Origin of the sequence: Deinococcus murrayi DSM 11303, assembly GCF_000482805.1 — a bacterium.
GTDB lineage: Bacteria > Deinococcota > Deinococci > Deinococcales > Deinococcaceae > Deinococcus > Deinococcus murrayi.
Window position 1 is genome coordinate 1 of sequence record NZ_AXWT01000023.1, and the last position, 53638, is coordinate 53638.

Consider the following 53638-nt stretch of genomic DNA (forward strand, 5'->3'; position numbering starts at 1 on the left):
CGTGGGTACCCGCTCACGCGGGTGGGTTTCCCCATTCGGACATCCCCGAGTCAATGCGTATCTCCAGCTCGTCGGGGCTTTTCGCAGGTAATCGCGTCCTTCATCGGCTCCAGTGCCAGGGCATCCACCGTGGACCCTTAATATCTTGACCCTTCCATTCATTCACGCTCTTCCCAGACCCCCACCTGGGTCACCCCAGGCAAGCGCCGAAAAAAGCGCTGCATGTGCTTGTTCTCTCGCACACCTCTTCGCTTGTCATGCTCCTCGCCTCGCTTGAGGCTCAGAAAAGATACACCCCTTCCCTCAACCTGTCAAGCACTCGCCCCTGAGCTTCCGGTGAAGCTCAGTTTTGGAGCCAAAAGCAGCCGCCCAAGCGAGAAAAGGCCTCTGTGCACTCCCAGCCGGGTGCATCATGGGCGCGTGACCTTCCGCTTGGTTGTTCCCCTCCGGCTCTCACTCGTGGCCCTGCTGAGCACAGCCCTGGTTGGCTGCGGCCAGGGACAAGCGGCGCAGGTTGAGCAGGTCAGCGCTGGCGGCACCCTTTACACCGTGGCGACGGTCGACCTCACTCGCGACCGCCTGGAGCTGCACTGGCAGAATCCCACCACGGGCCAGCCCTACGGGACGTTTCGGCAGGTCGCGGCGCGGCTCAGTAAGGAAGGGCGGCGCCTGCTGTTTGCCACCAACAGCGGCATCTATGCGCCGGGCCTGAGGCCCCTGGGACTGCATGTGGAGGGGGGGCGGACGTTGGTCCCACTCAATCAGGCCCGTTCGGGCGGCAACTTCGCCCTGCTGCCGAACGGAGTCTTCTGGGTGCGGGGCCAGCGGGCGGGGGTCACCGAGACCCAGGCCTACCGCCGGGCGGACCCGCGCCCCACCTTTGCCAGCCAGTCCGGGCCGCTCCTGGTGGAAGGGGGGCGGCTGCACCCGGCCTTCAACAAAGCGGGCACCAGCTTCAAGGTCCGCAGTGGGGTCGGCGTCTGCTCGGACGGCAAAGTCCGCTTCGTGGTAAGCGGCGCACCCGTCAACTTCTACAGCTTCGCGGTGTTTTTTCGGGACACCTTAGGTTGCCCCGACGCCCTCTACCTCGACGGCAGCATCAGCGCCTACGCAACCCCGCAAACCGACACACAGTTCGCGGAGTTCGCGGGCATCTGGACGGTCAGCCGATAACGGGGGGCGGGAGAGCCGTCAGTTCGTGGCCGGAGCGCCGAGCACGACCGAGACCCCGAACTCGCTCTGGGTGCCGTCCGACCCTTTGAGCGTGTAGGTGTGCTCGCCGGGGGCAGGGGCAGGAAGCTGGGCCTCCCAGTTGCCCGCGCTGTTTGCGGTGGCGGTTGCGACCTCGTCTGCGCCCTCCGAGATGGTCAGGGTGATGCCGGGAGCAGCGGTGCCGCTCATGACGAAGGGTTCGGCGGGCAGGGTGGCACCGGGGGCCGGGGTGGTGACCCGCACCGGCTGGGACGCGGCGGGGGAGCTGCTGGAGGCGGGTGAGGGGCTAGCCTGCTGGGTGAGCCAGTACCCGCCCCCACCAAGCACCAGGAGCAGGGGGAGGAGCCACCCAGGGAATCCGCCGCGCCGCCCAGCCTGGGGCGGGGGGGCTGCCGCAGGTCGGGCGCTTCCCCCCGCTGCCGGGCGAGCAGCTGCCGTGCGGGCGGGGGGGGCCGCCGGGGGACTCAGCAGGGCAGAAAGGCTGGGCATCCCCGGCGGAATCAGCCCCGGCAGCAGCTCTGGCAGGTCGCCGAGCACCCGGCGCAGGTCTGCCGCCGTTGCCCGGCTCCCCCGCACCTCGCGGCCCAGCACCCCCAAGACGACGGGGGCGAGCAGCGCCAGCAGCTTTCCGGCGCTGGCCCCCGACCCCCCGACCACCGAGCCGAGGCGTCCGGTCACCGCCTCAGCGGAGCCAAACAGGTGGGTGACCAGCGGACGCCCCTGCCCCTCCAGGCGGGCGACCTCAGCGGGGTCCGTGGGGAGGGGACCTGCCGCCAGGTCCTCCAGGTCACGGCTGCGGGCGAGGAGGTCGGCGGCTCCTGCCTCGTCTTGCCCCCGGCGGGCCACGGCTGCGAGCAAGACGGGCACGGCGGCCCCCGCCGCGCGGCCTGCTGTGCTGGAGGTAAAGCCTGCGGCGCGGGCCAGCGCCTCGCCCGATGTTCCCCCCAGGCGACCGCGCAGGACTTCCATCAGTCCGGCGGCGCTGAGGCCAGCGGCGGCAGAAGCGCGGCTGGCTTCCTCCTCCCCGACGGCTCCCAGCAGCTCAGCGGGCCGCTTTCCCTGTCCTGCCAGCCAGCTCAACAGGAGCGGCAGCACGAGGGGCAACAGGCGGGTCCCCGCCTCCGCCGTGCCGAGCCGCGCCGCGAGGGAGGGCAGCGGCTCGCGCAGCACGTTCGCGGCAAGCCCCTCGCCCGCCCGCCGCAGCTCTGCCGCCCCGCCCGGAGCCGACAGCGCCACCTCCGCGCTCGCAAAGCGGGGCAGCGCCGCATACGCCTGGTCGAGGGCTGCCCGTCCTTCCGGCGTGCGGTCCGCGTCGGCCAGCGCCCGCAGCAGGACAGGAAGGCCGCCGGCCAGCACACGCTCTGCTTCGGCGGGAGGCAGCCCGGCAGCCTGCCCCAGCGCGGGCGTCGCAGAGCCGAAAAAAGAAACGAGCGGATTCTTCACGGTCATGGTTACTCCTGAGGCGCACCCGCCGCTCAGCGGGACGCGACCCCGTTCACCGTACCTCATACGGGGGCCTTGCCTTCTCGCCGGGCAACAGCTTGCGGCTCCTTAGCTCAATGCCGTGAGAGCCGCGCCGCTTGCGGACGGGACATATCCCAGAGTGCAGTCAGGCGTCAGGGGCGGGGTCCGCCTCGTCGCGCGTCCGCTCGACCAGCGTCAGGATGTCGTAGGTGGCGACGAGTTCGTCATTTTGGTTGGTGATTTCAGCCCGCCACTCGACCACGCCCGTGGGCCGGGTTTCGCCGGGGCGCAGGTCCTTGCGAATCTTGCGCTTGCAGGTCAGGCGGGTGCGGATGGTGTCGCCGATGCCGACCGGAGTGATGAAGCGCAGGTTCTCCAGGCCGTAGTTCGCGAGCACCGGACCCGGCGCGGGAGAGACGAACTGCCCCGCCGCCGCCGAAATCAGGAAGTAGCCGTGTGCGACCCGCTTCCCGAAGATGCCCTCCTTCGCGCCTATCTCGTCGACGTGGGCGTAGAAGTGGTCTCCGGTCAGGCCCGCAAAGTTCACGATGTCCGCCTCGGTGACCGTGCGGCGGTGGGTGAGCAGGCTGTCGCCCACCTGAATCTCATCGAAGGACTTGCGGAAGGGATGCACCACGTCCTCGCGGACCTCGGCACCGGGCACGTACTCGCGGGTCACGGCGGCGAGGGTGGTGGGGTCGGCCTGCACCGCCACCTTGTTCATGTGGTGCTTCACGCCCGCCACGCCCGCGAGTTCCTCGCCGCCGCCCGCACGACCGGGGCCGCCGTGCTTGAGCTGCGGCAGCGGCGAGCCGTGCCCGGTGCTCTCCCCCGCGTTTTCACGGTTAAGCACCAGCAGCCGCCCATGCGTGCTGCCCAGGCCCATCACCAGCTCGGTCGCCTCGGTGCGGTCGTGGGTGACGATGCTCCCGGCGAGGCTGCCCCGGCCCATCTTGGCGAGGCGCACGGCGTCCTCCAGCGTGTCATAGGGCAAGAGGGTCGCCACCGGGCCGAACGCCTCCAGCTCGTGCGGGCCGCGGGCCGTGAGGGGCGAGTCGCACAGCAAGACAGTGGGGTCGAGGAAAGCACCCTTCTCGCGGTCACCGCCCAGCAGCTCGCGTTCCTCGCCGCCGATGACCACACGGGCTTCCTCCCGCAGGGCCTCCAGGGTGGCCTGCACCCGCTCGCGCTGGGCGGTGCTCACGAGCGCCCCCATCCGCACGTCGTCGCGGGCCGGGTCGCCCACGGTCACCTTGCCGAGTTCCCTCCGCAGCGCCTCCACCACGGCCTCCACCCGGTCGCGGGGCACGATCGCCCGGCGAATGGCGGTGCACTTCTGCCCGGCTTTGGAGGTGATTTCGCGGGCGATTTCCTTGACGTACAGGGCGAACTCCGGGTCCTCCGGGCGCACGGTGAGGCCCAGCACCGAGGCGTTGAGGCTGTCGGCCTCGGTCGAAAAGGGCACGTTGCGGGCGACGATGTTGGGATGCACCCGGAGCTTGGCCGCCGTCGCCGCCGACCCCGTAAAGGCCACGAGGTCCTGTTCTTCGAGGTGGTCGAGCAGGTCGCCCGGTCCCCCGGTCACGAGTTGCAGCGCCCCTTCGGGCAGCAGCCCCGACGCGATGATGTCGCGCACCACCCGTTCGGTGAGGTAGGCCGTCTGCGGGGCGGGCTTGACGAGGCTGGGCATCCCCGCGATGAGGGCGGGCGCGAGCTTTTCCAGCATCCCCCACACCGGGAAGTTGTAGGCGTTAATCTGCACGGCCACGCCCTCACGCGGTACGAGGAGGTGCCGGGCCACGAAGGTGCCCCCCTTGCCGAGCGGCTCGACCTTGCCGTCGGGCAAGAAGCGCTCGTCGGGCAGCTCGCGGCGGGCGAGGCTGGCATACGAGAACAGGGTCCCGATGCCGCCCTCGATGTCCACCCATCCGTCACGGCGGGTCGCCCCGGTCAGCAGGCTGAGGGTGTAGTAGTCCTCCTTGCGCTCCAGCAGGTACGTCGCCAGCGCCTTCAAGGCCCGCGCCCGCGCATGAAAGGTCAGCCGCCGCAGCGCCGGACCGCCCACTTCACGCCCGTACCGCAGCGCCTCCGCAAAATCCACCCCCTCCGAGGAGATGACCGCGACGGGGCGGCCATAAACGGCGTCCAGCAGCGTCTCGCCGTCCGGGTTGGCGTGCCAGGTGCCATAGACGTAGGAGGCAGGGCGGAGGACTTGGGTGGGGATGGGAAGGGTGGTCATGGGGCCTCCTTGCAGGGTGGAAAAGAAAAGCAAAGGCAGATGGCAAAAAGCCTGAAGCCTTCTGCCATCTGGGGTTCGGCTGGGGCGGGGTCAGACACTCTTAAACCCCTCAAATGGCTCCCGGCAGCTTTCGCACACATAGAGCCGCTTGCACAGCGTGGGGCCAAAGTTGCCGGTCATCCGCACGTTGAGCGAGCCGCAGCGGGGGCAGCGGGTGGGTTCGGGGTCCAGGGAAATCAGGGGGGAGTCCCCGGCGGGGGCGGGCGGCGCGATGCCGTACTCGCGCAGGCGTTCGCGGGCATCGGGCTGAATCCAGTCGGTCGTCCAGGGGGGCGTGAGGGTGCTGCGGACTTCCACGTCCTGCACGCCCAGCGCCCGCACCGCCGCCCCGATGGAGTCGCGGATGACGTGCAGGGCCGGGCAGCCGGAGAAGGTAGGGGTAAAGGTGACCGTGACCCGCTCCCCTTCAACCGTCACGTCCCGGACCATGCCCATATCGGTCACCGACACGACGGGGATTTCGGGGTCGGGCACGGCGGCGAGGGCGGCCCACACCTGTTCGGGGGTGACGTGAACGGCGGTCATGGGGTCACCAGACCTCGGCGTTCGGGACGGCGCGGGCCACGCTCTGCATCTCCGCGAGGAGGGGAGCGAGGTGCTCGGTGTGCGTGTCGCGGCCCGGCCCGGCAGCGGGCAGCGCCTCCGGCACGCTCAGGCCGCACTTCCCGGCCAGGTGGGAGCGCACGAAGCCTTCCCAAACCCCGCGCAACTGGCCGAGGTCAGGAACGAGGTGGGCGGCCACCAGCCCTTCCTCGCCGGGCAGGGGCTGGAAGAGTTGCGCGGCGTAGGGCCACAGCTCGTCCAGCGCGGCCTGGGTGCGGCGGCGGCTCTCCTCGGTGCCCAGGGCCAGCCGCTCGACCCACAGGGCCGTGTGCTGGAGGTGGAACTTCTCCTCGCGCAGGGCCTTGGCTGCGACCTCCGCAAGGGGGGTGTAAGCGCTCGTGCGGGCCGCCTCCAACCACAGCGCCTCATAGGTGTCAAAGAGGAACTGCCGGACCATCGTGAAGGCCCAGTCGCCCTTGGGCAGTTCGGCGAGGCGGACATTCGTGAACTCGTCCGCGTCTCGGAAAAAGGCGAGGCGGTCGGGGTCGCTGCCGTCCAGCTCGCGGCGCAGCTCCAGATAGAGCGAGGCGTGCCCCAGCTCGTCTTGCGCGATGTTCGCCAGCGCGATGTCTTCTTCGAGGATGGGCGCGTGCCCGGTCCATTCGCTGTCCCGGTGCGCGAGGATGAGTTCGTCGTCCGCGAGGGCGGTGAGCTTCGCGCTGAGGGCGGCCCGCACCTCTGGGGCCAGGTCCTGCTGGCGGCTGGTTTCTGGCTGCTGGCTGCTCACCGTCATGGCTGCCCCCCTTCCTTGGCGCGGCCCGGCATGCGGCCCTCGCGCTTGAGTTCGCCGACATGCTTGCCGATGACCCCATAAAACTGCTGCTGCTTGTAGGTCTTGTCCTTCGCGGGGGCGAACCAGCTTTCCAGGGTACCGGGGTCCTCGTCGGTGCGGACGACGGCGCTTTCGGGAAAGACCAGCCAGGTCAGCGCGTCGGGGTGCCCCTCCCGCGCCTGCCGCAGCGCGTCGCCGGGGCCACTCGCCTCCACGGTGCCCACCAGGTCCACGAAGGTCATCGAGCGCTTGTGCGTGCGCTTGAGGCCTACGTGATAGGTGCCCGCCTCGCCGGGGGTCTCCAGCACCTCCGGGCGGGCAGCGAGTTCCTCCGGGGTGGCGGTGAGGAGGTCGGCCTCGCGCACGGCCCAGAGGCTCACGGCGGCGGGGCGGCGCACGAAGACATTGCGGGCGGTCAGCAGGGCGTGCTGCGGGTCGCCCGCGTGGACGCTGCCCACCGCTTGATGGGGGCGGTTCGGGGCGTCCTGCTTAAAGACCTCCCAACGGGGCCATTGGGTATCGGGACGGGGGGAATGAGGTTGGGTCATGTGTTCTCCAGAGGGTCAGTGGTGAGTCGTGAGTGGGCAGTGGACGCTTCAGCTTCTGCTCGCCGCTTTCGCCGCGCTTTTTCTCCTCACCACTGACCACCCCGACTGACAGCCTCAGTCTGCCGCCTGCGCCACCTGCCGGGCGGCGTAGGCTTCCAGCGCCTCGCGCACCCACGCGCCGTCTTCGTGGGCCTCGCGGCGAGCACCGAGGCGCTCCCTGTTCAGGCCCTGCTGGCCCTTGACGACCGCCCAGAACTCGTCCCAGTGGATGGGGCCGTGCCGCCAGTTGCCGTCTGCGTCCTGGTGCAGGTCGGGGTCAGGGATGGTGAGGCCCGCTTCGAGCAGTTCCGGGGCGTGCTCGTTGATGAACTCCTGGCGGACCTCGTCGTTCGTCTTGAGCTTGATGCCCCAGCGGGTCAGCACCCCAGTGTTGGGGCTGTCGGCGTCGTGCGGCCCCAGCATCATCAGGGCGGGCCACCACCAGCGGTTCAGCGCGTCCTGGGCCATCTGGCGCTGTTCGGGCGTGCCCCCCGCGTAGGCGACGATCATCTCCTTGCCCTGCTTGTGGTGGAAGGTTTCCTCGGAGCAGATGCGAACCATCGCCCGGCTGTAGGGGCCGTAGGAGCAGCCCGCGAGCATGGTCTGGTTTTTGATGGCCGCGCCGTCGACCAGCCAGCCAATCATGCCCACGTCGGCCCAGGTGAGGGTGGGGTAGTTGAAGATGCTCGAATACTTCGCCCGGCCCGACAACAGGGCGTCCAGCATCTCCTCACGGGAAATCCCCAGTGTTTCGGCAGCGTGATAGAGGTACTGCCCGTGCCCCGCTTCGTCCTGCACCTTGGCGATGAGGATGGTCTTGCGCTTGAGGCTGGGGGCGCGGGTAATCCACTCGCCCTCCGGCAGCATCCCGACGACCTCGGAGTGCGCGTGCTGCGAAATCATGCGGATGAGCTGGCGGCGGTACTCGGCGGGCATCCAGTCGCCGGGTTCAATCTTTTCGCCCCGCGCAATACGGGCCTCAAAGGCGGCGTGCTGTTCGGCGGTTTCGCCCGGCTGGATGAGCGTCGGCTGGGTCATGGGACTCCTCCTGAGGTGGGGGCGGCTTTAACCTAACGAGCGTTTGTTAGATGGTACCACACCCGGCGTGTTTCCGTTTTCCCCAGTTCACAACTCCAGGAGGTGTTCTGCTGGCGCGGCCCCCAACGCGTGCCCCAAGGGGCCGTGGCCCCCACCCAGCCCAGGGGCCGCGCGCAGGGCCGCTTGCAGGTAGTGGTGGGCAGCCCGCACAGCCTGAGCCAGGGGGAGGCCCCGCGCCAGCGCCGCCGCAATCGCTGCCGAGAGAGTGCACCCCGTGCCGTGGGTGTGACGGGTCAGCAGCCGGGGAGCGAGCAAAGAACACCGCAGCTCCGGCGTCCGCAGCTCATCGGTCACGGTCTGGCCGTCCCCGTGCCCCCCCTTGAGGAGAAGGGGCAGGTGGGAGGGCAAGGCCGCGCCAAACAGAGCCTGTGCCTCTGGCCGGTTGGGGGTAATCAGGGTAGCCAGAGGAAACAACTCCTCTTGCAACACCTGGACCGCTGACGGCTCCAGCAACGAGTCCCCACTTTTGGCCAGCAAGACGGGGTCGACCACCAGCGGGAGGTTGCGCCCCCGCAGCACCTGCGCGACTGCCCGCACAGCCTCGGCGCGGCCCAAGGCTCCGGTTTTGACCGCGGCCACCGGAAAATCATCCAGAACGGCCTCTATCTGAGCGGCTATCAACTCTGGGGGCAGGGGAAACGCGGCGGCCACCCCCCGTGTGTTTTGCGCCGTCACCAGCGTGAGGGCCGAGGTCCCAAAGACGCCCCACGCCTCGAAGGTCTTGAGGTCCGCCTGGACCCCCGCTCCACCCCCAGAATCGGACCCAGCGATGGTGAGGGCCACCGGGGGCGACTTCACGGCGCCCCCTGCACGAGCGCGAGCACCCGCACCGCTGTCCAGGGAGCCAGCAGCACCCCATGCCGACCGTGCCCGGTGGCCACGATGACCCGCCGCAGCACCGGGTGAGGCCCTACCAGCGGCAAGCCGCCCGGCGTCAGGGGGCGCAGGCCGACCAACTGGGCCACAGCAGGCCGAGCGGCCCACTCCGGCACGAGGCGACAGGCGACCCCCCGCAACCAGCGCTGGGCGTAAAGGTCCGGTTGCGGGGAGGCGGTGGGGCGGGCCGTTGCCCCCACATAGAGTCCATCAGGGCGGCCCAGCGCGTACCCCGCAGGTCCTGCCCCGCGCCGCCGCAGGCCATAGGTCGCGGGGATGGACGCGGGAGCGTCCAGCAACAGCGCTTGCCCCTGCTGTGCCCGCACCGCCACCCCGAACGCCGCGCTCCACACCCCTGCCGCGAGGACGACCAGGGCGGCGCGGCGCTCGCCCCGGTCGGTCAGCACCCGCACGCCCTTGTGCTCTGGGTGGAGGGCCAACACCCGCGCCCGCCACAGGGGAACAGCGCGGCGAGCAGCCCGGACCACGCTGGGCGGGTGCACCTGTCCCTCCCGCGCCGCGAGCTTTCCCCCATGCCAGACTCCGGCTCGCCAATGCACCGGCTGCCCGCTGCGTGCCTCCAGGCGGCGGGCCAGGTCAGGCCACTGCTGCAAGCTCGTGAGCGCCCACTCCTCCAGCGGGGTGCCCCGCAGCCGCTCGCCCACCGGCGTCAGCAATCCAGCTCCCGCCCGCCACGCCGCACCCGGCTGCCCCGCATCCAGGACCACGGTGGGATAGCCCGCTTCTTGCAGGGTCCAGCCCACCAGCGAGCCAATCAGCCCACCCCCCACCACCAGCACGGTCATGCGGGCTGCTCCGGGTCAGGCAGACGCGGCACCCCCTGCGGCGGACTGCTGGGATGGGCACAGGCACGCTGCGCCATGCGGCCCGCCAGGTACCCCAGGCGACCCGCCCGCACGCCGAGGGCAAAAGCACGGGCCATCGCCACCGGGTCACGGGCCTCAGCAATCGCTGTATTGACCAGCACAGCGTCAGCCCCAGCCTCCAGCGCCTGGGCCGCGTCGCTGGGAACGCCCAAGCCCGCGTCCACCACAGTGGGCACGCCCGCACCGTCCAGCACCGTGTGCAAGAGGTCCCCCGTGCGCAGGCCGCGTCCCGTCCCGATGGGGCTGGCCAGGGGCATTACCGCCGCGCACCCGACCCGTTCCAGGGCGCGGGCCAGCACCGCGTCAGGCTGCACGTAGGGCAGCACCGTAAAGCCCTCTGCCACCAACAGCTCAGCGGCCCGCAGGGTGCCGACCGGGTCAGGCAGCAGCCAGCGCGGGTCAGCAATCACCTCCAGCTTCACCCAGCTCACTCCGGTTGCGGCGCGGGCAAGCCGAGCGACCCGCACCGCTTCTTCAGCGGTCCGGCACCCCGCAGTGTTGGGCAACAACTGGTACCGGCAGAGGTCGAGGGCGTCGAGCAGCCCCACGTGGCCCGGCGAGCGCAGCTCCACCCGACGAATCGCCACGGTCACGATTTGGGTCTCGCTGACCTCCAGCACGTCGCGCATCAGGGCCAAGTCCCGGAACTTGCCTGTTCCCAGCATCAGACGGGAAGTGAAGGTCCGGCCCCCCAAGAGCAGGGGGTCTGAAAGCGGTGGGTCGGTCATGCCTAACCTCCTCCGATGATGCGGACAATCTCGATAACGTCGTCCGGCTCTAGCGGGCGGTCGGGCACCCGCGCGCCGGGGTAAAAGTCGTCCCCCACCGCCACGGCCACCCGTTCGGGTTCAATTCCTAGGTCGCGCAGCAGGGCGTGCAGGGTCAGGCCCGCTCGGTGGGGATACGGCTCACCATTGACCCGCATGGGTGACCTCCTGCGGCAGGCGAGCGCGCAGAGCGGCGGCGGCGCGCGCCGGGTCCGGGGCGTCAAGAACCGCCCGCACCACGGCCACGCGGGAGGCGCCCGCCGCCACCACGTCGTCCACGGTGCTTTCATCGATACCGCCGATGGCGTACCACGGCGTAGCGGGGCGCAGGGCCGCCACCTCCCGCACATACGCCAGTCCAGCGGCGGGACGGCCCGGTTTGGTGGGCGTGGCGTACACCGGACCCGCCGCGAGGTAGGCGGGAGCCTCATCCAGCGCTCTGAGGGCCTGCTCCCTGTGATGGGTGCTCAGGCCCACCCGCAGTGGGGGCGCGAGGCGGCGCACCCACACGGGGGGCAGGTCCGCTTGGCCCAGGTGCACCCCGTCCGCACCACTGGCGAGCGCCACGTCCACCCGGTCATTGACCCAAAGGGGAACGCCCCGCCCATGCGCGAGGTCGCGCAGCCGCTCGGCCAAGCGAATGAGGGGGCGAGCCTCCGCGTCTTTGACCCGCAGTTGCAGGGTGTCCACCCCGCCGTCCAGCGCCGCTTCGACGCGGGCCACGAACTCCGCTTCTCGCTGCCCAGGGCGGGGCGTCGCGACGAGGTAGAGCCGTCCCAGAGGCCGGGTCACGGCGTCTCTCCCGGCGTCTGAGCGTCTCGCCCAGCGAACATCTCGGACGCGCGCAGTTCGTGGCTGAGCTTCATGGAGCAAAACTGCGGTCCGCACATCGAGCAAAAGGGGGCGCTTTTGGCAGCCTCGGCGGGCAATGATTCGTCGTGCAGGGCGCGGGCACGCTCTGGGTCAAGCGAGAGGTTGAACTGGTCTTCCCAGCGAAACTCAAATCTGGCCTTGGAGAGGGCATTGTCGCGGGCTTGCGCGCCGGGATAGCCCTTGGCGAGGTCCGCAGCGTGAGCGGCGATGCGGTAGGCGAGCACGCCCTCGCGCACGTCTTCTTTGTTGGGCAGTCCCAGGTGCTCTTTGGGGGTCACGTAGCACAGCATCGCCGTGCCGTACCAAGCGATTTGCGCCGCGCCGATGGCCGACGTGATGTGGTCGTACCCCGGCGCGACATCGGTGGTCAGCGGCCCTAGGGTGTAGAAGGGCGCTTCTGTGCACACCTCCAGTTGGCGGGTCATGTTCTCGCGCAGCAACTGCATGGGCACATGCCCCGGCCCCTCCACCATGGTCTGCACGCCGTGTGCCCAGGCGCGGCGGGTCAGTTCGCCCAGGGTGTCCAGTTCCGCAAACTGCGCGGCGTCGTTGGCGTCCTCGATGGAACCGGGACGCAGGCCGTCTCCCAGACTGAAGGTAACGTCGTAAGCGGCCAGAAGCTCACACAGCTCCGCAAAGTGGGTGTAGAGAAAGTTCTCGCGGTGGTGGGCGAGGCACCAGCGGGCCAGGATGGAGCCGCCCCGCGACACGATGCCGGTGCGCCGCCGCGCGGTGAGGGGCAGATGAGCGAGGCGCACACCGGCATGAACGGTCACGTAATCTACCCCCTGCTCGGCTTGCTCGATGAGGGTGTCCCGGTAAACCTCCCAGCTCAGCTCCTCAGGAACGCCCCCCACCTTCTCCAGCGCCTGGTAGATGGGGACGGTACCGACCGGCACGGGGCTATTGCGCAGCAGCCATTCCCGCGTTTGGTGGATGTGCCGCCCTGTCGAGAGGTCCATCACGGTATCGGCCCCCCAACGAATGGCCCATACCAGCTTTTCAACCTCTTCTTCGGTCGAGCTGCTGACGATGGAGGTTCCCAGATTGGCATTGACTTTGACCCGGAAGTTGCGCCCGATGATGGTGGGTTCGAGTTCAGGGTGGTTGACATTGGCGGGAATCACGGCTCGGCCCCGCGCGACCTCTGCCCGCACGAATTCCGGGGTGATTTCGCGGGGGATGGCGGCTCCAAAGGCTTCCCCAGGATGCTGCTGGCGCAACTCGAAGGTCTCCAGTTGACGCAGGTTCTCACGCAGGGCCACGAACTCCATCTCCGGGGTGAGTTCGCCCCGCCGGGCCGCCTGCAACTGGGTGATGGCTTGCCCGCTGCGCGCTCGGCGGGGCCTGGGCGCAGTGGGAAAGGGCCGCGGCCCCGCCTCTGCCGGCGGCAGGGGCACACGCTCCAGCAGCTCCAAGCGGGCGTCATTCGCCAGCCAAGGCCGAGCTTGCGGCAGCCCCCGCTGGACATCGGGGCAGACCTGCGGGTCGGTGTAGGGACCGCTGGTATCAGGCACCAAGACATCGGGATTGGGCCGCGCACGCGTCAGGTCGCCCACGCGTTCTAGGGTGGGCGATTGCCGAATGGCGCGGACCGGTACCCGGACCTGCGGATACAGGGTTCCCGTGAGATACCGTTTCTCACTGCCTGGAGTGGGGGTCAGCGGGGAAGGTGAAGGATAGGAAACGGAGCGGGGTGGGATTGCCGACACAGCAGGCCTCCGGAGTAGGGACGAGGACTTCCAGACCGCGCAGGCGGCCCAGACAGGAAGGGACAGCAGCGGACGAACCCTGAAGCGTCACGTCAACACGGCTATCCCCCCTCCCATCGGCTCGGAGGGGGGCAAAACAAGACTTTCCTGTTCGGCACCCGTCACGCTCCCTCCGCCGGAATGACCCGGATCAGGTTCCTAGGGTTGGGCACGCTCGCCCTCTCAGCCCCCGCCTCACGCGGATACGGGCACCCCTGGTGACAGGCCGCAGTGTGCACCCGGCCCCCCGGCGAAATCAAGTGGAGAGTGGGGAGGGGCACCCTACCATGCGGACATGATCGTCGCCATCGGACACGACCTGATCGAGATTGAGCGCATCCGGGGCCTGCTCGCGCGGGAGGGGCGGCGAGCCGAGAAGCTGTTCGCCCCGTGCGAGCTGGCCTATTGCGCCGGGCACGCGGACCCCGCCCCCAGCCTGGCGGCCCGCTTCGCCGCGAAGGAAGCCTTTCAGAAGGTCTGGCCGCGCCCGCACGGGTGGCGCGACGTGTGGGTCGAGCGGGAGCGGACGCCGCAGGGTCCCTTCCCCTTTGCCCGGCCCATCCTGGGCTTTGCGCCCTACATCGCCGCCGAGCTGGAGGCGCGGGGCTGGGTGGCGCACCTGACACTGACCCACACCAAGGAGCACGCGTCGGCGGTGGTCGTGCTGGAGGAGCGGACCGCCCGCTAGCCGGAGAGGACCCGCAGCCCCCCCACCCCGGTGAGCTGCTCGCTGAGGCGCACGCCCTCCAGCAGGTGCGCCCGCAGCACGCCCGGCAGCCAGGGCAGGCAGCCCGGCGGCAGCGCGTCGGGGGCGAACCAGCCCACCTCGGAGGTCTTGTCCAGCGGCGTCGGCTCGCCCTCCCAGGCGTCGGCCAGAAAGAGGAAATCCACGCCCGCGACCGGGCCTCCTGGCCCCGCGACGTCGTAGCGGGAGACGCCCAGCGAGCGGAGCGCAGATGGGTCCACCCGCAAGCCGACCTCCTCGCGGGCCTCGCGGGTCACGGCGGCGAGGAGACCCTCGCCGGGTTCGACCGCGCCGCCAGGCAGGTTCCACAGGCCCTCCGCAAAGGCTGTTCCCGACCGCCGCCCCAGCAGCACCCGGCCCGCAGGGTCCCGCACGACCAGCCACACGATGAGGTGCATCACGCCCCTCAGCCTAGAGCTTGCGCTATGCTTTCTTCTGCGTCACCGGGGGTGCCCCTTCCAAGGGAAGCGGGCTGAGATGACACCCCAGGAACCTGAACCGGGTCATTCCGGCGGAGGGAGCGTGACGGAGCTGGCCCCCCCAGGCGGGGCGCGGTTCCTCTCGGCTTCCCCTCGTGACGCGAGGGGGATTTTTGATGCGCAAGACACTGCTGCTTGGCCTGCTGCTCGCGGGCGCGGCCCAGGCCCAGACCACCCTGACGGTGATAACCCACGATTCGTTCAGCCTCAGTAAGGAGCGGGTGGCCCAGTTCGAGCGGGCCAACAACGCCCGCGTGCGCTTCGTGAAGGGCGGGGACGCGGGCGAACTCCTGAACCGCCTCATTCTGACCCGCCGCGCTCCGATTGCTGACGTGGTGTACGGGCTGGATAACTCCATGCTGCCCCGCGCCAGGGCCGCCGGGATTCTGGAGGCTTACCGCTCGCCCGCGCTGGCGAGGGTGCCCGCCGCCCTCCGCCTCGACGAGGGGGGGCTGCTGAACACGGTGAACTCCGGCCTGGTGGCCCTGAACTATGACCGGGCGGCCTGGGCGAAGACGGGCTTGCCCCTTCCGCGCAGCCTCGACGACCTGAAAAAGCCCGAATACGCCCGCCTGACGGTCGTCACCTCCCCGGCAACGAGCAGCCCCGGCCTCGCTTTCCTGCTCGCGACCGTCAACCACCTCGGCGAGGAGGGCGCGTGGGCGTGGTGGCGAGAAGCCCGCGCGAACGGGATGAAGGTCGTGCGCGGCTGGTCGGACGCCTACTACAAGGAGTTCAGCAAGAACGGCGGCAAATACCCCATCGTCCTGAGCTACGCGAGCAGCCCCGCCGCCGAGGTCTACTACGCGGACGGCTACGACCCAAAGAAGCCGCCCGCCCAGGCCCCCACCGCCAACCTCTTCCTGCCGGGCAGCACCTTCTTGCAACTGGAGGGGGTGGGCATCCTCAAGGGGACCAAGCAGCCGCAGCTCGCCCGCCGGTTCGTAGATTTCATGCTCTCGGAGGGCGTGCAAGCCGACATCCCCACCCGGATGTGGGTGTACCCGGCGGTGAGCGGCACGAGGCTCGACCCCGTCTTCCGCTTTGCCGAGAAGCCGGAAGTCCCCCCCGTGAAGGCCAGCGTGACCGCCAACCCGCAGCGGCTGGTGGATGCCTGGGTGACGCAGGTGCTGCGGGCGCGGTGAGGGGGCAGCGGGCAGGGGTCAGCGGGTGGGGCGGGGTGATGGCTGCCCGCTCTAGAGGGTTTGACGACAGGAGATGCCCGATGAGCTGGTCTGGACGCCCCCTCACCCCTTGCTTCGCAAGGCCCTCTCCCACGAGGGGAGAGGGGCAGAACATCCGGCCCCCTCCCCCATGACGCCTCCCACCCGACTCGGCTGGCTCCTCGCCCTGCCGCCGCTCCTCTTTCTGGGGCTGCTGCTGGCCCTCCCCCTCGCCCGCACCCTGGCCGAGGGCGGGGTCAATCTCGCCGTGTGGCGGGACCCGTACTTTCTGGGCCGCCTGAGCTGGACGCTGGGGCAGGCGGGGGTGACGGCGCTGCTGGCGCTGCTGGTGGGGGCACCCCTCGCCTACCTGCTCTCGCGGTACGCGGTGCCCGGTAAGGGGCTGCTGCTGCGGCTCTTGCTGCTGCCCTTCGTGACGCCCACGCTGGTGGCGGTGCTGGGCCTCTCGGCGCTGCTGGGGCCGCAGGGATGGCTGAGCCGCCCGCTGGGGCTGGACCTGGAGGGGACGCCCGCGCTGCTGGTGCTGGGGAACCTCTTTTTCAACCTGCCCGTGATGGTGCGGCTGGCCTATGCGGGCTTCTCGCGGGTGTCGCCGGGACTGACCGGAGCGGCGCGGACGCTGGGGGCGTCGGGGGTGCGGGCGGCGCTGACGGTGGCGCTGCCGCTCGCGCTGCCGGGGCTGCTCGCGGGGGCCATCCTCGTCTTCCTGTACTCGGCCCTCAGTTTCGGGCTGCCGCTCGCGCTGGGGGGCGAGCGGTACGCCACCCTGGAGGTCGAAATCTACACGCTGACGGCCCTCCAGTTCCGGCTCTCGGAGGCGAGTGCGCTCATCGCCGGGCAGCTCGTGCTCACGCTGGCGGCGACGTGGGCGTATGTGGCCCTGCGGCGGGGCGGCACGGGCGTGCCCGCGAGCGGCCTCCCCCCGGCGCGGGGGGCAGCGGCGGTGAGCCTGTGGAGCCTGGTCGCGCTGGTGGTCCTCGTCTGCTTCGGGCCGCTGGTGGCCGTCGTCGCGCGGGGGGTGCTGGGGACCGGAGGGCCGACGCTGGGTTATTGGCAGGGCATCCTCACGGACCCGGAGACGCCCCGGCTGGTGGGCAACACCCTGCGCTTCGGGCTGCTGGCGCTGACGGGAGCTGTCGTGCTGGGCGGGCTGCACGCGCTGGGGGCGTGGCGAGCGGGGTCACGCTTTCTCGACCTACTGTCGCTGCTGCCGCTGATGGTGTCGCCCGTCAGCCTCGCGGTGGGGTACCTGCTCGCCTACCCGCAGTTCGCGGCCACCCTGCCCCTCCTGCTGGCGGCGTATACGCTGCTGGGCTTTCCGCTGGTGACCCGCAGCCTGCTTCCGGCCCTGCGGGCACTCCCGCCCCGCCTCACCGAAGCCGCCCGCACCCTGGGAGCGCGGCCCCTCGATGCCCACCGCACGGTCACGCTGCCGCTCACGCTTCCGGCCTTGCGGGGGGGCGCGGCCCTCGCGCTGGCGACCGTGCTGGGCGAGTTCGGGGCCACCCTGGTGCTGACCCGGCCAGAGTGGGCCACCCTCAGCGTGGGCCTCTACGAGCGCCTGGGCCGCCCCGGCGAGCGCAACCTGGGGGAAGCCTGCGCGCTCGCGACGGTGCTCTTGCTGCTCGCGGCGGGGGCCTTCATCCTGCTGGACGGCGGGGAGGGGGAGGTGACCTGAGGCGGGCTGTCATACACTGTCAGACAGGAGGTGGGGAGGATGCGCGTCAAGCTGAGTCGGCACGGCAATAGCCTGGGCTTCGTGGTGCCCGCGCGCGTGGTCCGCGAGGCGGGGTTGGAAGTGGGCCGGGAATACGAGTTGCAACTCGATGGACCGGAAGGCGGTTTCCGCCTGATTCCCGTTCAGCGGCGGCGCAGCCGGTACACGGCTGAGCAACTCCTGGCGGGCATACCCGAAGGAACGCTGCGGTACGAGGATGTTCCCGATTACGTTCCCGTTGGCCGGGAGCTGGACAGTTGACGCCTCCCGAACGCGGGCAACTCGTCTGGACGGATTTTGACCCCCGTCGCGGGCACGAGCAGGGAGGACGTCGCCCCGCTCTCGTCATCAGCAGCAGCCATTACACCCGCGTCACGGGGCTGATGGTGTGCCTGGCCGTGACCAGCCGGGCCAAGGGCTACCTCACGGAGTTGCCCCTGCCTGATGGCCTGCGGACACGCGGGGTCATCTTGACTTCACATGTCTACACCCTGGACTGGCGGGCGCGGGGGGCCGAGACCATTGAAACCGTCCCCCACGACCTCCTGGAAGAAGCGGTCGACCGCTTGATAGGTCTGGTGAGCGATTGACTCCCCCCGCCCTCTCCCTTCACCACCTCTCCAAACGCTATGGCCCCACCCGCGCCGCCGAGGACGTCTCGCTGACCGTCGGGGCAGGCGAGACGGTCGCGCTGCTGGGGCCGAGCGGCTGCGGCAAGAGCACGGTGCTGCGGTGCGTGGCCGGCTTGGAACGCCCGGACGCGGGCCGGGTGGAGGTCGGCGGGCGGGACGTGACCGGGCTGCCCCCGGAGGCGCGGCACGTCGGGCTGGTCTTTCAGGACTACGCCCTCTTTCCTCACCTCAGCGTGCTGGGCAACGTCGCCTATGGGCCGCGGATGCGCGGGGCGGGGCGGCGGGAGGCCGAGGCGCGGGCGCGGGAGGCCCTCGCCCTGGTGGGGTTGGAAGCCCTGGCTGGGCGCAAGCCCGCTCAGCTTTCGGGCGGGCAGGCGCAGCGGGTGGCCCTGGCGCGGGCGGTGGCGACCCGCTCGCCGCTGCTGCTGCTCGACGAGCCGCTGAGCAACCTCGACGAGCAGTTGCGGGCGCGGCTGCGCTCGGACCTGCGGGGGCTGTTCGGGCGGGTGGGGGCGGGTGTGCTGCTGGTCACCCACGACCAGCGGGAGGCGCTCGCGCTGGCGGCGCGGGTGGCGGTGATGCGGGCGGGGCGACTGGTGCAGGTGGGGCCTGCCGCCGAAGTGTTCGCCCGGCCCGCGACCGCGTGGGTGGCGGCCTTCCTGGGGCACGCCAACGTATTGCCCGGTCCCGGCGGCGTGGCGCGGCTCGTCCCGGAGGACGCGGTGCGGCTGGGGGAGGGCGACCCCTTCCCCGTCACCGCGCACCAACCCACCGACACCGGGGCCGAGGTGACGGTCCTGCACCCCCTCGGCCCCCTCACCCTGCACCTCAGTGCGCGGGAGGCGGCGAGCATCGGGGGAGGCCGGCTGCGGCTACGCGTGGACGAGGAGCGGGTGCTGACGCTGCCCAACGACCAGGAGCCGGGCTGATGGGGGCCGGATGACCGCCTGGATTCTGGTCGGCGGGCGGCTGGTGCTCACGCCCGCGCTGGCCGCCCTCCCCCGCCCTGACCTGGTGGTGGCCGCCGACGGTGGCGCACGACACGCGGCGGCGCTGGGAGTGCCTGTTGACGTCTGGGTGGGCGACTTTGACTCCTCCGGTGGCCTGGAGGTGGACGCCCCCCGCGAGGTTCACCCCACCGCCAAGGACGAGACGGACGCCGAACTCGCCGTGCGAGCGGCGCGGGAGCGGGGGGCCACCCAGCTCGTCTTTCTGGGAGCCTTCGGGGGCCGCTTCGACCACGCGGCGGCGCTGGCGCTGGGCGCGGTGCGGCTGGCAAGGGAGGGGCTGGCGGTCACCCTCCACAGCGGGGACGAGAGCGGGCATCCGCTGCTGCCGGGTCAAGCCCTGAGCCTCGACCTCCCCCCCGGCACCCTCCTGAGCGTGCTCGCCCTGAGCGACCTGCGCGGCCTGCGCCTCAGCGGGGTGCGCTGGCCGCTTTCCGGGGCCGACGTGCCGCTGGGGAGCGGGTGGACGCTGAGCAATGAGGTGCGGGGCGGCCCCGTCACCGCCGCGCTGGAGGGGGGTTACGCCCTGCTCACGGTGCGGTGGGGCATCGCCTGCGGCTAGGCACACCGTTAGGGCCTACCCAACCCGCGCCGGGAACTGCTCCGCCGCCCCGCCCGTATGGTGGAGGCATGAGACGTGGACCGGGATGCGGTTGCTTGGGCTGTGGGGGGGGCGGGGTGCTGGTGCTCGCCGTGCTGGGGGCGCTGGCGTGGTTTTTGGTGATTCAACCCGCCCGCACCTTTCTGGAGTCGTGGCAGGGGGCGGGCACCGCGGTGACCGCGCCGCAAACGCCGCCCGCTTCCGGGGGCACGGGCATTGACGTGCCCACACTGCCGGGGCCGGGCGGCACGGCCACGCCCCCCGCCGCTGCCCCGGCAGGAACGCCGCTGACCGCGCGGGACGTGCAGCGCTTCCTCGCCGTGCGGCGGGAGGTGCGGGCGGCGCTGGGCGGCAGCTTCGAACCCCTTCAGCAGGTCTGGACCGACCTCCAGCAGGGCCAGTCGCCCAACATCCTGACGCTGGCGCAGGTGCTGGGGCGCGTCAGCGGCAGCGTGGGCGCGGCCCGCACCGCTCAGGCCCAGGCCCTCGCCCGCGAAGGCCTCAGCGCCGAGCGCTACGCCGAGGTGCGCGGGGCCGTCAACCGGGCGTTGGGGGTGCCCGACATCGACTTCGCCCAGGCTGCCGAAGCCCTGCGGGCAGGCCGTCTCCCCGACCTGAGCACCACCGTGCGGGCGGCCACCCCCCAGGAACGCGACCTGGTGGCCCCCTACCGGGCCGAGCTGACCCAGACGGCGGCGTTGGGGTTGCTGGGGCTGTAGGAAACGAACGGGGCCAGCGTCCAGCGCACCGACGCAGCTCCGTAGAGGACGGCTCCCCGCCCAGGCGGGAGCTTTTCTTTGGCTGGTGTCTGGAAGCTGGCCGCTGGTTGCTTTCTTCGCCCCCCAGACCCCGTAAGGTAGACCCATGACCACCGAGTTCCTTCCTGCTACCGCCCGCTCGGAGGCGCTGTTTGCCCGCGCACGCGCCGTGACGCCCGGCGGCGTGAACAGCCCGGTGCGGGCCTTCCGAAGCGTGGGCGGCACCCCCCGCTTTATCCGGGAAGCGCACGGCGCCTTCCTCACCGACGCCGACGGCACCCGCTACCTCGACTACATCGGCTCGTGGGGACCGATGATTCTGGGACACAATCATCCCGCCGTGCGGGAGGCGATTGCGGCAGCCCTCGCGGGGGGCACGTCGTTTGGGGCACCGAACGAGCGGGAGGTAGAGCTGGCCGAAACCGTCACCCGCCTCACCGGGGTGGACCGGGTACGCTTTGTGAACAGCGGCACCGAAGCCACCATGAGCGCCCTGCGGCTGGCGCGGGGCTTTACCGGGCGCAAGTTCATCCTCAAGTTCCGGGGCAACTACCACGGCCACGCGGACGGCCTGCTCGTCGAGGCGGGCAGCGGCCTGCTGACCAACGCGGCGGGGGCGCTGGGCCAGGCGGCCCCCAGCAGCGCCGGGGTCCCGGAGGAATACGCGGCCCTCACGCTGGTGAGCGAGTACAACGACCCGGCGGCGCTGGACGCGCTGATGCAGGAGCGGGGGGCGGAGGTCGCCGCCGTCATCTTTGAGCCGGTGGTGGGCAATGCCGGGGTCCTGATTCCCACGCCGGAGTTCCTGGCGGCGCTGCACCGGGTCCGTGAGCAGGGCACCCTGCTGATTGCGGACGAGGTGATGACGGGCTTCCGCCTGAGCATCAACGGAGCGACGGGCCTGCTGGGGCTAAAGCCCGACCTCATCTGCTGGGGCAAGATTATCGGCGGCGGGCTGCCCGTGGGGGCCTACGGCGGACGGGCCGACGTGATGGACTTCGTGTCCCCGCAGGGTCCGGTGTACCAGGCGGGGACCCTCAGCGGCAATCCGCTCGCGATGGCGGCGGGCCTCGCCACGCTGGGGGTGCTGGAGGAGGACCCCGGCCTCTACGAGCGGCTGGAGGCCTACACGAGCGCCCTCGCGGGCGGCTTGCGCGAGGCGGCGCGGGCGGCGGGCGTGCCCCTGAGCGTGAACCACATCGGCTCGATGCTCACGGCCTTTCATCAAGACGCACCCGACGGAACCATCCGCACCTACGCGGACGCGGCCCGCAGCGACACCGCCGCCTTTGCCATCTGGTTCCAGGCGATGCTGGGCCGGGGGGTCTACTGGGCACCCTCGCAGTTCGAGAGCATCTTCGTGGGGGGGGCGCACACCGACCACGACCTGAACGCCACCCTCGACGCCGCCCGCGCCGCCTACGCCGAGCTGGGGGGGAGGGGCGCATGACCCTGCTGGAGAGCAGGGCCGACGTTCGGCGCGTCCTGGAGGAACACAGGGTGGTTGCCGTGGTCGGCTTTCATCCCGACCCGACCAAGCCCGCCCACTACGTCCCGGAGTACCTGCACCGCCAGGGCTACACGGTGATTCCGGTCAATCCGGCCCTCGCGGCGCGGGGCGAGAGTTACTTCGGCCAGCGGGCGGTGGCCACCCTCGCGGAGATTCGCACCCCGGTGGGGGTGGTGGATGTCTTTCGCCGCAGCGACCGGGTGCGCGAGCATCTGGATGACATCCTCGCCATGCAGCCCCTCCCCCGCGTGGTCTGGCTGCAACTCGGTATCCGCGATGACCACACGGCGCGGGCGCTGATGGGCCGCGGTATCGACGTGGTGCAAGACCGCTGCATGCTGGCGGACCACCGAGCGCTGTTGTAGCGAACTGGCCCCTACAGCCACACCACCTCCACCTCCTCCCCCACCCCCACGGCGGACCGCCCTTCGGGGACGACAACGAGCACGTCCGCCTCGCCCAGCGAGCGCAGCACGCCGCTGCCCTGGCGGCCATAGTCGCGGACCTCGCCGCCCGACACGACCCCACGCCAGTAGGCTGTCTTGTCGGGGAGGCTGGGAAAGGGGGTGGCGGCCCGCAGGCGCAGCGTCCGGGGGGGCTGCCCCGTCAGCACCGGGCGCACGACCAGCCCAAACACGACGAGGCTGCTCACCGGGTTGCCGGGCAGCCCGAAGACGGGAAGCCCTCCCCAGCGCCCCAGCATCGCGGGGCCGCCGGGCCGCATCCGAATCTTCCAGAAGGCGACCTCGCCCCGCTCTAGGAGCAGGTCGCGCAGGAAGTCGTACCGGCCCATGCTGACGCCGCCGCTCGTGAGCAGCAGGTCAGCGCCGCCCGCCGCCGCCAGGGACCGCGCCAGCGCGGCAGGGCTGTCGGGAGTGTGGCCGAGGTCGAGCACGTCGCAGCCGCATTCCTCCAGCCCCGCCGCGAGGCCATAGCGGTTGCTGTCGTAAACCTGCCCCGGCAGGAGGGTTTCGCCAGGTTCGCGCACCTCGTCCCCGGTGGAGAGCAGGGCCACCCGCAGGCGGCGGCGCACGGGAACCTCGGCGTACCCCAGCGCCGCCGCGAGCGCGACCCGTGGCGGGGTGAGCAGGGTTCCGGCGCGCAACACGGTCTCGCCCGCCCGGAAGTCCCCGCCCTCAGGCCGCACGTCGCTGCGGCGGGCGGGGCGGCGCAGCCGCACGTGGGCGGGGCCATCCTCCGCGAGCTGCTCGACCGGGGCAATCGCGTCCGCGCCCGTGGGCAGCGGCGCTCCGGTGTAGATGCGGACGCACTCGCCCGGCCCCACCGTGCCCGTGAACGGCTGCCCCGCTCGGCTTTCGCCCAGCACCCGCAGGCGCAGGGGCGCGTCCGGGCTGGCCCCCCAGGTGTCCGCCTCCCGCGCCGCCACGCCGTCGAGCGCACTTTCGGTGACGCTGGGATGGCTGACGCGGGCGGCGAGGTCGGCAGTGAGGAGGCGGCCCCGCGCCCCGGACAAAGAGACCGTCTCGGCAACGGGGGGGGGCAGCAACGCCGCGAGCATCGCCCGCGCGTCGAAGACACTGACGTGCATGGGAAAAGTCGGGCGGGACATGGGGGCAGCATAGAGCGGCGGTGGGGGGCAGACAGGCCGAAAGGGGTACACTCCGGGGGCAAGTCCGTCCCGCTGCCCCCGCCTCTTTCCCTGAAGGGAGTTTTCTATGCACATCACCCAGGACAAGGTCGTCGAGATTGATTACGTACTCAAGGTGGACGGCGAGGTTGTCGACGCCAGCGAGCCGGGCGAGCCGCTGACCTACCTGCACGGCCACAGCAACATCATCCCCGGCCTGGAGCGGGCGCTGGAGGGCAAGCGCCCCGGCGACAGCTTGCATGTCACCGTGCAGCCCGAAGACGGCTACGGCGAGCGCGACGAAGGCAACGTCGAGGCCCTCAACCGCGAGGACTTTGAGGATGACATTGAGGTCGGCGCGACCTACTACGCCCAGGCCGAAGACGGCTCGGTGCTCCCCTTCACGGTCCTGTCGGTCGACGGCGAGACCGTACAGGTCGACTTCAACGCCCCCCTGGCGGGCAAGGTCCTCAACTTTGACGTCACCGTGCGGGCGGTGCGCGACGCCACCACCGAGGAGCTGGAGCACGGCCACGCCCACACGCCGGGCATGCACGAGGACGAGTAAGCGGCCCGCCATTCGCCAGCAAGGGATGTTCAGAGCCTCAGCCTTGAGCTGGGGCTTTGGCCATCCCGCCCTGGTATGCCCGGTGACAGACCGAGTTGGTGTAAGCTGTACGCTGTTGTCACGACCGGGGTGTATCCCCCCGGCGGCTTTTTGTGGGGCAACCCTGCATCTGGAGCCAACTCGTGAATTCCTTCACTGGAGTGTATGCATGAAGACCCTCATCCTCGGTGCTGGCTACGCGGGCCTCGCGGCGGCCACCAAGCTCAAGCCCACGCCGGGCCTCGAAGCCTTGCTGGTCGAGCAAAACCCCTTTCATACCTTTGAAACCCGGCTGCACGAAGCCGCGGCCCACAACACCCGCGTGACCCTGCCCATTCAGCCCCTGCTGCGCGGGACGGGGGTGGCGTTTGAGCAAGCTGCGGTCGAGAGCGTGGACATCGACGCCCGCGAGGTCATCCTCAAAGATGGCCGCGTGCTGACCTACGACACGCTCGTTGTGGGCCTGGGGTCGGTCACGAACTTCTACCGGATTCCGGGGCTGGCCGAGCACGCCTCCGAACTCAAGCAGCTCAGCGACGCCGACGAAATCTATTCCTTTGTCAACCAGGTGTATTCCGGCGAGTACCGTGGCAACCGCGACATCGTGGTGGGCGGCGCGGGCCTGACCGGAGTCGAGCTGGTCACCGAGCTGGCGCAACGGGCCGAGCTGCTCTCCAAGGCGCGGGGCCTGCCGCCCTTCCGCATCTACCTGGTAGAAGCCGGACCCAAGATTCTGCCCATCCTCGACGAGGCCCTGCGTCAGAAGGCCGAGCGCGTGCTGCGCGACTACGGCATCGAGATTCTGGTCGGGCACCGCATCACGCGGGCAACCGAAGGCAGCGTCACCGTGCAGACGCAGGATGGCGAGGAAAAGGTCATCGAGGCGGGCAAAATCATCTGGACGGGCGGCATCCAGGCCCGCGACATCGTCAAGGGTGAGCGGCTGGAAAAGGGTCCCGGCGGGCGCATCGCCGTGGACGAGTTCCTGCGGGCCAAGGGCTACCCCGACGTCTTCGTCATCGGGGACATGGGCCTGGCCCTCAATCAGGAAGGCAAGCCCGTGCCCACCACCGCGCAGCACGCCGGGCAACAGGGCCGTCTGACGGGCAAGAACATTCTGCGGCTGGTGCGCGGCGAGGCGCTCGAACCCTACGAGCCGACCACCCTGGGCGAGTTCGTCTCGCTGGGCGGCTTGATGGCGGTGGGCTGGATGAAGCTCCCCTGGAACCAGAAGCTCGCCATCACGGGCGGTCTGGCCCACGTGATGAAAAAGGCCAGCGAGTGGCGCTGGCGGGCCAGCATCGACTGATTGGCCGAAGAGGCCACAGGATTGGGATGTCGGGGGGGCTGCCTGCGGGTGGCCCCTCCCTCGCGGTTTGAGGGTAGAACCCCTCTGTCAGACCTCTGCACGACTGCTCCCCCTAGACTGCCGGGCATGGTGCGCGGTGAGCTGGCGGTGTTTGGGTTTTTGCCCGTGATGCAGATGCTGCTGTCAAGCGGTCGCCGGGGGCGACTGAGCGTGGCGCACGCACGGGGCGGCGAGGTGTGGCTGGAGCCGGGCGAGCTGGTCCACGCCCGCTCTGGAGGGCTGACGGGCGAACGCGCCCTGCAAGTGCTGAGCACGCTCGACAGCGGGCAGTTCACCTTTGCCCCCGATGTTCCGGCCAGCGAGCGTACGCTCTCGCTGCGGCGCGAGGCCGCCCTGCGCCGCCTCATCGAGGAGACGGACGCCTGGGGGCCGCTGCTGCGCACCTTTCCCGACTGGAGCCGCCCGCTGCGCTTTACCGCCCGCTGGACGGACGCCCAGCCCGTGACGCGGGCGCAGTACGTGGCCCTGAGCCTCGTGCCGGAGGGCCTGCCGCTGCGGACCCTGCTCGACCGCTGCGAGTTGTCGCCCCGCAGCGCCCTGGAAACCCTGCACCCCTTTGTGACGGCGGGGCTGGTGGAGGTGGCGTGAGCGCCGGGGACGTTGCGCCCCCCGCCCCCACGTTCTAGACTCGCGGGGCAGCGACCGGGAGGAGTACCCGTATAGCGCACCCACAGAGAGCCGGGGCCGTGGCTGAAAGCCCCCGCGGGAAGGCGCACCGGGGAATGTCGCCCGCGAGCGTGGGGGAAGAAAGGCACCTGATGGGAGCCGAGTAGAACCCTCCGGGACGCGCCCGTCACAGCGCTCCAGAGTGCCCCCGCCCAGGGTGGGGGAAGTGCGGTGGTACCGCGGGACCCTGACGGCTTGGCACAGGAGGTCTCGTCCGCAGCTTGAGCACCGTGAGCCGCTTCGGCAGACGGGACGCTGTTGCTCGGCTGCCCCTTTCCACTTCGGCACAGGAGACCCCCGCATGACCGACCTTCCCCCCCCCCCCACGAACGACGCCGCCCTCGCCAAGGCTTTTGACCCCGCCGCCATCGAACCCGCCTGGGCGCAGCGCTGGCGCACCGAACCCTTCCGCGCCGACGCGAGCAGCGCCCGCCCGCCCTTTACCATCGTGATTCCGCCGCCCAACGTGACGGGCAACCTGCACCTGGGGCACGCGCTCGACAACACGCTCATCGACACTCTGATTCGCTACAAGCGCATGGCGGGCTTCGAGGCGCTGTACCTGCCGGGCACCGACCACGCGGGCATCTCCACGCAGGTGGTTGTCGAGCGGCAACTCAAGGAGGAGGGCAAAACCCGCTTTGACCTGGGCCGCGAGGCCTTTTTGGAGCGCGTCTGGGCGTGGAAGGCGGAGTCGGGCGGGATGATTTTGGAGCAGCTCACCCGCCTGGGCGTGAGCGCCGACTGGACCCGCGAGCGTTTCACGATGGACGAGGGCCTGAGCAAGGCCGTGCGGGCGCAGTTCGTGCGCCTCTACCACCAGGGCCTCGCCTACCGGGGCGAGCGCATCGTGAACTGGGACCCGGCCTCGCAGACGACCCTGAGCGACCTCGAAGTCGTGCGCGAGGTGCGCAAGGGCAAGATGTACACCCTCCGCTACCCGCTGGAGGACCCGCAGACCCCCGCCAGCAATGGAGGCCCCGGCGAGATTCTCATCGCCACCGTGCGCCCGGAGACGATTTTCGCGGACCAGGCGATTGCCGTGCACCCCGCAGACGAGCGCTTTGCCCACCTGGTCGGGAAGCGGGCGCGGATTCCCCTCACCGACCGCTTTATCCCCATCATCGCGGATGAGGCCGTGGAGCGCGAGTTCGGGGTGGGGGCCTTGAAGATTACGCCCGCGCACGACCCCACCGACTTCGAGATTGGCGAGCGGCATGGCCTCGCCCGCCCCAGCGTCATCGACCTGCACGGGCACCTGACGTCGGACCTCGTGCCCGAAGCCTTCCGGGGGATGGAACGCTTTGCCGCCCGCAAGGCCGTTGTGGCGGCGCTGGCCGAGTCCGGTGCCCTCGTGGAGGAAAAGGACCACGAGACCGCCATCGGCCTGAGCGAGCGGACGAAGGTGCCCGTGGAACCCATCGTCTCGACCCAGTGGTTCGTGCACACGAAGCCGATGGCCGAGCGGGTGCTGGAGGGCCTCGGCGCGGGCGAGATTCGGCTCACGCCGGAGCGCTACGGCAAGGTGAACCGCGACTGGCTGCTCGGCATCCGCGACTGGAACATCTCCCGCCAGCTGTGGTGGGGCCACCAGATTCCCGCCTGGTACGACGAGGAGGGCAACGTCTACGTGCCCGACCCAGAGAACCCCGACCTCGACTGCGACCAGGACCCCCGGTACGCCCACCTCACCCTGCGCCGCGACCCGGACGTCTTCGACACCTGGTTTTCCTCCAACCTCTGGCCCTTTTCCACCCTGGGCTGGCCCGACACCGACTCGGAGGACTTCCGCAAGTTCTACCCGACGCAGGTGCTCGTGACCGGGTACGACATCCTCTTTTTCTGGGTGGCGCGGATGCAGATGGCCGGATACGCGCTGACCGGGCAAGCGCCCTTCGAGACGGTGATGCTGCACGGCCTGTACCTCGACAGCAAAGGCCAGAAGATGTCCAAGAGCAAGGGGAATGGCATCGACCCCCTGGACCTCTTTGACGAGTACGGGGTGGACGCCTGCCGCTTCGCGTTTACCAGCCTCAGCACGGGCGGGCAGGACATCCGGCACGACCCCCGCCGCTTTGAGCAGGGGCGCAACTTTGCGAACAAGCTGTGGAACGCGGCCCGCTTTGCCCGGCTGCGGCTCGCGGAGGCGGTCCCCCAGCTCACGGGGGACGACGAGCTGACCCGTTACGTGCGCAGCGCGGCGGAAGCCCCCGACGCGCACGGCAGCGACCCCATGCGCAGCCGGGACGTGCTCGCGGCCCTGCGCCACCGCCCTGACCTCACCCTGGCCGACCGCTGGATAGTCAGCCGCCTGAACGCGGTGACGGCGGAAGTGACGGCGAAGCTTGACGAGTACGACATCGGCGCGGCGATTCGCACCCTGTATGCCTTTACCTGGGACGAGTTCTGCGACTGGTACATCGAGGCGGCCAAGCCCGCGCTGGCAGCGGGGCAGCTCGGCACCCTCGCCACCCTCAAGGCCGTGCTGGAGCACATCCTGAAGCTGCTGCACCCCTTCCTGCCCTTTATCACCTCCGAGCTGTACGCGCACCTCGGCCACCGCCGCCAGGTCGCCCTGCACTCCTGGCCGCAGCCCGACCCCGCCCTGCACGACGCGGAGGCCACCCGCGCCTTTGACGCGCTGCGGGCCGCCGTGAGCGCCGCCCGCTCCCTCAAGAACGAGCTGGGCCTCGCGCCCCAAGACCGCCTGGGCGTGGCCGTGGAGGGCGACCTCGCCGCGACCGTGCACGAGAACGCCCGCATCGTGGAGGGCATCGCCCGCGTGACGCTGGTGCCGGGGCTGGCGGGCCGCACCCTCAGCGCCGTCGAGCAGGGCGTGACCGTCCGCGCTCCCCTGGAGGGCACGGTGGACCTCCAGGACTGGCTTGCCAAGCAGCAAAAGCGCCTGGCCGAACTGGACAAGCAGATTCGGCAGGCGCAGGGCAAGCTGAACAATGCCGGATTCGTGGCCCGCGCCCCGCAGGAGGTCGTGGAGGAGGAGCGGCGCCGGGTGGCGGACTTCTCGGCGCAAAAGGAGCGGCTGGAGGCGGTGCTGGCGCAGTTTTAAGGGAGCTATCCGCCGTCAGCCCTCAGCGTTCAGCCAGGGGGGTCTCGCTGCCGGGGAGGGGGGCGGGACCCTGCCGTTTGGACTGGCAGGGACGCGACAGCCTCGCCGCCGCGCTGAGGGCATCCTGACCCCATGACCCCACCCACCCTCACCGACCTCGCCCGCTGGCTCCGGGCCGAACTCGGCGAGCCTCAGCCCCTGCGCCGGGACGGTCCCGCCGAGGTGCGGCGGCTGGCCCTCGCGCTGGAGCCGGGCGACCTGCCGCCGACGCTGGGGGCCGACGCCCTCTTCTTGCACCGCTCGCGCCGGGTGGGGGACGGCTGGCCGGGGCTGGGCGTGCTGGCCGCCCACGACGGCTTTGACACGCACCTGACGACCGGGCCGAACGTGCGGCTGGCGCGGGCGCTGGGCTGGACGGACCTAGAAGAGGTCGTGTGGGAGGGCCGCGCCGTGGGCATCCGCGCGACGCCGCCGCAGCGCACCTGGGAGGACCTGCGGGCCGCCCTGCACGCCGAACTCGGCGGCGAGGACACCGCCTGGTCGCCAGAGCCGCCCGCCGGGTCGCTGCGGCTGGCCCTCATGAACGCGATGAATCCGGCGCTCGTCGGGCACGTCGCGGGGCTGGGGGTACGGGTCTACCTCACTGGGCAACTGCGGCCCTCGGCGGTGGGGGCCGCGCAGGAGCAGGGGCTGGGGGTGGTCGCGCTGGGGCACCGCCGCAGCGAACTGTGGGGGCTGCGGCAGCTGGCGCGGGAGCTGGAGGGAGCGTTTCCGGGGCTGGAGACGCGGGTGTATGGGGGCTGAGCCTCAGCGCATCTGGCAGGCCCGCACCGTGAGCACCGGGGGACGCCCCGGCAAGAAGACCCGCCCGAAGCCGAGGGCGACGGTCTTGCCGCCCCCGGTCACCCGGAAGAACTTGGGCGGTGAATCGGCTCCGATGGGGTCGACCCGTCGTCCCTTCAGCTGGCCGAGCACCGCCGCCTCCAGGGGGGTGAGGTCGCCGGGCTTGGCCAGGGTAAAGGTCACGATTTCGGTGGTCTTGAGGTCGCAGCGTCCGGCTTGGCCCTGAGCGGTCCACTGACGGTCGAGTTCCTGGGCCGCTGCCTTAAAGAGGCCAGCGTCACGCAGGTAGGGCGTGTCCTTGTAGGAGGCGAAAGTCCGGCTGGCTGCGGGCGACACCTGGCTCCAGTCGACGGAAAAGTTGGGGGACCGCTGGGGGGCGGCGAGCGCTGCCCCGGCCAGCAGACTGAGGCCGAGCGCCGCTGCGGGCCGGACGCGGGGCAGGGTTTTCATGGCCATGGCGTCTCTCCCTACCGCAGGGCCGCCCGGATGTCCTGCACCGCCTTGCCGAAGATGGCGGCGTAGTTCGGGCTGCGCGACTGCACGCTGAGGGCCACCGCGTCGGACCACGGTTTCCACACCGCGCCCATCTGCGGGACATTGGGCATCGGCGTGCCCGCCGCGATGGCGCGGCTAAAGCCCGTGACGACCGGGTCACTCTTGAGCTGGGCGCGGGCCTTGAGGCTTACGGGGATGCGGCCACCCGCCCGGTTGAAGGACACCTGCGCCGTGCTGGTGACCAGGGCCTGCGCGAGGCGGCCCGCCGCGGCCTTGTCCCGGCTGTAAGCGTTCATAACGATGCCCTGCACGCCCACGAAGGGCGACCAGGCCTGGGGCGCACCGGGGGGTTGGGGCAGCACGGTGATGCCGTAATCCAGGTTCGCCTTTTTGAAGTCGCCGATGTCCCAGGGTCCGGTGACGAGCATGGCGAGTCGACCTTCCAAAAAGGCGCTCTTGGCGGCGTCTCCGGTGACGCCTTCTGGCACCAGGCCGTACTTGTAGCGTAGGTCGTTCAGCAGGGCCGCCGCCCGCAGCGCTCCGGGGTTGTTCAGGCCGATATCGCTGGCGTCCAGCGTGCCGCGGCTATTCTTGAAGACGTAGCCGCCATAGGCGCTGAACAGGCCGTAGTTCATGTAGGCGTTGCTGAGGTCAACCAGGAAGCCAAAGCGGCCGTCCCCGGTGTTGGCGCGGGCGGCAGCCAAGAACTCGTTCCAGGTGGCCGGGGCCTGCGGCACCAGCCGCTTGTTGTACACGAGGGCGACCGCCTCCGCGAACATGGGGAGGCCCAGCAACTTGCCCCGGTAGGTCATCGCCTGCATGACCGAGCGGTCGAGGTCCGCCTCACTCCAGACCCAACGGTCCATCGGCTCGATAACGCCTGCCGCCGCGAGCTGGCCGAGGCGGTCTTGAGGCAGAGCCACAATGAGGTCTGGCCCCTGTCCCCTGGGGGCGGCCTGAATCAGCTTGTCGGCCATCTGGTCGAGGGGAACACTCACGACCGTCACCCGGTGGCCCGTCGCCCGGCCATAGGCGGCGGCCTGCTGCCGGAGCCAGGTCGCTTCTTCGGCGCTCGTGAAATGGGTCCAGACAGTCAGATTGCTCGCTCCCGCCGTCCCCAACAGGGCCAGCGCGAGGGTCAGCGCGGTCTTCGTCATGGTGAGACTCCTTCCCGGTTCATCTGTGTGCTCTTGTGTGCTCTGCCACAGCTATACCCCGGCGGGTCTCACGCACTTCTGACAGCCACGGCCCAGCGAACCGTCAGCCCATTGCTGAGGGCTGACGGCTGAGCGCTGACGGCCCCTTAGGCGTGCTTTTCCTCGCGGGTATCAATGCCAAAGGGCACGTAAGCCGGACAGACGCCCACGGCGGAGGTGCCCAGCATCACGGCGGCGAGAACACCGCTCGCCAGGGCCACGGGGCCACGGGTGGTGGCCGCCAACCCGATGAGGCCAACGCCGACAACCGTGCGGAGGGTGCGGTCAGTGATGCCCATGTTCTTGTGCATGGGAAGAGTGTAGGCAGCGGGGCGCGGGGGGTGCCATGCCCCCTGCCTTCACATCCGGCTGAACTCGGCGGCCTGCACGAGCGCCGCCGCCGCCGCGTCCACCTCGGCCTCGGTCGTGGCCGCGCCAAAGCTGAAGCGCACCGAGGCGCGGGCATCGGCCTCGCTCAGGCCCAGGGCGGTCAGGACGTGGCTGGGCTGCATGGTCCCCGCCGAGCACGCGCTGCCCGCGCTCGCGCATACGCCCAGCAGGTCGAGGTTCATCAGCAGGGCCTCGCCGTCCGCGCCGGGCACGGTCAGGGAAGCGACCTTGGGGCTGCCGTCCGCCGGGTGGTTGAGGCGCAAGCCGGGAATGCCCGACACCCCTGCCAAGAAGCGCGCGCGCAGCCGGGTGAGGTGGGTAAAGGTCTGCTCGCGGGCCGCCTCCGCCGCGGTGAGCGCCACCCCCGCTGCGTACACGCCCGCCGTGTTCCCGGTGCCGGGGCGCAGGCCGCCCTCCTGCCCGCCGCCCAGGGTGACGGGCGGCAGCTCGGTTCCCCGGCGCACGTACAGAAAGCCCACCCCGCGCGGCCCGCCCCACTTGTGGGCGCTGAAGGTGGCAAAAGTGACGCCCCAGCCCGTCAGGTCGAGGGGCAGCACGCCGGGGGCCTGCACCGCGTCGGTGTGGTAGGGAACGCCCCGTTCCGCAGCCACCGCCGCGAGCGTCGCCGTGTCCTGCACGGTGCCGACCTCGTTGTTGGCGTGGTGAATGGAGACGAGGGCGGTGTCGTCCCGCAGCACCTCCGCGAGTTCCGCCGGGTCGTAGTGCCCGCCCGCGTCCGGCGTGAGAAAGGTCACCGCCCACCCCTGCGCGGCGAGAAAGCGGGCCGGGGCCAGCACCGCCGAGTGTTCGGTGGGGGTAGTGACGAGGTGACCAGGGCGACCGTGCCGCTCTCGCCAAGCCTGCGCCACGCCCAGCAGCACGTGGTTGTCGCCCTCGGTGCCGCCCCCGTTGGCGACGATGGCGCGGGGGTCCACCCCCAGCGCGGCGGCGACGCGGGCGCGGCCTTCTTCCAGCCGCTCGCGGGCGGCCTGCCCCGCCGCGTGGACGGACGACGGATTGCCGGGCAGCGCGGCGGCCTCGGCGTAGGCGGCGAGCGCCTCTGGGGTGAGGGGGTGGGCGGCGGCGTAGTCGAGGTAAATCATCGGGGGGAAAGGGGGGGAGCGCGGCGCAGGCGACCTTAGGGCCGAATCGTGGCGTACTCGGCCCCGTCGCGCCGGATGATGATGACCGCGTCGCCCCGCACGGTGAGGGGGTCAGCGGGGTCGCTCTCGGCCACCGCGCCCGCGAGGTCCGCGCCGCTGTAGGGGCCGTCGACCTGCCGCTCGCCGTCCGCGTCGCGCACCGAGATGGTGTAGGTCCCGGCGGGAAGGTCGGCGGGGAACTCGTAACGGAAGTTGACGGTGCGGGTGGCTTCGGGCAGCGGCTCTGGCGCGGCGGCCTCCGGCGGGGTCGGGGCCGTCTCCTGGGGCACGCTTTCGGGGGGCGCGACCGGGGCGGACGGTTCGGCGGGTGCCGGGGAGGCCGGGGGCGGCGAGGCTGGAGCCGGGGCGGACGGCGCAGCAGGTGTCTGGCTCGGCGACTGCGCGGACGACCCTGGGGCCGATGGGGTGGCCGTCTGCGGCTCGGTTTCCGGCTCCGGCTCTGGCACCACCGGGGGCGGCGGCAGCGGCAGGCTCCCGGCAGGCTCGGCGGGCGGGCTGTAGCGGGCGGTGGCGACCGTCAGGGTGACCGGGCCACCCACCGCCACCCGCACGTAGGGGGCGGGCGTCTGGTCGAGGATGGTGTTCTCGGCGGCGTCGCTGGGCTGCTGCACGACCCGCGTGACCACCAGCCCGGCGAGGCGCACGACCTCGCGGGCGGCCTCGTACTTCAGGCCGGTGAGGTTGGGCAGGTAGGTTTCTTTGCCACGCACCCCGGTCGAAATGATGAGCGAAACGGGCTGGCCGCGCTCGATGGTGGCACCCGCCTCCGGGACCTGCGCGATGACCCGGCCCTCCGGGGTTTTGGTGAGGGTGCCGTCGGCGCGAATAATCTTGCCGGGCACCAGCGCCCCGTCGCGCAGGGCGGCGCGGGCCTGCGCGAGGGTGAGTTCTTCGAGTCGGGGCACGGGCACCGAGGGCGGGTTGTTCACCGTCAGGGTGACCAGGCGGCCCACCGGGAGGTTGGTTCCGCCGGGCGGGTCCTGCCGGATGACGGCCCCCACGTCGACCCCGGAAGCGTCCCCCAGGGTGTACTCGACCCGGAAGCCCGCGTCAGTAAGGGCGCGGGCCGCCTGCTGCCCCGGCTGCCCGGTCACCGCGGCGACCTCGCGCACGGGGGGGTTGAGGTAAATCTGCGCGGCCTGCGCCCCCAGGTAGGCGGCCCCACCCAGAAACAGCAGCCCCGGCACGAAGGTGAGCCACGCGCCCGGCTCCCGCTTGCGCTTGATGCGCCCCGCGCCCAGGGCCGCAAGGGCCGCCGCATTCAGGCGCTGCACCTCTTCGGGGGTGCGCTCTGAGGGCGCGGGGCGCAGATAGGCCACCCGCACCTCCTTGCCGTCGACGAGTACGTCGGCATCGGGGAGGGCGTAGCCGTGCTCGGCGAGCGCGGCAGCGAGGGCCTGCACCCCCTGCACGACCTCTTCGGGCTTGGTGGGCTGGGCAGCCACCTCAGCGAGGGGCGTGCCGGAGACGGGCTGCCACACCGCGTAGTAGGCACCGGGCCGGGCGACCACGTCCGTCAGGCCCGCCGGGTTGACCCCCCGCAGGGCGGCGCGGTAGGCGTGAAAGCCCTGCCGGGCGGCGGGCGAGGTCACGTCGAACCACGCGAGGCGGCGGGTGACGCCCTCACCCGCCCGCACCTCGCTGAGGGTGACGTGCCCCTCGCGCGAGAGTTCGCGCAAGACCTCGTATTTGCCGTCGATGACCCCGCCCTGGACCGTCATGCGGGGCCAGCATAGCGCGTCCGCGGGGGCTACAGCCCCGCCCCCCGCGCCAGCCAGTACGCCACGAAGCCCCCCAGAATGCCGAGGGCGAGGCTGCGGGTGCGCCACAGCAGCCCCGCCCCCACCAGCGCGGCGGGCAGCCGCCGGGGCCACTCCGGGCTGCCCAGCACGTCGGGCACGATGAGGGCGGCGAACACGCTGACGGGCACGAAGCGCAAGAAGGCCAGCCAGAAGGGCGGCAGCCGCAAGCTCCCCAGCGACAGGCCCAGCAGCCGCGCCGGGTAGGTGGCCAGCCACATCAGAAGGATGATGGGGAGCGGACTCACGCCGTCCCCCGGCGCGTGCTCCGGGATTCATCCGCTTCCCGGACCTCCGGAACAGCGCTGGAGGTCCGTCCAGCTCCTGAATCCCGGTCTTGGTCGCTGCTCACTTCGTTCGGGTTCGTCTTCGACTCACCGCGATTTCGTGTCACCAGCCACGCCCCCAGCAGCGCCCCGCCCACCCCAGCGACGAGCACCACCACGCCGCCCGGCAGCCCCCGCGAGAGGCCCCAGGCCCCCACCCCGGAGGCGAGAGCGACGAGCACGGCCTTGCGGTCTCCCAGCAGCGGCACGAGCAGGCCCAGGAAGGCGAGCGGGAAAATCACGCCGACGCCGAGCGCCTGCGGGTTGGGCAGCACCTCGCCCGCGAGCGCCCCCGCAAGCGTGGCGAGGTTCCACACCAGGTACAGGCTGAGTTCAGCGCCCAGCAGAAAGGCGAAGCTCAGGCCGCCCGGCTCGCGTGGGCCATGCACGACCGCCACCCCATACGCCTCGTCGGTGAGGAACTGCGCGGCCACGAGGCGCTGCCCCCCGGTGAGGGGAAGCTGCCGGGCGAGACTCAGGCCGTAGAGCACGTGCCGGGCGTTGAGCAAAAAGGTCGTCGCCACAATGCCGAGCGCCGACGCCCCACCCGCGAACAGGCCCGCCGCCGCGAACTGCGCAGCCCCCGCAAAGACGGTCAGGCTCATGAGCTGGGTGTCGAGCACGCTCAGGCCCGCCGCCCGCGCCGTGACCGCGTAGGCCACCGCGAAGGGAATCAGCCCCAGCCACAGCGGCGTCAGGGCACGGAACCCGCGCCAAAAGGGGGGCCAGAAGGCCGAGGGGGCGGTCACCATGGCCCAGAGGGTAACGGGCCGGGCACTCCGCCGGGCGGGGCCTGTCTGCCGGGGGCGCTACGCTCTGGCCCATGCCCCCCACTCCCCTCCCCTGGCCCGCACCCGAAGACTTCGTGCATGGCGACCCCCTCCCGCCGCCGACCGCGTGGGACCGTCCCGGCCTGGTCATGGTGTTCAACCTGGAATGCGCGGGGTGCGTGTCGCGGGGCCTCCCCTTTCTCAAGCGGCTCCACGCCGAATACGGGGGGCGGGCGCACTTGTTGGCCCTGCACACCAGCCGGGGCCACCGCCTCCTCCCCCGCGAAGACGTCGAGCCGACGCTGGTGCGCTTTGCCCGCGACTTCGCCCGCTTGCCCTTTCCGGTCGCGCTCGACGTGTCCGGCGACCTCGCCCGCGCCTGGGAGACGGAGGGCACCCCGCATTGGCTGGCTTTTGCCCCCGGCGGCGAGCGGCTGCGGAGCGTGTACGGCAGCCAGGAAAACGCGCAGACCCGCCTCGCCTACCTGCTGGAGGAGCTGACGGGAGGGGCCTAGAGCGTTTGACGAAAGAAGATGCCCGGCAAGCTGGTCTGGATGCCCCCTCACCCCAAGCTCTCGCAAGGCCCTCTCTGCAAGCAGCTCTGCGAGTCCCACGAGGGGAGAGGGTCGGAATATCAGGCGTTCTTCTGTCCAATGCTCTAAAGACGCAGACACGGGCACGGCGAGGGTACCCGTCTCCGCTACCCTGCCTCCCATGTCCCCGCGTGCGCTGCCTACCCTCCTCTCTCTGACCGCTGCCGACGCGCTGGGGGCCGCCACCGAGTTCAGGACCCCGGAGGCCATCCGCGCCCGCTATGGCGACACCTTCACGAGCTACCAGCCCGGCAGCGTGTTCGGCTTCGCGCCGGGTGAAGCGACTGACGACAGCCAGATGGTGGCGGCGACCCTGCGGGGCTACGCACGGGGCGAGGGGCTGCCCGGCGTCCTCGCGGCCCTGCGGGAGTGGCTGGGGACGGCTCCGCCCGACGTGGGCGGCCTGACGCGGGCGGCGCTGCGGGAGGGCGAGCTGGAGGGAGGAACGCGTGCCTGGACGGAAAGCGGCCACCAGAGCGCCGGGAACGGCGGCCTGATGCGGATTGCCGCCGTGTGGCTGGCGGGTTTCCGGGGCGCGGCCCTGGAACGGATGGACCGCCTGGACGCCCGCGCCGCGCTGCTGGACGCTGGACTGCTCGGCCTGAGCACCCGCCCCGCCCACGACGCCTTTCGGGAGGGAGACCGCGCCGCCCGCTCGGAGGTCCGCGCCCGCGTGCGCTCTGGCCTGTTGGGACACGTCACCTCGCAGAGCGGGTACGTCCTGGACACGCTGGAGGCCGCCGCCGCGCACGCCCGCGCTGACTCGTGGTTGGCCTGCGTGGAACCTGCCGTCCTGCGCGGCGACGACAGCGACACGGTGGCCTGCGTGGCAGGCGCGGTCGCCGGGGCGCGGGGCCTGGAGGTGCCGCCCCACCTGCTGCCGCCGCTGCGCCTGGGCCACTCCTGGCCGGGCTGGGAACGGGGCTGGAGCTGCCTGGAGCACTTTCCGGCGCTGCTGGAGGGGGCACGTGCCCAGCCCCGGCCATGAACAGCGCGGAGTTCCTGGCGACCATCCGCCTGAACCGGGCGAACGCGGCGATTCTGAAGCGCTTGCCAGAGCTGGGCGCACCCCAGGCGCACCTCGTCGCGGGGGCGCTCTTTCAGACCGTCTGGAATGTGCGCGGTGGACAGGCCCCGGAGGCAGGCATCCGCGACTACGACCTCTTTTACTGGGACGCGGACCCCAGCTACGAGGCCGAGGACGCCGTCATTCGCCGTGCCGCCGACCTCTTTGCCGACCTCGGCGTGCGGGTAGAGGTCCGCAATCAGGCCCGCGTTCACCTGTGGTTCCCGCAAAAACACGGCCTGACCCGCCCGCCCCTGGGGAGCGCCCGCGAGGGCATCGACCAGTTTCTGGACGCGGCGAAGGCAGCCGACTACCGGGCGCGGTGGGGGTAGCTGCGAGAGGGGTGAGGGAAGCAGCCCCCCCACACCCCCTCACGCCAGGCGCACCCGGTTCGCGTGGGCCGCTATCTGGCCCGCCGTCCACAGCACCTCCCGGACGTGCTCCAGCAGCAGCTCTTCGGTGGGGCGGCCCCCCACCCGCTGGCGCAGGTGCTCCGGGGTCAGGGCGGCGGCGGCCCCCGCCTCCCAGGCCGCGAGCCGGGTCAGCCCGGCGTCGTCGGGTGGGGGGGGCGTGCGGGTCGCGGCGGCAATCTCCGCCCACAGCGCCCGCTTGCGGGCGGTCAGGCCCGCGATCAGGGCGGCGATGCGCGGGGGCGGCTGACCGTCGGCCAGCGCGAGGGCCGCCCGCACGCTGTAGTGCGGCCCTTCCTGCGCGTCGCGCAGCAGCCGGGCGAGGTCAGCGGGCGTCAGGGTCACGCCGCTCACCGCGCCAGCCGGTAGGTGTCGCCGTCGCGCACGAGCTGCCCGGTTTCCAGCATTCGCCGGGTCACGGTGCCTACCTGTTCCTCAGAGAGGGGCGAAAACCGGCGCAGGTCCTCGGCGGTGAACTGCCCGCCCCGGCGGTAGGCGACCTTCAGGACCATGCGCTCCTGCACGTCGCCGCGCCCCGCCTGCCCCGCCCGCGAGCCGAAGGAGCGCCACACCCACCACCCCACCAGCAGCCCGACCAGCAGCGAGACCGGAATCATCCGGGCGGCAAAGGCGGGGTCGGCGATGCTCAGGGCGAGGGCCGTGAGGTTCTCGTGGGCGGCCTGCACCGCCGCCGCGTCCGCGCCGCTCGCCTCCAGGTCGCGCACGTCGCCGCGCTCGCGCAGGTAGCGCAGCACGCCCGCCGTATTCCCGCGCACGTAAAAGGCGCTGTAGGCGATGAGGGCCGCCGAGACCCCGGTGAGGACGGTGGTGAGGAGACGCGGCGCGTTCATGGCCCCATGCTAGCCCGCCCAGGGGGGTAGGCTTCCGTGCATATGGCTCTGTTTCGGTTGGATGGTAGGCGGGCGCTCGTCACGGGCGGCAGCAAGGGCATCGGGCGGGCGGCGGCGCAGGCCCTCGCGGAGCTGGGGGCTTCCGTCACCCTGGCGGCGCGGGGTGAGGAGGCCCTGCGGGAGGCTGCCCACCAGATTCCCGGCTCGCACTGGGTGGTGGCCGATGTGAGCACCCCAGAGGGCGTCCGGGCGGCCCTGGAAGCGGCGGGCGAGGTGGACATCCTCGTGAGCAATGCGGGCGGGCCGCCCCCCAGCCTCCCCAGCGAGGTGACGGAAGAAGGCTGGCAGCGGGGCTTCGAGACGACCTTCCTCTCGACCGTACGCCTCGCTCAGGGTGCCCTGCCGGGGATGCGGGCGCGGGGCTGGGGCCGCATCATCGCGGTGACCAGCCTGACGGTGGGGCGGCCCGCCCTGAACCTCCCCGTGAGCAACGCGCTGCGGGCCGCCGTCACCAACCACCTGCGGACCCTCGCGCTGGAGGTCGCCGCGGACGGGGTGACCTGCAACACGGTGGCCCCCGGTTACACCGCGACCGACCGCCTCAAGGCCCTCCACGCCGACCCCGCCCAGGCCGCGGCCCTCGCCACCCGCATCCCCGCCCGCCGCTTTGGGGAGCCGCGGGAGGTGGGCGCGGCGGTCGCCTTTCTCGCCACCCCAGAAGCCGGGTACATCACCGGGCAGGAACTGCTGGTCGACGGGGGCTGGAGCATCTGAGAACCAAAGGAAGCCCCGCCGCGCTCTGGAACACGCGGCGGGGCCTTCCTGACTGCTACAACCGCAGCAGGGCGCTGTAGTCGCCCGTCACGCTGTTCCCGCTCAGGCCGTCGGGGAAGAACCCCCCCTTCGCTGTGCCTTGCGCCAGGAAGACGATGTTTGCCACCTGGCGCGGCGTGCGGCTGAAGGCCACCCCGTTGGCGTCGGTGGGCACGATGTTGGCGCTGCGGGCCGGGACGCCCGCGTTGCCGGTCGCCGTGACCCCCTGGTCGCGGTCGTCCGCTCCATCGAGCGAGTCGCGGGTATTGCTGATGGCTTGCACGACCTGCTCCACATTGAGGCCCGCCGCGGCGGCCTCCCCCCGGCGGCGGTAGAGCTGGGTGCGGATGGTCCCGGCGTGGTAGGCCTCGACTGCCAGGATTCCGGCGGCCTGCTCAAGGTTGCCGTTCGCGCTGTCGTCAAAGATGAGGCGGGCAGCCCCCTTGTAGGCGGTGACGCCCACATCCTCAAAAATAAAGGCTCCGTGGAGGAAAAACAGCTCGTTCGCGTAGGGATTAAAGCCCTGAATCGCGCCGCCCGACGCCGCCCGTCCCGCCGCGTCGAAGGCCGGGCCGAGGTCCAGCCGCGGCTGCGCGACAGCATTCGTCTTCAGCACCTCCCGGATGAAGCGCACGTGGGCCAGCTCGTCGTCGGCAATCTCGTGGGCCATCGCCAGCAGGTCGCCCGTCAAGCCGGGCACGGCCACTCCGCCGCGTCCGGTAAACCCCGCCGGCAGGATGACTTTGCTCGCGTCGCCGCCCGCTGCCGTCAGCTCGTCGAGGCGTCCGACCGCCGCGAGGTAAAAGGCGGCTTCGAGGTACTCCAGGTTCAGGGCGAAGTTGAAGATGGCGGCGTCGAGGTTGGCTTTGGTGGGGGGCGCGGCAATCACGCCCGTACAGCCGGAGAGCACGGCACCCGCGCCCATCAATCCGGCCATGCCCAGGAACTTGCGCCGGGTGCTGCCGCTTTGGCCTTGCGTGTCACTCATGTCGGGGTCCTCCAGAAGAACAGGGGCGAAAGAACGAGTCAGCGGCCAAAGGTCCACGCATCCCCGCCACCACCGGCAAGCACGGTTGGTCCTGGCTGGGGCCGCGGGCCTTCGCCAGGGCTGTATCCCGGCGGGGAGCGCTTGGATGAGCCAGGGGGCCGACGATGAAGCCTAGATGAAGGGCTGGTCTGTTAGAGCCGCTGCACGAAGAGCGGCGTGGCCGTGGGCTGCGGGCTGCCGCCGGGCGGCTCCAAGCTGACGGCGAGCACAGCGCCGGGCGGCAGGTTCTTCACCAGCAGGCCCTGGGAGAAGACCCCCAGCGAGACCGGTGCGTCGCCCGCGACGTTCCAGAGCTGGTAGGTGCGCTCCGCCGGGGGGGGCACTTCCAAGAAAACGTAGGCCCGGCCTCCCGGCAACACCACCAGGGTGCCCAGGCGCTCGCCATCCGCCCTCAGGGGCCGCTCGACCGCGCCGGGTGCCCGGCGGTAGCCCTCCAGCGGGTCGGCGGGCGGGCGCGGCAGCCACACAAAGGCCAGTGCCAGCGCTGCCGCGAGCGCCAGGGCGACGGGCCAGCGACGCGGCGCATGAACGGGGGCGGGCGACACTCCTGTCTCCTGCGCCCGCACCCGCGCCAGCAACTTGGCTTCCGCGTCGGCGGGCACGGGCACCGCGTGGGGGTCAAGGTCTTCGAGCAGCAGCGCAAGCGCGTCCAGGTCAGCCCGCAGCTCAGCCCGCAGCGCCGGGTCGCGCTCCAACTCGGCCTCGACCTGTGCCGCCCGCGCCGGGGGAAGAATCCCCAGGGCGTAAGCCAGCAGCTCGTCACGGTCGGGCGTCATGGCGTCTCTTCTCCTTGGGGGCGCAGCACCCCGCGCATCCGCTCCAGGGCCGAGCGCAGGCGCGACTTGACCGTACCCAGCGGTAACCCGGTCAGCGCAGCCAGTTCCGAATGCGAGTGGCCCCGGTAGTACGCCAGCTCAATCAGCTCGCGCTGCGCGGGGTCCAGCACACTCAGGGCGCGGCCCACCAGCACGCGGCCCTCGTGGTCGGGAGCGGGGGTGGGCGCGTCCCAGTCGGCCAGTTCCAGCCCCACCTCCGGGCGGTCGCGCAACTGCTGAAGAAAGCGGTGGTGCGCGATGCTGACCAGCCACGTCTTCGCCCGCGCCCGCGACGGGTCAAACCTCCCCGCGTGCCGCCACGCGTTGAAAAAAGCGTCTTGCACGCAGGCGTCCACGTCTTCGCGCTGACGCAGCATGCGGTAGCCCAGGGCGGTCAGCAAGCGGACATAGCGGCGGTGCAGCTCTATCAGGGCGGCCTCGTCGCCCTCCGCCATGCGCCGCAACAACGTCTCGTCGGTCGGGTCGGCGGGAGGCTCAGCAGGCATGGCGTGCGGGCAGGCTAGCACCCCAGAGCCGGGCCGGGTCAAGGACGGTCGTGCCTGTCTTCCAGCCCGCCGCGCAGCTCGTCAGTCACCTGGGCGGTCGTGCGGCGAAACTCGCGCAGGGCCTGGCCCACCGTGCGGCCCAGTTCGGGCAGCCTGCGCGGGCCGAAGACCAGCAACGCGACCACGGCAATCATCATCACTTCGGCGGCTCCTATATTGGGCATGTTCTCGGCTCCTTTGACCGCCCGGCTTGGGGCGGCTCACCCGGCTGTATACGTGGGCACCCCTGACTGGATGACCCAGGGCAGATACCTTCAGGGTTGATAAGGGGAAGCAGGACATCCAGAGATGACCCAGACGCATAAGGCTGGGCAAGGTGACCAAGCGCTCCCCAACCTAGGGTCCCCCTCATCCCGCCGCGTTACCCTAAGGGGGTGTCTGGCGGGGCCGCCCGCCCCCTCACTCCCCTTGCGCCCCTCCCGGAGGTCTGTATGCCCGGTCCCTTGGAACTGATTCTGATTTTGCTCGTCGTCGCCCTGATTTTCGGGGCCAAAAAGCTGCCCGAACTCGGCAAGGGGTTGGGGCAGGGCATCCGCGAGTTTAAGCGGGAGACGCACGACCCCGCGCCTCCCCCGCAAGCCACGGCCCCCCTGCGCGACGTGACGGTCACCGACGTCCAGGCCCGCCCGCTCAGCGCTGACCCCGCCGCGCCGAAACGCGACCCCCGCGCCTGAAGCCGGAGGCCCCGTGACCCGCTCCCCCGCGCCGACCGAGCTGCCCAGCGCTCCCCTGCTCGACCACCTCGAAGAGCTGCGGCGGCGGCTCTTTTACAGCCTGCTCTTCCTGGGCCTGGGGATGGCCGTGGCCTTTCAGTACCGCCTGCAACTCATCGCGTGGCTCAAGGGACCGCTGCGGGCCTCTGAGCAGTACCGCCTCGGCAACGTGCAGCTCGTGACCGTCAACCTCACCGACCAGTTCCTGCTCAGCTTGCAACTGTCGTTTTGGGCGGGGCTGGCGCTCTCGCTCCCCTTCATCCTGTGGCAGGTGTGGGCCTTTATCGCGCCGGGCCTCTATGCCCACGAGCGGCGCTGGGCACTTCCCTTCATCGTGGGGGCGGGGCTGTCGTTTCTGGGGGGCGCGGCCTTTGGGTACGTCTTTGTGCTCCCCGCGATGGTGCGCTTCTTGCTCGACTTTCTGGGCGGCACCGTCGAGCAGATGCAAAACCTCGCCAACTACATCGGCCTGCTGACCGGGTTTCTGGTGGCCTTTGGGCTGGCCTTCGAGTTGCCCATTCTCGCGGTGATTCTGACCCGCATTGGGCTGGTCAACCACGTCATGCTGCGCCGGGCCTGGCGGCTCGCCCTCATTGGGGTGCTGCTGTTCGCAGCCTTTATCACGCCCACCCCCGACCCCTTCAACATGCTGCTGGTGGGGCTGCCCCTCTACGCGCTGTACGAACTGGGCATCATCCTCTCGCGCCTGTTCCGGGTGGTCCCCGAGGAGGACGAGGCTGCGCTAAGGGCTTAAAAGCTACGCCCATCACAGTCAAATCGGAAATCCTGGTATGTATAAATTTTGTATGCGAAAAATAGCTAAGATCGCTTGGATAGGGTTCTGCCTTTCTGTGGGCTTCGCCAGTGCGCAAGAGGCCATGTCCGCACCGACTCAGGAGGGATTTTACTTTGAGGTGGCTCCTGAGTTAGTTAGTGACGAGGGCTTCTGGAGTTGGGCGAGCGAGAACGGCGTTGCTTTCTATGAAGCTGTGGATGACGCGGCTTCTAGTGATGGGGTAAGCATCGGGGCAGCGGTGCCGGATAGATCTCTAGAAGATGGCGATAGCTCTAATACGGATTGGTTCTGGCTTGCCCTGGGCGCTGGCACGGGGGTGTACACAGGCATCCGGGAGTGTCAGAAGTGCAATACCTCTCAAATGGTTCGCTCGGTTGCGTATCATGGGGCTATTGGTGTCGTGGGGGGCGGCAAAGCAGAGATAGGTCAGATGCTTTGGACTTCAGGACGCAAGGTCGTCGGCTTCGTCTATGGTGCGGGTCACGCTGCTGGAGCCTACGAGCTGGGCAACCTTCGCCCATGATCTGCATGCGCCACGTTGTTAGGACTGATATCCTGTGGATAACAGCTATAACGTGTGCCACTGGCGTGTATATTAATGGGGGCATTCAGCAAGGCGGTTTTCTCCTACTCTTTTTTGGTCGCTTCTATCTGGCCGCTGTCGCTTACCTGAACGCCAGGCGGAAAATTGACGCAGGGACCGCTGGGTTCCCTTTTCGTACAGCGGAAGGTGACGAGCAGGGCTTGGCCTTGTCGCTTGCAGCTCGTGTCAGGTTCGCAATTCTTTTACTCATTTGCGACGGTGTCCTCCTGTATCTGCTTTCATTCGCCCTTACTGTTAGTAAGCTTGATGTGGCTGTCTGTATCGGGTTTGTGTTGCTTGCCAGCTCGCTCGATAAGAATGGACAGGTTGCATCGGCTTTGCTTTCATTCCTGAGAACCAGGAAGATCCGCTGATGTGCAGGGCAGGGTGCTTGGCAGCTCTGTCCGAGCTGTCGCACCGTTCATCGTGTTGGTGGCCTAGGGGTAGACCGTCCGCGACCCTCTAGGCAGCTCCTGCCCTACACTGCGGCTGACTTATGGACCCGGTATTCCTTCAGATTGGCAGTTTCACGATTGCCTGGTACGGCGTGCTCATCACGCTGGGCATCATCCTGGGGCTGCTTGTCGGCACCCGGCTGGCCCGTCAACGCGGGCTGAACGTGGACCTTTTCAACGACATGGTGCTGTGGGCGATCATCTGGGGGCTGGTGGGTGCCCGCATCGTGTTCGTGGCGACCTCCTGGGAGCAGTTCGCGGGCACGCCGATGCCCCGGCTGCTGCTGGACATCATCAACCTGCGCCAGGGCGGCATCTCGATTCACGGGGGGCTGATCGGCGGGATTCTGGTGCTGGTGTACTACGCTCGGCGCTACCGCCTGAACTTCTACCAGTACGCCGACCTGTTCGTGCCCGGCGTGGCTTTTGGCATCATCGGCGGGCGCATCGGCAACATCATGAACGGCACCGACACGGTGGGCCGGGTGACCGGGTGGCCGGTGGGCTACCGCTGGCCCGACTCGGCGCGGGCCTTTCACGAGGGCATGTGCATCCCCAACCCCAACTCCGACATGGACCTCTCGCGCTACTGCCAGGAAATCGGCGGGCAGCTCGTGATGACGGCTCCCGTGCACTTTACCCAGCTTTACGGGGTCTTTATCGGCGTCGTGCTGGCGATTGCCTCGTATTTCTGGCTGCGCTCGCGCAAGGCGGGCTGGGCCTTTTGGCAGTTCTGGCTGTGGTACTCCATCCTGCGGGCCGGATTGGAAGAAACCTTCCGCCTCAATCCGCTGGCGGTGAAAAGCTACCTCAACCAGGGCCTGGACGCCCCCGGCATCGGCCTGTGGACCGACACGCACCTCGTCAGCGTGCCGCTCATTTTGCTGAGCCTCTACATGCTGCTGCGGCTGCGGCGTCAGCCCGATACAGTGCCCGCTCCCCCGGCAACGACGCCCTCCCAGCCAGACCCGCGCTAAGTGGGGCAGCGGAGCGCTCCGGCAAAGGCCCCTTCATACACCTCGCAACCAGGCGCGGGGCCGGGCGGGGCACACTCGGCGGGCAAGGAGGCATCAGCCATGAAATACAAGGACACCCACCTCGACCAGATTGACCACCTCCGCAAAGCCGCGCAGAAGGGCGAGCACCACCTGGAGCGCGAAATCACCAAAGCCGTCCTGAAGCAGCACGCCGAAACCGCCGCCCTCATCGCCCGGCAGCAGCAGGACATCCGCGAGCTTCAGGGCCAGGTCACGGCCCTGCGGATGCAGAAGCGGGGCGGGGGCGGCTTTCCCTGGACGCTGGTGCTGCTGGGCGGGGCGGGCTACGGGGCCTACCGTCTCTACCAGCAAAACCCGGACCTCCAGCGCCAAGTTCGGGGGCTGCTCAAGCGGGTGAACCCCGGCCCCGAAGGCAACCTCACCCGCGCCGGGGATGCCGTAAAACAGGGCGTCTCCGACCTGATGAAGGGCGAGTCGCCCGCCGACGCCTTCCGGGCTGCCGGGGGCGAACTGCGCCGCGGCGGGGAAAAGGTCGCGGACCGCATCGAGAGCAACCTGCGCCACGAGCCGGGCCGCTGAACCCCGTTCGGGAACCTGCACAGGCCGCAGCGAAGGTGCTGCGGCCCTTTGCTTGGCCGCTGGCCACTGGAAGCTGGCGGCTTTCGCGTACACTGCGGCCCGGACAGGTGACTCTGAATGACACAGACTGAACGTCCGCTGGACGTGGTGATTCTCGCGGCGGGGCAGGGCACCCGCATGAAATCGAAGTTGCCCAAGGTGCTGCACCGGGTTGCCGGACGCCCCATGGTCGCTTGGGCGGTGCGGGCGGCGCAGGCGCTGGGAGCGCGGCGCATCGTAGTCGTGACCGGGCACGGGGCCGAGCAGGTCGAAGCGGCGTTGGGGCAGCCCGGCGTGGCCTTTGCCCGCCAAGACCAGCAACTCGGCACCGGGCACGCCTTTCTGGCGGGGGCGGACGCCCTGGGGGAGGGCGGTGACGCCGACATTCTGGTGCTCTACGGCGACACGCCCCTGCTGCGTCCGGAAACGCTGCGGGCGCTGCTGGACGACCACCGCGCCCACGCCTCGGCCTTCACGATCCTGACGGGCGAGCTGCCCGACGCGACCGGGTATGGGCGCATCCTCCGGGACGCCGCCGGGAACGTCGAGCGCATCGTGGAGGAAAAGGCCGCGACCCCGCAGGAACGGGCGGTGCGCGAGTTCAACTCTGGCGTGTACGTGATGGACTCCCGCGCTCCCGCGCTCGCCCGGCGCATCACGAATGACAACCCGGCGGGCGAGTATTACCTCACCGACCTGCTGGCGCTGTACCGGGCCGAGGGCGCATTGGTGCGGGCCTTCAAGCTGCAAGACCCCGACGAGGTCATGGGGGCCAACGACCGGGCAGGGCTGGCCGAGGCCGAGGCCATCTTGCGGCGGCGCATCAACGCGGGGCACCTGCGGGCCGGGGTCACGATGACCGACCCGCAGACGGTCTGGATAGAAGACACCGTGCACCTGGGCCGTGACGTGACCCTGGAGCCGGGCGTCATGCTGCGCGGCGAGACCCGCATCGCGGACGGGGTGACGGTGGGGGCCTACAGCGTCGTGACCGACTCGGTGCTGGAAGAAGGCGCGGTCGTCAAGGCCCATTCCGTGCTGGAGGGGGCGCAGGTCGGCCCCGGCAGCGACGTGGGACCCTTTGCCCGCCTGCGCCCCGGCACCGTGCTGGAGGGGGGCGTGCACATCGGCAACTTTGTGGAGACGAAGGCGGCGCGGCTGGGGCCGGGCGTCAAGGCGGGGCACCTCGCCTACCTCGGCGACGTGGAGGTGGGGGCCGAGACGAACGTGGGGGCCGGAACCATCGTCGCCAACTTTGACGGGGTGAATAAGCACCGCTCCACGGTGGGCGCGGGCGTCTTTATCGGCTCGAACTCCACCCTCATCGCCCCCCGCGTGGTGGGAGACGCCGCCTTTATCGCGGCGGGCAGCGCCGTTCACGAGGACGTTCCCGAAGGCGCGATGGCCGTCGCCCGCGGCAAACAGCGCAACGTGGAGGGATGGAGCCGCCGCTACTGGGGCGGCATGCGCGAGAAGGTCGCCCAGAAGCTGCCCTGGCTGGCGGGGTGGCTGGAGCGGCAGGGGTAACGGCCCACAGAGCGGGCGCGGGACGTTGGGGAGGCTCCCCGGCGTCCGCACTTCTCCACTGGAGCAACAAAAATCGCCCATCGTGGGCGAGTCTAGGTTAAGTCGTTAAGGGTGCAACCGGGGGAGAGAGGCTTATTTCAGGGCATTGAGGAGCGCCGCGAGGCCTGTCAGCAGGGTTCCGAACGCTGTCACGAGGACAGCGACTTCACCCGGCTTCCATTGCCTGCGCGAACGCCTGGGTGTATCCTTACGGTGTCTAGCCATAAGGATTCACCTCCTTTCCGCACCCGGACTGCAACTCCGGGTGCTTTTGCATTCCCGTGTTGCGCCTCTCCCCTCCCGGTTGTCATGCACCCCGTCCCACAAGGGGACCGGCTGAGTTTACCCCCATCAAAGAGGCCCGGACATTCGCTGCGTCCTGGCCTCGTTCCTCTGCTGCCTCCCCCCCCCGCGCCGCCGCCAGCCCCTCCACGGAGTCGCGGTCTTCCACCCGCTGCACGGCGAGGTTAAGGACTTGGAGGACGCCAAATCGCCGGGCCGGGGGGCAGGCTGGTCGAGAAGGCGCTGACGAAGGTCATGCCCAGTGCGTGGCGCCCTTTGGTCCTCGCCGGGGTGAAGCTGCACGGGGCTTTTCCCGCCGCAGAGGGAGGGGGGGAGGCCCGGCCCCCTCAGCGCAGCTTCTTGCGTTCCTCCACGGCGAGCTTGTCGACCCGCTCGTTCTCGCCGTGCCCGTTGTGGCCACGCACCCACACGAAGGTCAGCGCGTGCGTCTGCGCCTGAGTCATCAGTTCCTCCCACAGGTCCCGGTTTTTCACCGGGTCGCCGCTCGCCGTCTTCCAGCCGTTGCGCTGCCACTTCAGAATCCAGCCGTCGGTAAAGGCCTTGCGCAGATACTGGCTGTCGGTGACCACCCGCACCTGACAGGGCCGCTTGAGGACCTTCAGCCCTTCGAGCAGCCCGCGCAACTCCATGCGGTTGTTGGTGGTGTCCCGTTCGTTGCCGCTGAGGACGAGTTCCTGCCCCCGGTAGCGCAGGATGGTCGCCCAGCCGCCGTGCCCGGCCCCGGTGTCACAAGCGCCGTCGCTGTAGAGGTCCACCTGCTCGCCCGCCACCGGCACCGCGGGCTGGATGCCCGCTTTGATGGGCAGCAGGTCGCGGGCAGCGTCACGTGCCTTCTGAGCGGCGGATTTCCTGAAGTGTGGCTTCCCGCCCGGCCTGGTCATAACCCCGGAACTGTAGGCACCCCAGAGCCGTACTGTCAATATGACGCTCCCCGACCCCCGCCTCTCCCCCGCCGCGCCCGCGCCGCGCGGCGACTTCACGGTCATCCCCGAAGCCGAGCGCACGCCCGCGCTGCTGCTGCACCTCTCGCCGCTGCTGGGGCTGTTGCTGCCCGGCGTGGGCAACGTGCTGGGGCCACTCGCGGCGTGGCTGGGCTACCGCGACCGCTCGGCGGTGCTGGACGCGCAGGGCAAGGAGGTCGTCAACTTCCAAATCAGTGTGTGGCTGTACTCGCTGCTCGCGGGGCTGCTCTTTTTCGGCCTCTTCAGCCTGGGGCTGCTGGGGGGCGCGGCGGGGGCGGCGGTCGGCAGCCCGGACCTGGGGGCTTTTGCGCTCTTCGGAAGCCTGGCGGCCTTTTTTGCCTTTTTCATCCCGGCCAGCCTGGTGCTGTGGGCTTTTCCCCTCGTCGTCATGCTGCTGGCTGTCATTCGGGTCAACCAGGGGCGGACGTACCGCTATCCGCTGACGCTGCGGCTGATTCGCTAACCACTCCCCACTCCCCGTATTCTTCCCCCATGCGACTCATGGCCGTCTTTGCCCACCCCGACGACGAGATTGGCTGCATCGGCACCCTCGCCAAGCACGCGGCGCGGGGCGACGAGGTGCTGCTGGTGTGGACCACCCTGGGCGAACTCGCCTCGCAGTTCGGGGACGCCCCGCACGAGGAGGTGACCCGCGTGCGCCAGGAGCACGGGGCCTGGGTGGCGGGGCGCATCGGGGCGCGGCACCATTTCTTTGACATGGGCGACAGCCGCATGACGGGCGGGCGCGGCGAGGCCCTGCAACTCGCCCGCCTGTACGCCCGCTTCCGGCCCAACGCGGTGATCACCTGGAGTGACGACCACCCCCACCCCGACCACCGCATGACCGCCAAGATTGCCTTTGACGCCGTAACGCTGGCCCGCATCCCCAAAATCGTGAACGAGGAGGGCGGCGGCGCGGCGATGCCCCCGGCCCCCAACCTCAGCGGCGACGAGGCGGTTGAGAGCGGCGAGGACGTGACTCGGCTGGAAGCCTGGCGCGAACCCGTGCGCTTTTACCAGTACTACGCGCCCGCCTCGCCCTACCCGGAAGTCTTTGTGGACATCACCGACACCTTCGAGGTCGCGGCGGACGTGGCGGCGTACTACCGCGACTTTTACGGGTGGGCATGGTCCGCCGAGCAGTTCCGCGAGGGCCGCGCCGGAACCGGGCGGCTGGCGGGCGTGAAGTACGCCGAGCGCTTCAACCTGCGGGCCAGTCACCTGCGGGCGCGGGACTACCTGGACTGAGCCTGAAGGGGGGCGCGGGACGTGCGGGGCGGCGGCCCGCGCTACAGTGACCCCCGACATATGGCCGAGGACATCCACATCAGGCAGAGCATCGTGGTCAGGGCGCGTCCGGACGTGCTGTATCGCCTCGCGCTGGAACCCCGGCGCCGCGTCCGGTGGGACCCCAACCTCACGCGGGCCGAGTACGAGGGTGGCGAGGGCACCCGACTTTCGCCGAACGTGCGGGTGCGCTTCAAGTTCTCGCGCCGGCTCTTTGGCCTGAGCTTGACCGCCAAGTACGGCCAGCTTCAGGCCCCCTTGCGCGGCGGCTGGGAGAGCGTGCGGCACGTCGGCCCCTTCGAGCGGCTCTCGCAGAGCTGGACTTTCAAGGCGATGCCCGGCGGCACCGAGGTCACGCTCGGCATGAATGGCCGCGTGCGCTACCGCTGGGTCCAAAAGCCCGTCGAGCGGCTGCTTCAGAACCTCGTGGTGAGCACCCTGACGGCGCTTCAGCGGCAGGTGGACGCCCCCGGTGCCCAACTCATGGAGGACATGGGCCGCGAGATGGCCAGGAAGCAGAAGGAAGAGCAGAAGGCGGCCAGGGAAGCCGCCAAAGCGGCGCGGCGCAGGAAGTAGGGGGGGAAGAGGCCCGCGGCCCCCCACACTCTCTGGCTTCCCAGCGTGGCCTAGCGGGTACCCTGCGGGACATGACACAGCATCCAGAAGCAGCGGCGCAGGGGGCGGCTCCTCAGGGCGGCTGGCAGGTCATCGGGCCGGGGCTGCTGGTGGCCGCGACCGGGGTGGGGGCCGCCGACCTGGTGGCGACGCTGGTGGCGGGCAGCAAGTTCGGCTACGCGCTGCTGTGGACGGTGATTCTGGGGGCGCTTCTCAAGGTGGTGATGGTGGAGGGAGCCGGGCGCTACTCGCTGGCGACCGGGCGCACCATTTTCGAGGGGTGGCGCTCGCTGGGGCGCTGGACGAGCTGGTATTTCGGCTCCTACATCGTCATCTGGGGCTTCGTGTACGGCGCGGCGGCGATGTCGGGCACGGGGATTCCGCTCAACGCGCTGGTTCCGGCCCTCAGCGTGACGGCCTGGGGCATCATCGCGGGGCTGCTGGGCTTCGTGCTGGTGTGGTTCGGGCGTTACGCCCTGTTCGAACGCTTCATGGCGGCGCTGGTGGGGCTGATGTTCGTGACGATGGTGGGGGCGGCCCTGCTGACCCTACCCAACCTGCCCGCGCTGCTCTCCGGGCTGGTCCCGCGCATTCCCGAAGGAGGCCTCATCAACGTGCTGAGCCTCGCGGGAGGCGTGGGGGGCACCATCACGCTGGCGGCCTACGGGTACTGGCTGCGCGAGAAGGGCTGGCACCACCCGCAGTTCATGCGAGTGATGCGGCTCGACAATAATGTCGCCTACCTCGTGACCGCCATCTTCGTGATTTCCACCCTGATTGTGGGGGCCGAGCTGCTCTACTCGGCCCGCATCGCCATCGAGGGCAATGAACAGGGCCTGCTCTCGCTCTCGGACATCCTGGGCGAGCGCTACGGGGGCTGGGCCAAATACTTCTTTTTGGTGGGGTTTGCTGCCGCCTCCTTTTCCTCGCTGCTGGGCGTGTGGAACGGCGTCAGCCTGATGTTCGCGGATTTCGTCGGGCAGGGGCGTGGCCTCTCCTCCGGGCACCCCGATACGCGGGTGGGCGGCAAGTATTACCGCTGGTACGTCCTGTGGCTGACCTTTCCACCGATGGCCCTGTTGTTTCTGGGCCGTCCGGTCGCGCTCATCCTCGCTTACGGGGTACTGGGGGCGCTGTTTATGCCGTTTCTGGCGGCCACCCTGCTGGTCTTGCTGAACTCTGACCGGGTGCCCGCCGAGTGGCGCAACAAGCCCGGCACCAACCTGCTGTTGGGGCTGTGCGTGCTGCTGTTCGGCTTCCTCGCCGTCACCGAACTCGCCAAACAGCTCGGCGGACTGCTGGGCTAAGGCGGACGGGAGCGGAACGAGTGGAGTTGAACGCCTGTTGAAACGGGGAGGTGCTCCCCTCACTCCCCCGGCACCGCCACCATCCGCGACCCCTCCTCCTCGCCCAGCAACAACCGGTCGGAGCCGAGCCACTGCACCGTGTCGGGGACGTCGTAGCGCCGAGACCAGACCACCCGGCTTCGCGGGCCGTCCGGACTCAGCCAGGTCACCACCACGCACTCGCTGCGCCAGCCGCCGCACCCGTCAAAGGCGGCGGAGGCCAGCGCCGTTCCCGCCGGATTCCAGGCGAGCGCCCGCACCAGCCCCCGGTGGGGCCGGGTCCGCCACACTTCCCGCCCGGTCGCCCCATCCCAGACGGTCAGCGTGCCCTCCCCCCACCCGGCGGCCACCCGTGACCCGTCCGGCGTGAGGGCGAGGCTGTAGGGGCCTTCCTCGCCACCGAAACGGAAGCGTCCAGGGCGGGGCTGGCGCGTCCGCAGGTCGTAGAGGGCCACCTCGCCGCGCCGGGGGCTGTAGGCGAGCGTCCTTCCGGCGGCGTCCACGCTGCCGCCCGCCTCCCACCAGCACGCGAACGGCACCCGCCACACCACCGCCCCGTCCGACCAGCGCCGCAGGGTGAGGCGCACGGGCCGGTCGCGCCCCGGTCCCGCCGCGTCGGTCAGCAGCAGGCCCTGGGGCAGCGCGGCGAACACGCAGGGCTGCCACTCGAAGGAGCGCCACTCCCCCCGCACCTTTCCGCTGGCCGCGTCCAGCGCGGTCACCCGGCCCTCGTTGTCGTGAATCCAGACGCTGCGGCTGTCGGGAGACCACACCAGGGCATTCACGCTGCGAAAGTCGGTCGTGGGGAGGTCCGTCGTCCAGCGCCGGTCCATCGTGGCGGCCTCCCAGAGCGCCACCCGCGCAGTGAAGCTGTCCCCGTATTTACGGCTCCCTCCAATCGCCACCCAGCGGCCATCGGGCGACTGCGCGGCGTGGTCGAGACCCTCGTAAAGGCCGCCCCCGCGCAGGTAAACGGGCAGTCCCGTGCGCTCTGCCCGCCACGTCTGCACGGGCCGCGAGTCCCACACGGCGCGGGCAATGCCCACGAGGCTGAAGACCAGCAGCGGAAGCAGAAGCACCGTCAGCACGCGCTGAAGCCGGGTGAGGCGGGGGCGGCCAGGCGCGGGCGTCAT

At 70.3% G+C, this 53638-nt stretch carries 59 protein-coding genes, 1 rRNA gene and 2 riboswitches; of the genes, 30 read left to right on the forward strand and 30 right to left on the reverse strand.

The window, feature by feature from the left end:
- Positions 1-151 (reverse strand): 23S ribosomal RNA (locus H565_RS0105565); the annotation flags it as partial.
- A 329-nt stretch (positions 152-480) separates the two neighbouring features.
- On the opposite strand from H565_RS0105565, the gene H565_RS0105575 reads away from it, so the two are divergent.
- The gene (locus tag H565_RS0105575) at positions 481-1173 is read left to right on the forward strand and encodes a phosphodiester glycosidase family protein (protein WP_051363442.1); all 693 of its coding nucleotides are present in this window, start codon (positions 481-483) and stop codon (positions 1171-1173) included.
- 18 nt (positions 1174-1191) lie between these two features.
- Here H565_RS0105575 and H565_RS16955 read toward each other — a convergent pair whose 3' ends face one another.
- The 12 genes from H565_RS16955 to thiC all read right to left on the reverse strand — a co-directional run bounded on the left by H565_RS16955 (position 1192) and on the right by thiC (position 13102).
- Positions 1192-2661, reverse strand: a complete 1470-nt coding sequence (locus H565_RS16955; RefSeq protein ID WP_051363439.1) for a DUF937 domain-containing protein — start codon at positions 2659-2661, stop codon at positions 1192-1194.
- Positions 2662-2821: 160 nt separating this feature from the next.
- The gene (gene paaZ / locus H565_RS0105585) at positions 2822-4915 is read right to left on the reverse strand and encodes a phenylacetic acid degradation bifunctional protein PaaZ (RefSeq protein WP_027460175.1); all 2094 of its coding nucleotides are present in this window, start codon (positions 4913-4915) and stop codon (positions 2822-2824) included.
- A 90-nt stretch (positions 4916-5005) separates the two neighbouring features.
- The gene (gene paaD, locus H565_RS0105590) at positions 5006-5500 is read right to left on the reverse strand and encodes a 1,2-phenylacetyl-CoA epoxidase subunit PaaD (protein ID WP_027460176.1); all 495 of its coding nucleotides are present in this window, start codon (positions 5498-5500) and stop codon (positions 5006-5008) included.
- A 4-nt stretch (positions 5501-5504) separates the two neighbouring features.
- Positions 5505-6311, reverse strand: coding sequence for a 1,2-phenylacetyl-CoA epoxidase subunit PaaC (paaC, locus tag H565_RS0105595; protein ID WP_027460177.1), 807 nt, complete (start codon positions 6309-6311; stop codon positions 5505-5507).
- Positions 6308-6898, reverse strand: a complete 591-nt coding sequence (locus tag H565_RS0105600) for a phenylacetic acid degradation protein (RefSeq protein WP_027460178.1) — start codon at positions 6896-6898, stop codon at positions 6308-6310. Before H565_RS0105600 ends, paaC begins: the two co-directional genes overlap by 4 nt.
- A gap of 114 nt (positions 6899-7012) precedes the next feature.
- Positions 7013-7975: a 1,2-phenylacetyl-CoA epoxidase subunit PaaA gene (paaA, locus tag H565_RS0105605; RefSeq protein ID WP_027460179.1), complete on the reverse strand. Its 963-nt coding sequence runs from the start codon at positions 7973-7975 to the stop codon at positions 7013-7015.
- An 87-nt stretch (positions 7976-8062) separates the two neighbouring features.
- Entirely contained in the window at positions 8063-8833 is a 771-nt protein-coding gene (locus H565_RS0105610) for a hydroxymethylpyrimidine/phosphomethylpyrimidine kinase family protein (protein ID WP_027460180.1), read from the reverse strand.
- Positions 8830-9717: an NAD(P)/FAD-dependent oxidoreductase gene (locus H565_RS0105615; protein WP_027460181.1), complete on the reverse strand. Its 888-nt coding sequence runs from the start codon at positions 9715-9717 to the stop codon at positions 8830-8832. Before H565_RS0105615 ends, H565_RS0105610 begins: the two co-directional genes overlap by 4 nt.
- The gene (locus H565_RS0105620) at positions 9714-10526 is read right to left on the reverse strand and encodes a thiazole synthase (RefSeq protein WP_027460182.1); all 813 of its coding nucleotides are present in this window, start codon (positions 10524-10526) and stop codon (positions 9714-9716) included. The genes H565_RS0105615 and H565_RS0105620 overlap by 4 nt, the downstream gene beginning before the upstream one ends.
- A 2-nt stretch (positions 10527-10528) precedes the next feature.
- Positions 10529-10723 carry a sulfur carrier protein ThiS gene (gene thiS, locus H565_RS0105625; RefSeq protein WP_027460183.1) on the reverse strand — a complete coding sequence of 65 codons (195 nt, stop codon included), beginning with the start codon at positions 10721-10723 and terminating at the stop codon, positions 10529-10531.
- A complete protein-coding gene (thiE, locus tag H565_RS0105630; RefSeq protein WP_027460184.1) occupies positions 10707-11357 on the reverse strand; it encodes a thiamine phosphate synthase in 651 nt (216 codons plus the stop codon). Before thiE ends, thiS begins: the two co-directional genes overlap by 17 nt.
- The gene (gene thiC, locus H565_RS14430; RefSeq protein ID WP_157468893.1) at positions 11354-13102 is read right to left on the reverse strand and encodes a phosphomethylpyrimidine synthase ThiC; all 1749 of its coding nucleotides are present in this window, start codon (positions 13100-13102) and stop codon (positions 11354-11356) included. Before thiC ends, thiE begins: the two co-directional genes overlap by 4 nt.
- Before the next feature lie 197 nt (positions 13103-13299).
- A riboswitch (TPP riboswitch) is annotated at positions 13300-13416 on the reverse strand.
- A 68-nt stretch (positions 13417-13484) separates the two neighbouring features.
- On the opposite strand from thiC, the gene H565_RS0105640 reads away from it, so the two are divergent.
- Positions 13485-13877 (forward strand): 4'-phosphopantetheinyl transferase superfamily protein, encoded by a 393-nt coding sequence (locus tag H565_RS0105640; RefSeq protein ID WP_027460185.1) that lies wholly within the window; start codon positions 13485-13487, stop codon positions 13875-13877.
- Here H565_RS0105640 and H565_RS0105645 read toward each other — a convergent pair.
- Positions 13874-14332: an NUDIX domain-containing protein gene (locus H565_RS0105645; protein ID WP_027460186.1), complete on the reverse strand. Its 459-nt coding sequence runs from the start codon at positions 14330-14332 to the stop codon at positions 13874-13876. The genes H565_RS0105640 and H565_RS0105645 overlap by 4 nt on opposite strands.
- Before the next feature lie 37 nt (positions 14333-14369).
- A riboswitch (TPP riboswitch) is annotated at positions 14370-14472 on the forward strand.
- Positions 14473-14529: 57 nt separating this feature from the next.
- Between H565_RS0105645 and H565_RS0105650 the strand changes: the two genes are divergently transcribed.
- From H565_RS0105650 to H565_RS0105690, 9 genes are all read left to right on the forward strand, one after another.
- Positions 14530-15558, forward strand: a complete 1029-nt coding sequence (locus H565_RS0105650; RefSeq protein WP_027460187.1) for a thiamine ABC transporter substrate-binding protein — start codon at positions 14530-14532, stop codon at positions 15556-15558.
- A 169-nt stretch (positions 15559-15727) separates the two neighbouring features.
- Positions 15728-17275: an ABC transporter permease gene (locus H565_RS0105655; RefSeq protein WP_027460188.1), complete on the forward strand. Its 1548-nt coding sequence runs from the start codon at positions 15728-15730 to the stop codon at positions 17273-17275.
- Positions 17276-17314: 39 nt separating this feature from the next.
- Positions 17315-17575, forward strand: coding sequence for an AbrB/MazE/SpoVT family DNA-binding domain-containing protein (locus tag H565_RS0105660; RefSeq protein ID WP_027460189.1), 261 nt, complete (start codon positions 17315-17317; stop codon positions 17573-17575).
- Positions 17572-17904, forward strand: coding sequence for a type II toxin-antitoxin system PemK/MazF family toxin (locus H565_RS0105665; protein WP_027460190.1), 333 nt, complete (start codon positions 17572-17574; stop codon positions 17902-17904). Before H565_RS0105660 ends, H565_RS0105665 begins: the two co-directional genes overlap by 4 nt.
- Positions 17901-18875 (forward strand): ABC transporter ATP-binding protein, encoded by a 975-nt coding sequence (locus H565_RS0105670; protein ID WP_027460191.1) that lies wholly within the window; start codon positions 17901-17903, stop codon positions 18873-18875. Before H565_RS0105665 ends, H565_RS0105670 begins: the two co-directional genes overlap by 4 nt.
- Positions 18876-18885: 10 nt before the next feature.
- On the forward strand, positions 18886-19515 hold the full coding sequence (locus H565_RS0105675) for a thiamine diphosphokinase (protein ID WP_027460192.1): 630 nt from the start codon (positions 18886-18888) through the stop codon (positions 19513-19515).
- Positions 19516-19631: 116 nt separating this feature from the next.
- Positions 19632-20273, forward strand: coding sequence for a hypothetical protein (locus H565_RS0105680; RefSeq protein WP_245576169.1), 642 nt, complete (start codon positions 19632-19634; stop codon positions 20271-20273).
- A 145-nt stretch (positions 20274-20418) separates the two neighbouring features.
- Positions 20419-21762, forward strand: a complete 1344-nt coding sequence (hemL, locus tag H565_RS0105685) for a glutamate-1-semialdehyde 2,1-aminomutase (RefSeq protein WP_027460194.1) — start codon at positions 20419-20421, stop codon at positions 21760-21762.
- Complete coding sequence (locus H565_RS0105690; RefSeq protein WP_027460195.1) at positions 21759-22187, forward strand: CoA-binding protein; 429 nt, start codon at positions 21759-21761, stop codon at positions 22185-22187. The genes hemL and H565_RS0105690 overlap by 4 nt, the downstream gene beginning before the upstream one ends.
- An 11-nt stretch (positions 22188-22198) precedes the next feature.
- Here the strand turns inward: H565_RS0105690 and H565_RS0105695 are convergent, their stop codons facing one another.
- A complete protein-coding gene (locus H565_RS0105695; RefSeq protein ID WP_027460196.1) occupies positions 22199-23392 on the reverse strand; it encodes a molybdopterin molybdotransferase MoeA in 1194 nt (397 codons plus the stop codon).
- 106 nt (positions 23393-23498) lie between these two features.
- Here H565_RS0105695 and H565_RS0105700 point away from each other — a divergent pair, with 106 nt between their 5' ends.
- The 5 genes from H565_RS0105700 (at position 23499) to H565_RS0105720 (ending at position 29923) form a co-directional block, all read left to right on the forward strand.
- A complete protein-coding gene (locus H565_RS0105700; RefSeq protein WP_027460197.1) occupies positions 23499-23978 on the forward strand; it encodes an FKBP-type peptidyl-prolyl cis-trans isomerase in 480 nt (159 codons plus the stop codon).
- A 208-nt stretch (positions 23979-24186) separates the two neighbouring features.
- On the forward strand, positions 24187-25326 hold the full coding sequence (locus H565_RS0105705) for an NAD(P)/FAD-dependent oxidoreductase (protein WP_027460198.1): 1140 nt from the start codon (positions 24187-24189) through the stop codon (positions 25324-25326).
- Between the two features lie 126 nt (positions 25327-25452).
- Positions 25453-25974, forward strand: a complete 522-nt coding sequence (locus tag H565_RS0105710) for a DUF4388 domain-containing protein (protein WP_027460199.1) — start codon at positions 25453-25455, stop codon at positions 25972-25974.
- A gap of 379 nt (positions 25975-26353) precedes the next feature.
- Positions 26354-29119 (forward strand): valine--tRNA ligase, encoded by a 2766-nt coding sequence (locus H565_RS0105715; protein WP_027460200.1) that lies wholly within the window; start codon positions 26354-26356, stop codon positions 29117-29119.
- Between the two features lie 132 nt (positions 29120-29251).
- Entirely contained in the window at positions 29252-29923 is a 672-nt protein-coding gene (locus H565_RS0105720) for a Nif3-like dinuclear metal center hexameric protein (protein WP_027460201.1), read from the forward strand.
- A 3-nt stretch (positions 29924-29926) separates the two neighbouring features.
- On the opposite strand, the gene H565_RS0105725 is transcribed toward H565_RS0105720, so the two are convergent.
- The 7 genes from H565_RS0105725 to H565_RS14435 all read right to left on the reverse strand — a co-directional run bounded on the left by H565_RS0105725 (position 29927) and on the right by H565_RS14435 (position 36083).
- Positions 29927-30418: a hypothetical protein gene (locus H565_RS0105725; RefSeq protein ID WP_027460202.1), complete on the reverse strand. Its 492-nt coding sequence runs from the start codon at positions 30416-30418 to the stop codon at positions 29927-29929.
- Between the two features lie 11 nt (positions 30419-30429).
- The gene (locus H565_RS0105730) at positions 30430-31614 is read right to left on the reverse strand and encodes a sugar ABC transporter substrate-binding protein (RefSeq protein ID WP_027460203.1); all 1185 of its coding nucleotides are present in this window, start codon (positions 31612-31614) and stop codon (positions 30430-30432) included.
- 146 nt (positions 31615-31760) lie between these two features.
- Positions 31761-31964 (reverse strand): YgaP family membrane protein, encoded by a 204-nt coding sequence (locus H565_RS0105735; protein WP_027460204.1) that lies wholly within the window; start codon positions 31962-31964, stop codon positions 31761-31763.
- A 48-nt stretch (positions 31965-32012) separates the two neighbouring features.
- Complete coding sequence (locus H565_RS0105740; RefSeq protein ID WP_027460205.1) at positions 32013-33146, reverse strand: cysteine desulfurase family protein; 1134 nt, start codon at positions 33144-33146, stop codon at positions 32013-32015.
- 35 nt (positions 33147-33181) lie between these two features.
- On the reverse strand, positions 33182-34927 hold the full coding sequence (locus tag H565_RS0105745) for a PASTA domain-containing protein (protein WP_027460206.1): 1746 nt from the start codon (positions 34925-34927) through the stop codon (positions 33182-33184).
- Between the two features lie 29 nt (positions 34928-34956).
- Positions 34957-35253: an AzlD domain-containing protein gene (locus H565_RS0105750; protein WP_027460207.1), complete on the reverse strand. Its 297-nt coding sequence runs from the start codon at positions 35251-35253 to the stop codon at positions 34957-34959.
- Positions 35250-36083 (reverse strand): AzlC family ABC transporter permease, encoded by an 834-nt coding sequence (locus H565_RS14435; RefSeq protein WP_084542907.1) that lies wholly within the window; start codon positions 36081-36083, stop codon positions 35250-35252. Before H565_RS14435 ends, H565_RS0105750 begins: the two co-directional genes overlap by 4 nt.
- Before the next feature lie 71 nt (positions 36084-36154).
- Here H565_RS14435 and H565_RS0105760 point away from each other — a divergent pair, with 71 nt between their 5' ends.
- The 3 genes from H565_RS0105760 (at position 36155) to H565_RS14440 (ending at position 38092) form a co-directional block, all read left to right on the forward strand.
- On the forward strand, positions 36155-36616 hold the full coding sequence (locus H565_RS0105760) for a TlpA family protein disulfide reductase (RefSeq protein WP_027460208.1): 462 nt from the start codon (positions 36155-36157) through the stop codon (positions 36614-36616).
- A gap of 199 nt (positions 36617-36815) precedes the next feature.
- On the forward strand, positions 36816-37682 hold the full coding sequence (locus H565_RS0105765) for an ADP-ribosylglycohydrolase family protein (protein WP_027460209.1): 867 nt from the start codon (positions 36816-36818) through the stop codon (positions 37680-37682).
- Complete coding sequence (locus tag H565_RS14440) at positions 37679-38092, forward strand: nucleotidyltransferase family protein (RefSeq protein ID WP_034408518.1); 414 nt, start codon at positions 37679-37681, stop codon at positions 38090-38092. Before H565_RS0105765 ends, H565_RS14440 begins: the two co-directional genes overlap by 4 nt.
- 39 nt (positions 38093-38131) lie before the next feature.
- On the opposite strand, the gene H565_RS0105775 is transcribed toward H565_RS14440, so the two are convergent.
- Together H565_RS0105775 and H565_RS0105780 are read right to left on the reverse strand one after the other, a co-directional pair.
- Positions 38132-38515 (reverse strand): hypothetical protein, encoded by a 384-nt coding sequence (locus H565_RS0105775; protein ID WP_034408541.1) that lies wholly within the window; start codon positions 38513-38515, stop codon positions 38132-38134.
- A gap of 5 nt (positions 38516-38520) precedes the next feature.
- Positions 38521-39021 (reverse strand): hypothetical protein, encoded by a 501-nt coding sequence (locus H565_RS0105780; protein WP_027460211.1) that lies wholly within the window; start codon positions 39019-39021, stop codon positions 38521-38523.
- Positions 39022-39063: 42 nt separating this feature from the next.
- Here H565_RS0105780 and H565_RS0105785 point away from each other — a divergent pair, with 42 nt between their 5' ends.
- Positions 39064-39795, forward strand: coding sequence for an SDR family oxidoreductase (locus H565_RS0105785; protein WP_027460212.1), 732 nt, complete (start codon positions 39064-39066; stop codon positions 39793-39795).
- A gap of 55 nt (positions 39796-39850) precedes the next feature.
- On the opposite strand, the gene H565_RS0105790 is transcribed toward H565_RS0105785, so the two are convergent.
- The 4 genes from H565_RS0105790 to H565_RS14445 all read right to left on the reverse strand — a co-directional run bounded on the left by H565_RS0105790 (position 39851) and on the right by H565_RS14445 (position 42427).
- A complete protein-coding gene (locus H565_RS0105790) occupies positions 39851-40822 on the reverse strand; it encodes a ferritin-like domain-containing protein (RefSeq protein ID WP_027460213.1) in 972 nt (323 codons plus the stop codon).
- A gap of 191 nt (positions 40823-41013) precedes the next feature.
- Positions 41014-41658, reverse strand: coding sequence for an anti-sigma factor (locus tag H565_RS0105795; RefSeq protein ID WP_027460214.1), 645 nt, complete (start codon positions 41656-41658; stop codon positions 41014-41016).
- Positions 41655-42203, reverse strand: a complete 549-nt coding sequence (locus tag H565_RS0105800) for an RNA polymerase sigma factor (RefSeq protein ID WP_027460215.1) — start codon at positions 42201-42203, stop codon at positions 41655-41657. The genes H565_RS0105795 and H565_RS0105800 overlap by 4 nt, the downstream gene beginning before the upstream one ends.
- 38 nt (positions 42204-42241) lie before the next feature.
- Positions 42242-42427, reverse strand: coding sequence for a Sec-independent protein translocase subunit TatA/TatB (locus H565_RS14445; RefSeq protein ID WP_034406550.1), 186 nt, complete (start codon positions 42425-42427; stop codon positions 42242-42244).
- A 267-nt stretch (positions 42428-42694) separates the two neighbouring features.
- Here H565_RS14445 and tatA point away from each other — a divergent pair, with 267 nt between their 5' ends.
- The 6 genes from tatA (at position 42695) to glmU (ending at position 47953) form a co-directional block, all read left to right on the forward strand.
- A complete protein-coding gene (gene tatA / locus H565_RS14450) occupies positions 42695-42937 on the forward strand; it encodes a twin-arginine translocase TatA/TatE family subunit (RefSeq protein WP_034406689.1) in 243 nt (80 codons plus the stop codon).
- A 13-nt stretch (positions 42938-42950) separates the two neighbouring features.
- A complete protein-coding gene (gene tatC, locus H565_RS0105815) occupies positions 42951-43730 on the forward strand; it encodes a twin-arginine translocase subunit TatC (RefSeq protein ID WP_027460216.1) in 780 nt (259 codons plus the stop codon).
- A 52-nt stretch (positions 43731-43782) separates the two neighbouring features.
- The gene (locus H565_RS16310) at positions 43783-44295 is read left to right on the forward strand and encodes a hypothetical protein (RefSeq protein WP_157468891.1); all 513 of its coding nucleotides are present in this window, start codon (positions 43783-43785) and stop codon (positions 44293-44295) included.
- A gap of 556 nt (positions 44296-44851) precedes the next feature.
- Complete coding sequence (gene lgt, locus H565_RS0105820) at positions 44852-45787, forward strand: prolipoprotein diacylglyceryl transferase (RefSeq protein WP_027460217.1); 936 nt, start codon at positions 44852-44854, stop codon at positions 45785-45787.
- 99 nt (positions 45788-45886) lie between these two features.
- Complete coding sequence (locus H565_RS14455) at positions 45887-46387, forward strand: hypothetical protein (protein WP_051363440.1); 501 nt, start codon at positions 45887-45889, stop codon at positions 46385-46387.
- A 117-nt stretch (positions 46388-46504) separates the two neighbouring features.
- Entirely contained in the window at positions 46505-47953 is a 1449-nt protein-coding gene (gene glmU, locus H565_RS0105830) for a bifunctional UDP-N-acetylglucosamine diphosphorylase/glucosamine-1-phosphate N-acetyltransferase GlmU (protein WP_027460218.1), read from the forward strand.
- A 668-nt stretch (positions 47954-48621) separates the two neighbouring features.
- Here glmU and rnhA read toward each other — a convergent pair.
- On the reverse strand, positions 48622-49176 hold the full coding sequence (rnhA, locus tag H565_RS0105835) for a ribonuclease HI (protein WP_027460219.1): 555 nt from the start codon (positions 49174-49176) through the stop codon (positions 48622-48624).
- A 40-nt stretch (positions 49177-49216) separates the two neighbouring features.
- Between rnhA and H565_RS0105840 the strand changes: the two genes are divergently transcribed.
- From H565_RS0105840 to H565_RS0105855, 4 genes are all read left to right on the forward strand, one after another.
- Entirely contained in the window at positions 49217-49720 is a 504-nt protein-coding gene (locus H565_RS0105840) for a DUF4870 domain-containing protein (protein WP_027460220.1), read from the forward strand.
- A gap of 29 nt (positions 49721-49749) precedes the next feature.
- Positions 49750-50505, forward strand: coding sequence for a PIG-L deacetylase family protein (locus H565_RS0105845; RefSeq protein WP_027460221.1), 756 nt, complete (start codon positions 49750-49752; stop codon positions 50503-50505).
- Positions 50506-50565: 60 nt separating this feature from the next.
- Positions 50566-51120 (forward strand): SRPBCC family protein, encoded by a 555-nt coding sequence (locus H565_RS0105850; protein WP_027460222.1) that lies wholly within the window; start codon positions 50566-50568, stop codon positions 51118-51120.
- Between the two features lie 71 nt (positions 51121-51191).
- Positions 51192-52466: an Nramp family divalent metal transporter gene (locus H565_RS0105855; protein ID WP_027460223.1), complete on the forward strand. Its 1275-nt coding sequence runs from the start codon at positions 51192-51194 to the stop codon at positions 52464-52466.
- Positions 52467-52525: 59 nt separating this feature from the next.
- On the opposite strand, the gene H565_RS0105860 is transcribed toward H565_RS0105855, so the two are convergent.
- On the reverse strand, positions 52526-53638 hold the full coding sequence (locus tag H565_RS0105860) for a WD40 repeat domain-containing protein (protein ID WP_027460224.1): 1113 nt from the start codon (positions 53636-53638) through the stop codon (positions 52526-52528).

Bases quoted from the DNA above. Each gene is read 5' to 3' on its own strand.
- H565_RS16955 (WP_051363439.1), bottom strand. From the start codon at position 2,661: ATGACCGTGAAGAATCCGCTCGTTTCTTTTTTCGGCTCTGCGACGCCC.
- paaZ (WP_027460175.1), bottom strand. From the start codon at position 4,915: ATGACCACCCTTCCCATCCCCACCCAAGTCCTCCGCCCTGCCTCCTAC.
- paaD (WP_027460176.1), bottom strand. From the start codon at position 5,500: ATGACCGCCGTTCACGTCACCCCCGAACAGGTGTGGGCCGCCCTCGCC.
- paaC (WP_027460177.1), bottom strand. From the start codon at position 6,311: ATGACGGTGAGCAGCCAGCAGCCAGAAACCAGCCGCCAGCAGGACCTG.
- H565_RS0105600 (WP_027460178.1), bottom strand. From the start codon at position 6,898: ATGACCCAACCTCATTCCCCCCGTCCCGATACCCAATGGCCCCGTTGG.
- paaA (WP_027460179.1), bottom strand. From the start codon at position 7,975: ATGACCCAGCCGACGCTCATCCAGCCGGGCGAAACCGCCGAACAGCAC.
- H565_RS0105615 (WP_027460181.1), bottom strand. From the start codon at position 9,717: ATGACCGTGCTGGTGGTGGGGGGTGGGCTGATTGGCTCGCTGGTGGGC.
- H565_RS0105620 (WP_027460182.1), bottom strand. From the start codon at position 10,526: ATGACCGACCCACCGCTTTCAGACCCCCTGCTCTTGGGGGGCCGGACC.
- thiS (WP_027460183.1), bottom strand. From the start codon at position 10,723: ATGCGGGTCAATGGTGAGCCGTATCCCCACCGAGCGGGCCTGACCCTG.
- H565_RS0105640 (WP_027460185.1), top strand. From the start codon at position 13,485: ATGATCGTCGCCATCGGACACGACCTGATCGAGATTGAGCGCATCCGG.
- H565_RS0105645 (WP_027460186.1), bottom strand. From the start codon at position 14,332: ATGCACCTCATCGTGTGGCTGGTCGTGCGGGACCCTGCGGGCCGGGTG.
- H565_RS0105650 (WP_027460187.1), top strand. From the start codon at position 14,530: ATGCGCAAGACACTGCTGCTTGGCCTGCTGCTCGCGGGCGCGGCCCAG.
- H565_RS0105655 (WP_027460188.1), top strand. From the start codon at position 15,728: ATGACGCCTCCCACCCGACTCGGCTGGCTCCTCGCCCTGCCGCCGCTC.
- H565_RS0105660 (WP_027460189.1), top strand. From the start codon at position 17,315: ATGCGCGTCAAGCTGAGTCGGCACGGCAATAGCCTGGGCTTCGTGGTG.
- H565_RS0105675 (WP_027460192.1), top strand. From the start codon at position 18,886: ATGACCGCCTGGATTCTGGTCGGCGGGCGGCTGGTGCTCACGCCCGCG.
- hemL (WP_027460194.1), top strand. From the start codon at position 20,419: ATGACCACCGAGTTCCTTCCTGCTACCGCCCGCTCGGAGGCGCTGTTT.
- H565_RS0105690 (WP_027460195.1), top strand. From the start codon at position 21,759: ATGACCCTGCTGGAGAGCAGGGCCGACGTTCGGCGCGTCCTGGAGGAA.
- H565_RS0105695 (WP_027460196.1), bottom strand. From the start codon at position 23,392: ATGTCCCGCCCGACTTTTCCCATGCACGTCAGTGTCTTCGACGCGCGG.
- H565_RS0105700 (WP_027460197.1), top strand. From the start codon at position 23,499: ATGCACATCACCCAGGACAAGGTCGTCGAGATTGATTACGTACTCAAG.
- H565_RS0105705 (WP_027460198.1), top strand. From the start codon at position 24,187: ATGAAGACCCTCATCCTCGGTGCTGGCTACGCGGGCCTCGCGGCGGCC.
- H565_RS0105710 (WP_027460199.1), top strand. From the start codon at position 25,453: ATGGTGCGCGGTGAGCTGGCGGTGTTTGGGTTTTTGCCCGTGATGCAG.
- H565_RS0105715 (WP_027460200.1), top strand. From the start codon at position 26,354: ATGACCGACCTTCCCCCCCCCCCCACGAACGACGCCGCCCTCGCCAAG.
- H565_RS0105720 (WP_027460201.1), top strand. From the start codon at position 29,252: ATGACCCCACCCACCCTCACCGACCTCGCCCGCTGGCTCCGGGCCGAA.
- H565_RS0105725 (WP_027460202.1), bottom strand. From the start codon at position 30,418: ATGGCCATGAAAACCCTGCCCCGCGTCCGGCCCGCAGCGGCGCTCGGC.
- H565_RS0105730 (WP_027460203.1), bottom strand. From the start codon at position 31,614: ATGACGAAGACCGCGCTGACCCTCGCGCTGGCCCTGTTGGGGACGGCG.
- H565_RS0105735 (WP_027460204.1), bottom strand. From the start codon at position 31,964: ATGCACAAGAACATGGGCATCACTGACCGCACCCTCCGCACGGTTGTC.
- H565_RS0105740 (WP_027460205.1), bottom strand. From the start codon at position 33,146: ATGATTTACCTCGACTACGCCGCCGCCCACCCCCTCACCCCAGAGGCG.
- H565_RS0105745 (WP_027460206.1), bottom strand. From the start codon at position 34,927: ATGACGGTCCAGGGCGGGGTCATCGACGGCAAATACGAGGTCTTGCGC.
- H565_RS14435 (WP_084542907.1), bottom strand. From the start codon at position 36,083: ATGGTGACCGCCCCCTCGGCCTTCTGGCCCCCCTTTTGGCGCGGGTTC.
- H565_RS0105760 (WP_027460208.1), top strand. From the start codon at position 36,155: ATGCCCCCCACTCCCCTCCCCTGGCCCGCACCCGAAGACTTCGTGCAT.
- H565_RS0105765 (WP_027460209.1), top strand. From the start codon at position 36,816: ATGTCCCCGCGTGCGCTGCCTACCCTCCTCTCTCTGACCGCTGCCGAC.
- H565_RS14440 (WP_034408518.1), top strand. From the start codon at position 37,679: ATGAACAGCGCGGAGTTCCTGGCGACCATCCGCCTGAACCGGGCGAAC.
- H565_RS0105780 (WP_027460211.1), bottom strand. From the start codon at position 39,021: ATGAACGCGCCGCGTCTCCTCACCACCGTCCTCACCGGGGTCTCGGCG.
- H565_RS0105785 (WP_027460212.1), top strand. From the start codon at position 39,064: ATGGCTCTGTTTCGGTTGGATGGTAGGCGGGCGCTCGTCACGGGCGGC.
- H565_RS0105790 (WP_027460213.1), bottom strand. From the start codon at position 40,822: ATGAGTGACACGCAAGGCCAAAGCGGCAGCACCCGGCGCAAGTTCCTG.
- H565_RS0105795 (WP_027460214.1), bottom strand. From the start codon at position 41,658: ATGACGCCCGACCGTGACGAGCTGCTGGCTTACGCCCTGGGGATTCTT.
- H565_RS0105800 (WP_027460215.1), bottom strand. From the start codon at position 42,203: ATGCCTGCTGAGCCTCCCGCCGACCCGACCGACGAGACGTTGTTGCGG.
- H565_RS14445 (WP_034406550.1), bottom strand. From the start codon at position 42,427: ATGCCCAATATAGGAGCCGCCGAAGTGATGATGATTGCCGTGGTCGCG.
- tatA (WP_034406689.1), top strand. From the start codon at position 42,695: ATGCCCGGTCCCTTGGAACTGATTCTGATTTTGCTCGTCGTCGCCCTG.
- H565_RS16310 (WP_157468891.1), top strand. From the start codon at position 43,783: ATGCGAAAAATAGCTAAGATCGCTTGGATAGGGTTCTGCCTTTCTGTG.
- lgt (WP_027460217.1), top strand. From the start codon at position 44,852: ATGGACCCGGTATTCCTTCAGATTGGCAGTTTCACGATTGCCTGGTAC.
- H565_RS14455 (WP_051363440.1), top strand. From the start codon at position 45,887: ATGAAATACAAGGACACCCACCTCGACCAGATTGACCACCTCCGCAAA.
- glmU (WP_027460218.1), top strand. From the start codon at position 46,505: ATGACACAGACTGAACGTCCGCTGGACGTGGTGATTCTCGCGGCGGGG.
- rnhA (WP_027460219.1), bottom strand. From the start codon at position 49,176: ATGACCAGGCCGGGCGGGAAGCCACACTTCAGGAAATCCGCCGCTCAG.
- H565_RS0105840 (WP_027460220.1), top strand. From the start codon at position 49,217: ATGACGCTCCCCGACCCCCGCCTCTCCCCCGCCGCGCCCGCGCCGCGC.
- H565_RS0105845 (WP_027460221.1), top strand. From the start codon at position 49,750: ATGCGACTCATGGCCGTCTTTGCCCACCCCGACGACGAGATTGGCTGC.
- H565_RS0105850 (WP_027460222.1), top strand. From the start codon at position 50,566: ATGGCCGAGGACATCCACATCAGGCAGAGCATCGTGGTCAGGGCGCGT.
- H565_RS0105855 (WP_027460223.1), top strand. From the start codon at position 51,192: ATGACACAGCATCCAGAAGCAGCGGCGCAGGGGGCGGCTCCTCAGGGC.
- H565_RS0105860 (WP_027460224.1), bottom strand. From the start codon at position 53,638: ATGACGCCCGCGCCTGGCCGCCCCCGCCTCACCCGGCTTCAGCGCGTG.